This window comes from Gordonia jacobaea, assembly GCF_965344965.1.
Lineage (GTDB): Bacteria > Actinomycetota > Actinomycetes > Mycobacteriales > Mycobacteriaceae > Gordonia > Gordonia jacobaea.
This window is the reverse complement of sequence record NZ_CBDRLS010000006.1, coordinates 57672-115209: the sequence shown is the minus strand read 5'-3', so window position 1 is coordinate 115209 and position 57538 is coordinate 57672. Positions and strand designations below refer to the sequence as shown.

At 64.5% G+C, this 57538-nt stretch carries 54 protein-coding genes and 1 tRNA gene (2 of these 55 only partly in view); 33 read left to right on the top strand and 22 right to left on the bottom strand.

All coding sequences use genetic code 11. The features are described from left to right. The 17 genes from priA to ACRVY7_RS19615 all read left to right on the top strand — a co-directional run. On the top strand, positions 1-429 hold the 3' portion of the coding sequence (gene priA / locus ACRVY7_RS19695; protein WP_049698196.1) for a bifunctional 1-(5-phosphoribosyl)-5-((5-phosphoribosylamino)methylideneamino)imidazole-4-carboxamide isomerase/phosphoribosylanthranilate isomerase PriA. 315 nt of this gene lie to the left of the window's left edge; 429 of the gene's 744 nt are visible here — the last part of the coding sequence; its start codon lies off the left edge, out of view; its stop codon occupies positions 427-429. Further along, on the top strand, positions 426-1292 hold the full coding sequence (locus tag ACRVY7_RS19690; protein ID WP_431818326.1) for an inositol monophosphatase family protein: 867 nt from the start codon (positions 426-428) through the stop codon (positions 1290-1292). The genes priA and ACRVY7_RS19690 overlap by 4 nt, the downstream gene beginning before the upstream one ends. Beyond that, positions 1289-2089, top strand: a complete 801-nt coding sequence (hisF, locus tag ACRVY7_RS19685) for an imidazole glycerol phosphate synthase subunit HisF (RefSeq protein WP_431818325.1) — start codon at positions 1289-1291, stop codon at positions 2087-2089. Before ACRVY7_RS19690 ends, hisF begins: the two co-directional genes overlap by 4 nt. 4 nt (positions 2090-2093) lie before the next feature. After that, positions 2094-2492: a phosphoribosyl-AMP cyclohydrolase gene (gene hisI / locus ACRVY7_RS19680; RefSeq protein WP_049698193.1), complete on the top strand. Its 399-nt coding sequence runs from the start codon at positions 2094-2096 to the stop codon at positions 2490-2492. Between the two features lie 124 nt (positions 2493-2616). Continuing rightward, positions 2617-2796 (top strand): tautomerase family protein, encoded by a 180-nt coding sequence (locus ACRVY7_RS19675; protein WP_005179191.1) that lies wholly within the window; start codon positions 2617-2619, stop codon positions 2794-2796. Then, positions 2793-4418, top strand: coding sequence for an anthranilate synthase component I (locus ACRVY7_RS19670; RefSeq protein WP_431818324.1), 1626 nt, complete (start codon positions 2793-2795; stop codon positions 4416-4418). Before ACRVY7_RS19675 ends, ACRVY7_RS19670 begins: the two co-directional genes overlap by 4 nt. Beyond that, the gene (locus ACRVY7_RS19665) at positions 4415-5308 is read left to right on the top strand and encodes a TIGR02234 family membrane protein (protein ID WP_431818323.1); all 894 of its coding nucleotides are present in this window, start codon (positions 4415-4417) and stop codon (positions 5306-5308) included. The genes ACRVY7_RS19670 and ACRVY7_RS19665 overlap by 4 nt, the downstream gene beginning before the upstream one ends. A gap of 79 nt (positions 5309-5387) precedes the next feature. After that, on the top strand, positions 5388-6206 hold the full coding sequence (gene trpC, locus ACRVY7_RS19660; protein ID WP_049698191.1) for an indole-3-glycerol phosphate synthase TrpC: 819 nt from the start codon (positions 5388-5390) through the stop codon (positions 6204-6206). Between the two features lie 64 nt (positions 6207-6270). Beyond that, positions 6271-7614, top strand: coding sequence for a tryptophan synthase subunit beta (trpB, locus tag ACRVY7_RS19655; RefSeq protein WP_431818322.1), 1344 nt, complete (start codon positions 6271-6273; stop codon positions 7612-7614). After that, positions 7611-8435 (top strand): tryptophan synthase subunit alpha, encoded by an 825-nt coding sequence (gene trpA / locus ACRVY7_RS19650; protein WP_431818321.1) that lies wholly within the window; start codon positions 7611-7613, stop codon positions 8433-8435. The genes trpB and trpA overlap by 4 nt, the downstream gene beginning before the upstream one ends. Positions 8436-8508: 73 nt before the next feature. After that, a complete protein-coding gene (gene lgt, locus ACRVY7_RS19645; RefSeq protein ID WP_431818425.1) occupies positions 8509-10596 on the top strand; it encodes a prolipoprotein diacylglyceryl transferase in 2088 nt (695 codons plus the stop codon). 425 nt (positions 10597-11021) lie between these two features. Further along, entirely contained in the window at positions 11022-15593 is a 4572-nt protein-coding gene (gene gltB / locus ACRVY7_RS19640; protein ID WP_431818320.1) for a glutamate synthase large subunit, read from the top strand. Then, positions 15586-17091 (top strand): glutamate synthase subunit beta, encoded by a 1506-nt coding sequence (locus tag ACRVY7_RS19635; protein ID WP_431818319.1) that lies wholly within the window; start codon positions 15586-15588, stop codon positions 17089-17091. Before gltB ends, ACRVY7_RS19635 begins: the two co-directional genes overlap by 8 nt. An 88-nt stretch (positions 17092-17179) precedes the next feature. Further along, complete coding sequence (pyk, locus tag ACRVY7_RS19630) at positions 17180-18613, top strand: pyruvate kinase (protein ID WP_039856938.1); 1434 nt, start codon at positions 17180-17182, stop codon at positions 18611-18613. 110 nt (positions 18614-18723) lie between these two features. Beyond that, positions 18724-19602, top strand: a complete 879-nt coding sequence (locus ACRVY7_RS19625; RefSeq protein ID WP_049698185.1) for an acyl-CoA thioesterase — start codon at positions 18724-18726, stop codon at positions 19600-19602. Positions 19603-19608: 6 nt separating this feature from the next. After that, the gene (locus tag ACRVY7_RS19620) at positions 19609-20199 is read left to right on the top strand and encodes a hypothetical protein (protein WP_431818318.1); all 591 of its coding nucleotides are present in this window, start codon (positions 19609-19611) and stop codon (positions 20197-20199) included. Positions 20200-20323: 124 nt separating this feature from the next. Beyond that, a complete protein-coding gene (locus ACRVY7_RS19615) occupies positions 20324-20770 on the top strand; it encodes a GNAT family N-acetyltransferase (protein WP_431818317.1) in 447 nt (148 codons plus the stop codon). Here the strand turns inward: ACRVY7_RS19615 and ACRVY7_RS19610 are convergent. From ACRVY7_RS19610 to ACRVY7_RS19600, 3 genes are all read right to left on the bottom strand, one after another. Next, positions 20749-21477 (bottom strand): DUF998 domain-containing protein, encoded by a 729-nt coding sequence (locus ACRVY7_RS19610; RefSeq protein WP_431818316.1) that lies wholly within the window; start codon positions 21475-21477, stop codon positions 20749-20751. The two genes, ACRVY7_RS19615 and ACRVY7_RS19610, sit on opposite strands and share 22 nt — an antisense overlap. A 64-nt stretch (positions 21478-21541) precedes the next feature. Continuing rightward, positions 21542-23365, bottom strand: coding sequence for an APC family permease (locus ACRVY7_RS19605; RefSeq protein WP_431818424.1), 1824 nt, complete (start codon positions 23363-23365; stop codon positions 21542-21544). Between the two features lie 311 nt (positions 23366-23676). Continuing rightward, positions 23677-24018: a hypothetical protein gene (locus ACRVY7_RS19600; protein ID WP_431818315.1), complete on the bottom strand. Its 342-nt coding sequence runs from the start codon at positions 24016-24018 to the stop codon at positions 23677-23679. 93 nt (positions 24019-24111) lie between these two features. Between ACRVY7_RS19600 and ACRVY7_RS19595 the strand changes: the two genes are divergently transcribed. Continuing rightward, entirely contained in the window at positions 24112-24510 is a 399-nt protein-coding gene (locus ACRVY7_RS19595; protein WP_431818314.1) for a YchJ family protein, read from the top strand. Positions 24511-24552: 42 nt separating this feature from the next. On the opposite strand, the gene ACRVY7_RS19590 is transcribed toward ACRVY7_RS19595, so the two are convergent. Further along, positions 24553-25185 carry a DUF2461 domain-containing protein gene (locus tag ACRVY7_RS19590; protein ID WP_431818313.1) on the bottom strand — a complete coding sequence of 211 codons (633 nt, stop codon included), beginning with the start codon at positions 25183-25185 and terminating at the stop codon, positions 24553-24555. A gap of 78 nt (positions 25186-25263) precedes the next feature. Here ACRVY7_RS19590 and ACRVY7_RS19585 point away from each other — a divergent pair, with 78 nt between their 5' ends. After that, on the top strand, positions 25264-25818 hold the full coding sequence (locus ACRVY7_RS19585) for a hypothetical protein (RefSeq protein WP_331436063.1): 555 nt from the start codon (positions 25264-25266) through the stop codon (positions 25816-25818). Between the two features lie 26 nt (positions 25819-25844). On the opposite strand, the gene ACRVY7_RS19580 is transcribed toward ACRVY7_RS19585, so the two are convergent. The 4 genes from ACRVY7_RS19580 to ACRVY7_RS19565 all read right to left on the bottom strand — a co-directional run bounded on the left by ACRVY7_RS19580 (position 25845) and on the right by ACRVY7_RS19565 (position 28530). Then, positions 25845-26048, bottom strand: a complete 204-nt coding sequence (locus tag ACRVY7_RS19580; protein ID WP_005208831.1) for a hypervirulence associated TUDOR domain-containing protein — start codon at positions 26046-26048, stop codon at positions 25845-25847. Between the two features lie 98 nt (positions 26049-26146). After that, complete coding sequence (locus ACRVY7_RS19575; RefSeq protein WP_431818312.1) at positions 26147-27043, bottom strand: ferredoxin family protein; 897 nt, start codon at positions 27041-27043, stop codon at positions 26147-26149. Beyond that, positions 27040-28266 carry a cupin domain-containing protein gene (locus tag ACRVY7_RS19570; RefSeq protein ID WP_431818311.1) on the bottom strand — a complete coding sequence of 409 codons (1227 nt, stop codon included), beginning with the start codon at positions 28264-28266 and terminating at the stop codon, positions 27040-27042. Before ACRVY7_RS19570 ends, ACRVY7_RS19575 begins: the two co-directional genes overlap by 4 nt. A gap of 9 nt (positions 28267-28275) precedes the next feature. Next, positions 28276-28530: a hypothetical protein gene (locus tag ACRVY7_RS19565; RefSeq protein WP_005208825.1), complete on the bottom strand. Its 255-nt coding sequence runs from the start codon at positions 28528-28530 to the stop codon at positions 28276-28278. Positions 28531-28700: 170 nt separating this feature from the next. Here ACRVY7_RS19565 and ACRVY7_RS19560 point away from each other — a divergent pair, with 170 nt between their 5' ends. Both ACRVY7_RS19560 and ACRVY7_RS19555 read left to right on the top strand, forming a co-directional pair. Further along, on the top strand, positions 28701-29162 hold the full coding sequence (locus ACRVY7_RS19560) for a mycothiol transferase (RefSeq protein ID WP_431818310.1): 462 nt from the start codon (positions 28701-28703) through the stop codon (positions 29160-29162). 102 nt (positions 29163-29264) lie between these two features. Further along, positions 29265-31193, top strand: coding sequence for an HNH endonuclease signature motif containing protein (locus tag ACRVY7_RS19555; RefSeq protein ID WP_431818309.1), 1929 nt, complete (start codon positions 29265-29267; stop codon positions 31191-31193). A 151-nt stretch (positions 31194-31344) separates the two neighbouring features. Here the strand turns inward: ACRVY7_RS19555 and ACRVY7_RS19550 are convergent, their stop codons facing one another. Together ACRVY7_RS19550 and ACRVY7_RS19545 are read right to left on the bottom strand one after the other, a co-directional pair. Beyond that, complete coding sequence (locus ACRVY7_RS19550; protein ID WP_431818308.1) at positions 31345-33366, bottom strand: amidase; 2022 nt, start codon at positions 33364-33366, stop codon at positions 31345-31347. Further along, complete coding sequence (locus ACRVY7_RS19545; RefSeq protein WP_431818307.1) at positions 33363-34397, bottom strand: agmatine deiminase family protein; 1035 nt, start codon at positions 34395-34397, stop codon at positions 33363-33365. The genes ACRVY7_RS19550 and ACRVY7_RS19545 overlap by 4 nt, the downstream gene beginning before the upstream one ends. A 121-nt stretch (positions 34398-34518) precedes the next feature. On the opposite strand from ACRVY7_RS19545, the gene ACRVY7_RS19540 reads away from it, so the two are divergent. Continuing rightward, the gene (locus tag ACRVY7_RS19540; RefSeq protein WP_431818306.1) at positions 34519-35166 is read left to right on the top strand and encodes a TetR/AcrR family transcriptional regulator; all 648 of its coding nucleotides are present in this window, start codon (positions 34519-34521) and stop codon (positions 35164-35166) included. Positions 35167-35180: 14 nt separating this feature from the next. Here the strand turns inward: ACRVY7_RS19540 and ACRVY7_RS19535 are convergent, their stop codons facing one another. Then, on the bottom strand, positions 35181-36068 hold the full coding sequence (locus tag ACRVY7_RS19535; RefSeq protein ID WP_431818305.1) for a 2-hydroxy-3-oxopropionate reductase: 888 nt from the start codon (positions 36066-36068) through the stop codon (positions 35181-35183). Positions 36069-36110: 42 nt separating this feature from the next. Beyond that, positions 36111-36923 (bottom strand): hydroxypyruvate isomerase family protein, encoded by an 813-nt coding sequence (locus ACRVY7_RS19530; protein ID WP_431818304.1) that lies wholly within the window; start codon positions 36921-36923, stop codon positions 36111-36113. 265 nt (positions 36924-37188) lie between these two features. On the opposite strand from ACRVY7_RS19530, the gene ACRVY7_RS19525 reads away from it, so the two are divergent. Continuing rightward, positions 37189-38814, top strand: coding sequence for an MFS transporter (locus ACRVY7_RS19525; protein ID WP_431818303.1), 1626 nt, complete (start codon positions 37189-37191; stop codon positions 38812-38814). Between the two features lie 67 nt (positions 38815-38881). Here ACRVY7_RS19525 and ACRVY7_RS19520 read toward each other — a convergent pair whose 3' ends face one another. Continuing rightward, positions 38882-39028 (bottom strand): hypothetical protein, encoded by a 147-nt coding sequence (locus tag ACRVY7_RS19520; RefSeq protein WP_431818302.1) that lies wholly within the window; start codon positions 39026-39028, stop codon positions 38882-38884. Between the two features lie 85 nt (positions 39029-39113). Continuing rightward, positions 39114-39875 carry a M23 family metallopeptidase gene (locus ACRVY7_RS19515; RefSeq protein ID WP_431818301.1) on the bottom strand — a complete coding sequence of 254 codons (762 nt, stop codon included), beginning with the start codon at positions 39873-39875 and terminating at the stop codon, positions 39114-39116. A gap of 198 nt (positions 39876-40073) precedes the next feature. On the opposite strand from ACRVY7_RS19515, the gene ACRVY7_RS19510 reads away from it, so the two are divergent. After that, positions 40074-40871 (top strand): DUF5995 family protein, encoded by a 798-nt coding sequence (locus ACRVY7_RS19510; RefSeq protein WP_431818300.1) that lies wholly within the window; start codon positions 40074-40076, stop codon positions 40869-40871. A gap of 3 nt (positions 40872-40874) precedes the next feature. Here ACRVY7_RS19510 and ACRVY7_RS19505 read toward each other — a convergent pair whose 3' ends face one another. The 3 genes from ACRVY7_RS19505 to ACRVY7_RS19495 form a co-directional block, all read right to left on the bottom strand. Then, complete coding sequence (locus ACRVY7_RS19505; protein ID WP_431818299.1) at positions 40875-42650, bottom strand: GMC family oxidoreductase N-terminal domain-containing protein; 1776 nt, start codon at positions 42648-42650, stop codon at positions 40875-40877. After that, positions 42651-43538, bottom strand: a complete 888-nt coding sequence (locus ACRVY7_RS19500; RefSeq protein ID WP_270485400.1) for a hypothetical protein — start codon at positions 43536-43538, stop codon at positions 42651-42653. A 156-nt stretch (positions 43539-43694) separates the two neighbouring features. Continuing rightward, entirely contained in the window at positions 43695-44708 is a 1014-nt protein-coding gene (locus ACRVY7_RS19495) for a YdcF family protein (protein WP_431818298.1), read from the bottom strand. 248 nt (positions 44709-44956) lie between these two features. Between ACRVY7_RS19495 and ACRVY7_RS19490 the strand changes: the two genes are divergently transcribed. Further along, entirely contained in the window at positions 44957-47182 is a 2226-nt protein-coding gene (locus ACRVY7_RS19490) for an FUSC family protein (RefSeq protein ID WP_431818297.1), read from the top strand. 983 nt (positions 47183-48165) lie between these two features. Here ACRVY7_RS19490 and ACRVY7_RS19485 read toward each other — a convergent pair. Both ACRVY7_RS19485 and ACRVY7_RS19480 read right to left on the bottom strand, forming a co-directional pair. Beyond that, on the bottom strand, positions 48166-49119 hold the full coding sequence (locus ACRVY7_RS19485; RefSeq protein ID WP_431818296.1) for a hypothetical protein: 954 nt from the start codon (positions 49117-49119) through the stop codon (positions 48166-48168). A gap of 77 nt (positions 49120-49196) precedes the next feature. Continuing rightward, complete coding sequence (locus ACRVY7_RS19480; RefSeq protein WP_431818295.1) at positions 49197-49433, bottom strand: helix-turn-helix domain-containing protein; 237 nt, start codon at positions 49431-49433, stop codon at positions 49197-49199. Positions 49434-49459: 26 nt separating this feature from the next. On the opposite strand from ACRVY7_RS19480, the gene ACRVY7_RS19475 reads away from it, so the two are divergent. Continuing rightward, the gene (locus ACRVY7_RS19475) at positions 49460-49660 is read left to right on the top strand and encodes a hypothetical protein (protein ID WP_431818294.1); all 201 of its coding nucleotides are present in this window, start codon (positions 49460-49462) and stop codon (positions 49658-49660) included. A gap of 6 nt (positions 49661-49666) precedes the next feature. Here ACRVY7_RS19475 and ACRVY7_RS19470 read toward each other — a convergent pair whose 3' ends face one another. The 3 genes from ACRVY7_RS19470 to ACRVY7_RS19460 all read right to left on the bottom strand — a co-directional run bounded on the left by ACRVY7_RS19470 (position 49667) and on the right by ACRVY7_RS19460 (position 50910). After that, complete coding sequence (locus ACRVY7_RS19470) at positions 49667-50089, bottom strand: hypothetical protein (RefSeq protein WP_431818293.1); 423 nt, start codon at positions 50087-50089, stop codon at positions 49667-49669. Further along, positions 50086-50583, bottom strand: coding sequence for a hypothetical protein (locus ACRVY7_RS19465; RefSeq protein WP_431818292.1), 498 nt, complete (start codon positions 50581-50583; stop codon positions 50086-50088). Before ACRVY7_RS19465 ends, ACRVY7_RS19470 begins: the two co-directional genes overlap by 4 nt. 250 nt (positions 50584-50833) lie before the next feature. Beyond that, a tRNA-Leu gene (locus ACRVY7_RS19460) sits at positions 50834-50910 on the bottom strand. Between the two features lie 153 nt (positions 50911-51063). On the opposite strand from ACRVY7_RS19460, the gene ACRVY7_RS19455 reads away from it, so the two are divergent. From ACRVY7_RS19455 to ACRVY7_RS19425, 7 genes are all read left to right on the top strand, one after another. Further along, complete coding sequence (locus tag ACRVY7_RS19455; protein ID WP_200903220.1) at positions 51064-51687, top strand: ANTAR domain-containing response regulator; 624 nt, start codon at positions 51064-51066, stop codon at positions 51685-51687. A gap of 167 nt (positions 51688-51854) precedes the next feature. Beyond that, on the top strand, positions 51855-53081 hold the full coding sequence (locus ACRVY7_RS19450) for a branched-chain amino acid ABC transporter substrate-binding protein (protein ID WP_270485392.1): 1227 nt from the start codon (positions 51855-51857) through the stop codon (positions 53079-53081). An 83-nt stretch (positions 53082-53164) separates the two neighbouring features. Continuing rightward, positions 53165-54211 carry a branched-chain amino acid ABC transporter permease gene (locus ACRVY7_RS19445; protein WP_049698160.1) on the top strand — a complete coding sequence of 349 codons (1047 nt, stop codon included), beginning with the start codon at positions 53165-53167 and terminating at the stop codon, positions 54209-54211. Further along, positions 54208-55443: a branched-chain amino acid ABC transporter permease gene (locus tag ACRVY7_RS19440; protein WP_049698159.1), complete on the top strand. Its 1236-nt coding sequence runs from the start codon at positions 54208-54210 to the stop codon at positions 55441-55443. The genes ACRVY7_RS19445 and ACRVY7_RS19440 overlap by 4 nt, the downstream gene beginning before the upstream one ends. Next, entirely contained in the window at positions 55440-56450 is a 1011-nt protein-coding gene (locus tag ACRVY7_RS19435) for an ABC transporter ATP-binding protein (RefSeq protein WP_270485389.1), read from the top strand. Before ACRVY7_RS19440 ends, ACRVY7_RS19435 begins: the two co-directional genes overlap by 4 nt. Further along, complete coding sequence (locus ACRVY7_RS19430; RefSeq protein WP_431818291.1) at positions 56434-57207, top strand: ABC transporter ATP-binding protein; 774 nt, start codon at positions 56434-56436, stop codon at positions 57205-57207. Before ACRVY7_RS19435 ends, ACRVY7_RS19430 begins: the two co-directional genes overlap by 17 nt. A 4-nt stretch (positions 57208-57211) precedes the next feature. Beyond that, a protein-coding gene (locus ACRVY7_RS19425) for a GNAT family N-acetyltransferase (RefSeq protein ID WP_431818290.1) crosses the window boundary here: on the top strand, positions 57212-57538 show its 5' portion. 249 nt of this gene lie beyond the right edge of the window; only the first 327 of its 576 coding nucleotides appear in the window; it begins with the start codon at positions 57212-57214; its stop codon lies off the right edge, out of view.

The window sequence follows — 57538 nt, the reverse complement described above, 5'->3', positions numbered from 1 at the left end:
ACGGCCGCGCTCGAAAACCCCGAGTGGTGCAGGCGTGCGATCGCCAACTACGGCGACCGCATCGCCGTGGGACTCGACGTAGTCGCAGACGGTGACTCGTACCGACTGCGTGGTCGGGGATGGGTCACCGACGGCGGTGACCTGTGGGAGGTACTCGCGCGACTCGACGGTGACGGCTGCGCGCGCTACGTCGTCACCGACGTGAGCAAGGACGGCACGCTCGGTGGGCCGAATCTCGAGCTGCTGTCCGAGGTCACCAAGGCGACCGACGCGCCCGTCGTCGCATCGGGCGGCGTGTCCGCGCTCGGCGACCTCATCGCCATCGCCAGCCTGACCGACCAGGGCGTCGAGGGTGCGATCGTCGGCAAGGCTCTCTACGCGGGGCGATTCACCCTGCCCGACGCTTTGGCGGCGGTCGGTAACCTGTGACAACCGGTTCCGGCCTGGATCTGCCCGCACTCCTCGAGGTTGCGGGCAGCATTCTCGACGGTGTCTCCGGGGAGTTCGTTGCCGGGCTCGGCGCGCCGAGCGCCGTCGTGAAGGGTGCGACCGACTTCGCGACTCAGGTCGATCTCGACCTCGAACAGCGCATTCGACGAGAACTCACCGACCGGACCGGAATCGACGTGCACGGCGAAGAATTCGGTGGACCACCGGTGACCGACGGTGCTGTATGGGTTCTCGATCCGGTCGACGGGACGTACAACTTTTCGACGGGTATGCCGCTCACCGGCATTCTGCTCGGACTGCTCGTCGACGGTGAGGCGGTACTCGGTCTCACGTGGCTGCCGCTGACCGGATCGCGCTACGCCGGTTACGTGGGAGGGCCGCTGTACCGCAACGGCGTTCCGATGGCCGCACACCCTCCGACAACGCTTGCCCAGACAGCAGTCGCGTTCGGGCCGTTCAACGTCAGTCATGGCGGTCGCTACCCGGGGGTGCGACGAGCTCAACTGCTCGAAGCGCTGAGCGTGCGAGCTGCCCGACTGCGCATGACGGGCAGCACGGGCGTCGACATGGCGTACGTAGCTGCCGGAATCTTCGGTGCCGCAATAGCTTTCGGTGCACACGCCTGGGACAACGCCGCCGGCGCCGCCCTGGTGCGTGCCGCCGGTGGGGTGGCGACCGACCTCGCGGGGAACCCGTGGACGGCGTCGTCACCGTCGCTGGTGACCGCGATGCCCGACGTGCACCGCGAGCTGATGGCCGTGATCGACGACGTCGGCGGGTGGTCCGGCAGCGGCATCTCCAGCACCGACAGCCCCGGCACAGACGACAGGACTTCTCGATGACCCTCGCAACCCGCGTGATCCCGTGCCTCGATGTGGACGACGGTCGGGTCGTCAAGGGTGTCAATTTCCAGAACCTCCGCGACGCGGGCGACCCCGTCGAATTGGCCGCCCGGTACGACGCCGAGGGCGCCGACGAACTGACCTTCCTCGACGTCACCGCGTCGAGTTCTGGACGCGCCACGATGATCGACGTGGTGCACCGCACCGCCGACGCGATCTTCATCCCGCTGACCGTCGGAGGTGGCATCCGGACGGTCGACGATGTGGACGCGATGCTGCGCGCAGGCGCCGACAAGGTGAGCGTCAACACCGCGGCGATCTCGCGCCCCGAGGTGCTCGCCGAGATGAGTCGACGGTACGGGTCGCAATGCATCGTGCTCTCCGTCGATGCCCGAACGGTTCCAGAGGACGCAGAGCCGACGCCGTCCGGGTGGGAGGTCACCACACACGGCGGACGCAAGGGCACCGGAATCGACGCCGTCGAATGGGCGCAGCGCGGTCAGGAGCTCGGCGTCGGCGAGATCCTGTTGAACTCGATGGACGCCGACGGCACCAAGCAGGGTTTCGATCTGCGGATGCTCGCCGCGGTCCGCGCGGTGGTCGACGTCCCGGTGATCGCCAGCGGTGGAGCAGGCAAGGCTGCAGACTTCGCGCCCGCGGTGCTGGCGGGAGCCGACGCAGTGCTCGCCGCATCGGTATTCCACTTCGGCGAGCTCACGATCCCAGAGGTCAAGGGTGCGATGGCAGCCGAAGGCATCGTCGTACGTACCGAACGCGACACAGAAGGGCAGGTCTGATCGCATGGCACTCGCGCCGGAACTGACCGCACAGCTCAAGCGCAACGCGGATGGGCTTTTCGCCGCGGTCGCCCAAGAACGCTCGACCGGGCAGGTCCTGATGGTCGCGTGGATGGACGACACGGCACTCGAGCGCACACTCGCCACACGTCGAGCCACCTACTACTCACGCTCACGCCAGGAGTACTGGGTCAAGGGCGACACCAGCGGGCACACCCAATACGTGCACGACGCTCGTCTCGATTGCGACGGCGACACGATCCTATTGATTGTCGACCAGGTCGGTGCCGCCTGCCACACCGGTAACCACAGCTGTTTCGACACCCCGTCGCTGCCCTTCGACGTCGACGACGAGCAGGGCGACGATCAGCACGCCGACGGGGCGGGCGCGGCGTCGAGTTGATGCCTGGGACAATCGTCGGGGAGACACTCTCCCCACAGCTCCGCACTTCACGAGCTCGAATGCCGCACGACGCTGCGGCCGAGGACTCGACGCGGACCAGCCGACGGAAGGCGGTGACGCAGTCATGCCACTGATCCAGATCTCGCAGACCCCAGGTCTCTCCGACCGGGTCAAACGCGAGACCATCGCGGCGGTGACCGAGGCGTACGCGAAGGCCACCGGCAAGAACCCGGATTCGGTATGGGTCACGATCACCGAGGTGCCCCGCTCACAGTGGGGCGTCGGCGGCGAGCCGCTCGGATGAGCGGCGAACACACACTCGCAGCGGCGACCGACGGCTCGCGGAGCAGTTCTACGTCGACCACGAACGCCGATACGACGACGCTCGAGGAGTTCCTCGACCTGGCGTCCGACCATCGCGTCGTGCCGGTCACGCGCAAGGTGCTCGCCGATTCGGAGACGCCGTTGTCGGCGTATCGGAAACTGGCGGGCGAGCGGGAGGGCACCTTCCTTCTCGAATCCGCCGAGAACGGCCGGTCGTGGTCGCGGTGGTCGTTCATCGGCGTCGGCGCACCGTCGGCACTGACCGTTGTCGACGGCAAGGCTGCCTGGTGGGGCACTGTTCCCGCAGGCGCTCCCGTCGACGGCGATCCACTCACCGTGCTCGCCGAGTCGCTGCGGTTGCTCGCCACCGACCCCTTGCCCGGCATGCCCCCGCTGACCGGTGGGTTCGTCGGATTCATGGCCTATGACATGGTGCGCAGGCTCGAGCGTCTGCCCGAGACAACACTCGACGACCTCGGCCTTCCCGATCTGATGATGTTGCTGGCGACAGACCTTGCCGCCGTCGACCATCACGAGGGGAGCATCACCCTCATCGCGAACGCGGTGAATTGGGACGGCAGTGCCGAACGCGCCGAGGAGGCGTACGCCGACGCCGTGGCCCGCCTCGACGCGATGACGCAGGCACTGGCTGCACCCGCGCCGTCGACGGTGTCGCGCTTCGACAGGCCCGCACCCGACTTCCGCGTGCAGCGCACCCGCGAGGAGTACGGCGAGATCGTCACCGGCCTGGTCCGCGAGATCGAGGCGGGTGAGGCATTCCAGGTGGTGCCGTCGATGCGCTTCGAGATCGACACCGACGCCGACCCGCTCGACGTCTATCGCATTCTGCGGGCCTCCAACCCGAGTCCGTACATGTACCTGCTGCGCATGCCGGGCGTGGGTACTGACGACAGCGGTGCACCCCGCACACCGTTCACGATCGTCGGATCGAGTCCCGAGGCGCTGGTGACGGTAAGCGACCGGGTGGCCACGACGCACCCGATCGCCGGGACCCGCTGGCGCGGAGCCACCGAGGAAGAAGACCAACTCCTCGGCAAGGAACTCACCGAGGACGAGAAGGAGAACGCCGAGCACCTGATGCTCGTCGACCTGGGCCGCAACGACCTCGGGCGTGTGTGTGCCCCGGGCACAGTCAAGGTCAGCGACTACCGCCACATCGAGCGGTACAGCCACGTGATGCACCTCGTGTCGACGGTGTCGGGCACGCTGCGCGACGACAAGCACGCGCTCGACGCTGTCACCGCATGCTTTCCTGCGGGAACGCTGACCGGTGCACCCAAGGTGCGCGCGATGGAACTGATCGAAGCCAACGAGAAGACACGACGCGGCCTGTACGGCGGGATCGTCGGCTACCTCGATTTCGCGGGCAACGCCGACACCGCCATCGCGATCCGAACCGCACTGATGCGCACGGGCATCGCCTACGTGCAGTCGGGCGGCGGCGTGGTGGCCGACAGCGAATCCGACTACGAGTACAACGAGGCACGCAACAAGGCCACCGCTGTACTCAACGCGATAGCGGCTGCCACGACGATGCGTCGCGTCGGCGTGGAGAGTGACGGCGGGGAGAGTGACCGATGACCGTTCCCGACCCTGAACGAAATCCCGGCGCTGAAAGCCCTGATGTCGAGGGCGCTGAGGCGGGTAGTGCCGCCGACGGTGAGAAGCAGGTGGCGCGAGCGCAGCGTCGAACAAAGCTTCTCGGATCGATACTGCTCGCCGCTGCGGCGCTCGCATTCTGGATTGCGTCGCGCCTGACGTGGGCAACGGTGCTGGCTGCCGACGGGCTGTCCCCGGCGCGGACCTTCGACGTCAAGGGCAGCGACTGGAGCCCGTGGCTCACGCCACTCGCACTGGTGTTGCTCGCGGCGATCCTGGCGGCGATGTCGCTGCGTGGGTGGGGGTTGCGCATCCTGGCGCTCCTGGTCGCCGCAGCGGGTGTGCTCGCCGCCTTCCCGGCGATCTCCCTCATCATGGGCGGAACCAACGACTTGTACGCCGCCACCGCCGCGGGTCTCAGCGATCGATACGTCGTGCAGTTGGTGACCACCAACAATTGGGTGGCCGCCGTTGTCCTCATCGGGTCGCTGTGCGCCGTCGCCGCCGGGGTGCTGCTCATGCGTGTCGCATCCGGCGCGGGCATGTCGTCGAAGTACAAGACGCCTGCCGCGCGACGCGAAGACATCGAGCGTGAGATCTTCGCTGAACACAAGCGGCGCCAGGCCACCGAATCAGCGAAGACCGACAAGCGTGTCCAGACGGACAAGAATGGCCAGACCGATGGCGACTCCCGGACCGCAGGCGCCGTCTCGTCGGCGGGGTCACCGGCGGGGGAGAAGAGCGCTGCGGCAGACGATTCGGCGGAGTCTGCCGAGTCGACGAGCGAGCGAGATGCTGAGCACGATGCCCCCAACGAGCGCATGCTCTGGGACGCTCTCGACACCGGGATCGATCCGACTGATCAACGATGACGAAAAACACAACCCGCTCCCGGCGCTTCGAAGGCGGCCGTCTACCCTGAGAGCACGAACAGAAAGGGAGCCAGCTGTCGTGAGCACGCCCACCGTCCTCGATTCAATTCTCGAGGGAGTGAAAGCCGATGTCGCCGCGCGCGAGGCGATCGTCGACTACGCGGCCGTCAAAAAGGCGTCCGTTGCCGCGCCGGCTCCTCGCGATGCGATGGCTGCGTTGCGCAAGACCGGAATCGGTGTCATCGCAGAGGTGAAGCGAGCGAGTCCTTCCAAGGGTGAGCTCGCCGACATCCCTGATCCAGCCGACCTCGCCGCCGCGTACGAAGCGGGTGGTGCGCGCATCATCAGCGTCCTCACCGAGGAACGACGGTTCCGTGGGTCGCTCGCCGATCTGGACGCCGTGCGCGCCCGCGTCGACATCCCCGTGCTGCGCAAGGATTTCATCGTCGGCCCGTACCAGATCCACGAGGCTCGCGCCCACGGCGCCGACGTCATCCTGCTGATCGTCGCGGCGCTCGAGCAGAACGTGCTCGCCTCGCTGCTCGACCGCACCGAGAGTCTCGGCATGACCGCGCTCGTCGAGGTGCACACCGAAGACGAAGCCAGCCGCGCTCTGGAAGCGGGTGCGTCGGTCATCGGTGTCAACAACCGCAACCTGAAAACCCTTGAGGTCGACCGCAACACGTTCGCGCGCATCGCTCCGGGTCTGCCAACCGAGACCATCCGGGTCGCCGAATCGGGTGTGCGCGGTACCGCAGATCTACTGGCATTCGCTGGTGCGGGTGCCGACGCGGTACTCGTCGGTGAAGGCCTGGTCACCAGCGGCGACCCGCGTACTGCGGTCTCCGAACTCGTGACCGCCGGTACCCATCCTTCCTGTCCGAAACCCGTTCGCTGACACTCGCTTTCGATTTAGCGTCGACTTGCCGTGTCACGGACGACGAGATGTCTGTGAGAGTTCCGTGACCACCGAATCCCGATCCGACGATCAACTTCGCGCCGAGTTCCCCACTGCGAGTGTCGGAGTCAGCACCCGTACGTCGTCGGAACCCGACGCGGGCGGACACTTCGGCGTGTACGGCGGGCGTCACGTTCCCGAGGCGCTGATGGCGGTCATCGACGACGTGACCGCTGCCTACGAGAAGATGCGCACAGACGACGAATTTCTCGGCGAGCTCGATCGGCTGCAGCGCGACTACGTCGGACGCCCCTCGCCGCTCTACGAGGCCACGCGCCTGAGCGAATTCGCCGGTGGCGCACGGATTTTCCTGAAGCGCGAAGACCTCAACCACACCGGGTCGCACAAGATCAACAACGTGCTCGGGCAGTTGTTGCTCGCCAAGCGCATGGGTAAGACCCGCATCATCGCCGAGACCGGTGCCGGTCAGCACGGTGTGGCCACCGCGACCGGCTGTGCACTGTTCGGTATGGAGTGCATCGTCTACATGGGCCGCGTCGACACCGACCGGCAGGCACTCAACGTCGCACGGATGCGACTGCTCGGCGCGGAGGTCGTCGCGGTCGACAACGGTTCTGCGACCCTGAAGGACGCGATCAACGAGGCGCTGCGCGACTGGGTGACCAACGCGCACAACACGTACTACTGCTTCGGTACCGCGGCCGGTCCGCATCCGTTCCCGATGATGGTGCGCGACCTGCAACGCATCGTCGGACTCGAAGCGCGCGCGCAGATCCTCGACCAGGTGGGGCGCCTCCCCGACGCCGTCACCGCCTGTGTCGGTGGCGGGTCCAACGCCATCGGAATCTTCCATCCCTTCCTCGACGACTCCGAGGTGCGCCTCGTCGGCTTCGAGGCCGCGGGCGACGGCGTCGAGACCGGTCGACATGCCGCGACGTTCACCGGAGGCACACCCGGCGCATTCCAGGGTGCCTACTCGTACCTGCTTCAGGACGAGGACGGCCAGACCATCGAGTCGCACTCGATCTCAGCGGGACTGGACTACCCGGGGGTCGGGCCCGAGCACGCACAGCTCAAAGACACCGGCCGCGCCGAGTACCGTCCCATCACCGACACCGAGGCGATGGAGGCGCTCGCTCTGCTCAGCCGTCGCGAGGGCATCATCCCCGCCATCGAATCGGCTCACGCACTCGCCGGAGCTCTGGAGCTCGGTAAGGAACTGGGGGAGGGCGCGATCGTTCTGGTCAGCCTCTCCGGTCGCGGCGACAAGGACGTCGACACCGCTGCGCGCTGGTTCCACCTCTTCGACCCGCCACCATCGGAGAACGAGGTCGGCGTGACGACCGGTACGGCGGCCGCAACAAGCACCACGGGGGACGTGCAATGACACAGCCGAAGGCACCCGTGCACGCGGGACCGTCGAAGTTGAGCCCGGTCTTCGAGAAGTGCCGCGCCGAGGGACGTGCCGCACTCATCGGGTATCTCCCCGTCGGCTACCCGACCGTCGAGAAGTCCATCGAGTCGTTCGAGACGATGGTCCGTGCGGGCTGCGACATCATCGAAGTCGGTGTGCCGTACTCGGATCCGGTCATGGACGGACCGACGATCCAGGAGGCCGCCGACCTCGCGCTGACCAACGGGGTGCGGGTCCGCGACGTATTCCGTGCTGTCGAAGCGATCACCGCGGCGGGCGGGAACGCTGTCGTCATGAGCTACTGGAATCCCGTGCTGCAGTACGGCGTCGACAGGTTCGCGCGTGATCTGGCGGCTGCGGGCGGTGCGGGCATGATCACGCCCAACCTGATCCCAGAAGAGGGTGCCGCCTGGCACGCGGCGTCCGACGAGTTCGACCTCGACCGCATCTACCTCGTCGCACCGTCGTCGACGACCGAGCGCATCGCGCTGACCGTCGACGCATCGCGCGGGTTCGTCTACGTGGCGTCGACGATGGGTGTCACGGGAGCGCGCGACGCGGTGTCCGACGCCGCGCCAGAGCTGTGTGCTCGCGTCCGCGAGTACTCCGACATCCCGCTCGGCGTCGGACTCGGTGTTCGAAATCGTGAGCAGGCGTCGCAAATCGCGAGCTACGCCGATGGAGTGATCGTTGGCTCGGCACTGGTCACAGCGGCCAAGGCAGGCCAAGACCACCTGGCCGACCTCGTCACGGAACTGGCTGCGGGCGTGCACGAACCGCGAGCAGACCTCTGACCGCCTCGGTGGCTTCGGCCGTGGGGTCCGCAGCGTCCGTTAGGGTGGCAGCGTGACAGCGCCGACGACGACGATGCTCGCCTACATCCCCAGCCCGCCGCAGGGCGTGTGGTACATCGGCTCGTTTCCGCTCCGGGCCTACGCGTTATGCATCATCGTCGGCATCATCGTCGCCGTGTGGTGGGGAAATCGTCGGTGGATTGCCCGTGGTGGGCGTTCGGGTGAGGTTCTCGACGTCGCGATCTGGGCGGTTCCGTTCGGCCTGATCGGTGGTCGCATCTACCACGTGCTCACCGACTGGCAGATCTACTTCGGTGACGGCGGCAAAACCCCGATCGACGCATTCAAGGTCTGGGACGGCGGTCTCGGCATCTGGGGCGCCGTGCTGTTCGGCGGCCTCGGTGCGTGGATAGGCACCAGGCGCATGGGCATCAAACTGCCGCCGTTTGCCGACGCCATCGCGCCTGCGATCCTGCTCGCCCAGGCCATCGGCCGCCTCGGCAACTACTTCAACCAGGAACTCTACGGCCGGCCGACCGACGTCCCGTGGGGCCTCGAGATCTACGAGCGCGTCGACGCGTCGGGACAGGCCGACCCCGGCCTGATCACGGGAGTGTCGAACGGCCAGGTCGTCGCGGTCGTCCACCCGACGTTCCTGTACGAGCTCTTGTGGAATCTCCTGATCGTCGTGATCCTGGTGCTCGTCGACCGCTACTTCCGCATCGGTCATGGTCGCCTCTTCGCGCTCTACGTCGTCGGGTACTGCATCGGGCGGTTTGCCGTCGAACTCATGCGCTCCGATCCCGCCTTCACCCACATCGCAGGCGTCCGCATCAACGTTTTCACCGCGGCCCTCGGCATCGTCTGCGGCGCGATCTACTTCATCGTCGCGCCCCGCGGGCGGGAGCAGGGGCTCGAGGTCTACTGGCCCGAACGCGCCGCCGAACTCGAGGAACTGGGCCACACCGGCGCCTACTTCGACGACGACATCGACGACGAGGACGACGACGGCGAGCACTTCTTCGACGATGAGGAAGCCGACGGCGACGCGGTCGAGGACGAAAAGGTGGAGGAAGACAAGACGGAGCGGGAAAAGGCCGCGGCCGCCGAAGCGGATCGTGACGAGGAGTCCGATGACTCATCGTCGAAGACGATCCCGGTCGCGACCGCTGCTGGTGCGGCGGTTGCCGTCGGCGGTGCCGCTGCCGTCGCCGCAGACGACGAGGCGTCGGACGGCGAGGCGTCGGACACCGACGTCGACGAGGCTGACGTCGCGCCCGACGCCGACGAGACTGAGAATGGGACCGAGGCCGACTCGGGCGAGGCCGCTGACTCGGACGCTGAACCCGACTCGGATACGGATCCTGATGAGGACGCCCCCGCCGGCGACGAAGCCGTGGAAGATGGAGATGAGTCCGCCACCACCGAGCCAGATGTAGCCGAGTCCGATGCAACTGAGGCCGGTGGAGCCGAGGCTGGTGTAACCGATTCCGGTGACACAGAGTCCGATGGTTCCGAATCTGCCGGGTCCGACGCGGCGGATGATCCGACCGACGAAGGGGTTCCGATGAGCAGCGCAGAAGACAGCAGCGTGGCAGCCGACGAGATTGCGGAGGGTCTGTCCGAAGACATCGAGGACAAGGCCGACGACGAGGGCGACACCAGCCCGTCGGGCGTCGACGAAGATGAAGCCGAACTCGCCGACGGACAGGAGATCGACGCGGGTGGACCCGACCCGGTTCTCGATGAGAACGAGGAGATCGTGTCCAAGATCATCCCGGGCACTGCCGAATCGGCTGACGCCAAACCGTGGAACCCCGAACACGATCCGGCTCGACCAGAGGGCGTGACCACCGAGTCGGAGATTCTCGAGGAGTCCGATTCCGAGTCCGACACGACTCCGGGCGACACCGCCGACATCGACGCCGAAGAGGTCGCCGAGGGCATCGCCGAAGATGCCGAGGAGGCTGCCGATGACGACGGCGCCGCGACGGCAGAAGGCGTGGACGAAGCCGAAGAGGTTCTCGCCGACGGCCAGATGACGAACGCGGGCGGTCCCGACGCCGTCGTCGACGAGTACGAAGAGATCGACGCGAAGATCATCCCGGGCACCGGCGAGTCGGCCGACGCCAAGCCGTGGAAGCCAAAGGACTCGCAGTAGCTCGACTCGCTCGGGCGAGTGCCCCGGGCCCGGGTTGTCGGCCTCGTGTGGGCTGCAGGAAGCGGGGGAAGGGTTCTTTCGGCGGCTTTTGTGCGTGTCCTCGTGAAGTGTCCGGGGGAAGGGTCGGGGAGTAGGGGAAGGATTCTTTCCCCTAGTTTCCGCGCCCCAGCCCGATGGCCCGACGCCGCCCGCGGCCCCACGGCCTGACGTCCCGACCCACATCTCGACGCCGCGCACCCTCGACGCCCGCCCCAACCCCAGGCGCGGCGTCGAAAACCACGCGGCGGGCGGTGGTCGGATAGAGTGGGATCTCACCCGGGAACACGCGTCCCCAACGGCGTCGTGTCCTGACTCCTGCTCCACGGGCCAGCGCTGTCCCTGAGGACTTCAGCATTTGATTCACGCGAATCGAGTGGAGGCTCGTGATGTTGTTTTCTGCGCTCCCGGCCAAACAGGGCCTGTACGACCCAGAGACAGAAGTGGATTCGTGTGGCGTCGCGATGGTTGCCGACATCCACGGTCGTCGGTCGCATTCGATTGTCGCCGACGGTCTGCTCGCGCTCGAGAACCTCGAACACCGCGGTGCTGCAGGCGCCGAGCCGAACAGCGGTGACGGAGCGGGCATCCTGATCCAGCTGCCCGACGAATTGTTCCGTGGCACAGTCGATTTCGCACTTCCCGCGCCGTCGGAGAACGGTGCGAACACCTATGCTGCCGGCACCTGCTTCCTGCCGATGGACCAGGCGGCCCGCCGAGATGCGATGGACCGCGTCGCGTCGCTCGCCGAGGCGGAGGGCATCACGATTCTCGGTTGGCGTGACCTCCCCGTCGACGTCGACGGCGCCGACATCGGCGAGACCGCAGTCGGCTGCATGCCCTTCATGGCGCAGTTGTTCGTCACGGTCGAACCGGAACCGGGACAACCACGTCTCGGCGGCCTCGACCTCGACCGCTACATCTATCCGTTCCGCAAGCAGGCCGAGCGCATCACGCCCGAGTTCGAGGCCGCGGGCACCGGGCTGTACGTCGCGTCGCTGTCGAGCCGCACCATGGTCTACAAGGGCATGCTCACGACGATGCAGTTGCCGCTCTACTATCCCGACCTGCGCGACGACCGTTGCCTCAGTGCCATCGCCATCGTCCACTCGCGCTTCTCCACCAACACCTTTCCGTCCTGGCCGCTCGCGCACCCCTTCCGGTTCGTCGCACACAACGGTGAGATCAACACGGTGCGCGGCAACCGCAACCGCATGCGGGCCCGCGAGGCTCTGCTCGAGACCGACCTCATTCCCGGCGACCTCAAGCGCGCGTTCCCGATCTGCACACCCGAGGCCTCCGATTCGGCGTCGCTCGACGAGGTCCTCGAACTCCTCCACCTCGGTGGCCGCAGCGTGCCGCACGCGGTGATGCTGATGGTTCCGGAGGCGTGGGAGAACGTCCCGTCGATGGATCCCAAGCGCCGCGCGTTTCTGCAGTTCAACGCGTCGCTGATGGAGGCGTGGGACGGTCCCGCATGTGTGACGTTCACCGACGGAACCGTCGTCGGCGCCGTCCTCGACCGCAACGGACTGCGCCCGGGACGTTGGTGGCAGACGCGCGACGGACGGGTCATTCTCGCTTCGGAATCCGGCGTCCTCGACGTTCCGGTCGACGACGTGGTCTCCAAGGGTCGCCTCGAACCGGGTCGGATGTTCCTCGTCGACACCGCGCAGGGACGGATCATCCCCGACGAAGAGATCAAGGGCGATCTCATGCGTTCTGAGCCCTACGACGAATGGCTGCACGCGGGACTCCTCGACATCGCCACACTCCCGCCGCGCCCGGTCTACAAGCCCAACCACGACACGGTCGTCCGACGTCAGGTGTCCTTCGGCTACACCGAAGAAGACCTGCGCGTCTTGCTGACCCCGATGGCGGCGTCGGGTTACGAACCGCTCGGTTCGATGGGCACCGATACGCCCGTCGCCGTGATGTCGCAGCGTTCGCGGTTGCTCTACGACTACTTCGTCGAACTGTTCGCGCAGGTCACCAATCCGCCGCTCGATGCGATCCGCGAGGAAATCGTCACCTCGATGGCGCGTGTGATGGGACCCGAGCAGAACCTGCTCGCCCCGACCGCGGCGTCGTGTCGACAGATCATGCTGCACTGGCCGGTCATCGACAACGACGACCTCGCCAAGCTCGTCCACATCAACGACGACGGAGACAACCCGGGACTCTCCGCGAAGGTCCTCCACGGACTCTATGAGGTGGCCCGCGGCGGGGAGGGCCTCGCCGATGCGCTCGAAGATCTTCGACGCCGCGCCAGCCAGGCGATCGCGGAGGGCCACAGCACGCTCGTCGTGTCGGACCGGCACTCCGACCGTGAGCACGCGCCGATTCCTTCGCTGTTGGCGGCGTCGGCGGTGCATCACCATCTCGTCCGCACCAAGGAGCGCACGAAGATCGCGCTCATCGTCGAGTCGGGCGACGCGCGCGAAGTCCACCACATCGCACTGCTCATCGGCTTCGGCGCTGCGGCGGTCAACCCGTACCTTGCACTCGAATCGATCGAGGATCTGATCGCCGAGGGCGAGCTGACGGGCGTCAGGCCGTCGAAGGCGAAGAGAAACTACATCGAGGCGCTCGGCAAGGGCGTCTTGAAGGTGATGAGCAAGATGGGCATCTCGACCATCAGCTCGTACACGGCGTCGCAGGCGTTCGAGGCGGTTGGCCTCTCGTCGGCCGTCGTCAAGGAGTACTTCACCAGGACGGTGTCGCGGATCGAGGGCGTCGGACTCGACGAACTCGCCGAGGAAGTGCGCATCCGACACCACCGGGCGTTCCCGCGTAACCCAACCGAACAGGTGTACCGACGACTCGAAGTGGGCGGCGAATACCAGTACCGCCGTGAGGGTGAGCTGCACATGTTCACCCCGGAGACGGTGTTCTTGCTCCAGCACGCCACCAAGACCGGACGCGACGACGTGTTCCAGGCGTATTCGGACAAGGTCGACGATCAGTCGCGTAAGGGCGGCACACTTCGCGGATTGTTCGAATTGGACTTCTCCGGTCGCGATCCCGTGCCGCTCGACGAGGTCGAGCCGATCGAGTCGATCATGACGCGCTTCAACACAGGCGCGATGAGCTATGGCTCGATCTCCGCCGAGGCGCACGAGACCATCGCGATCGCGATGAACCGCATCGGTGGCCGCTCCAACTCGGGTGAGGGTGGCGAGGACACCGACCGGCTCTACGATCCGGAACGACGCAGCGCGGTCAAGCAGGTCGCGTCGGGTCGGTTCGGCGTGACGAGCGACTACCTCACCAACGCCACCGATATCCAGATCAAGATGGCGCAGGGTGCCAAGCCCGGTGAGGGCGGTCAGCTCCCCGCGTACAAGGTGTATCCGTGGATCGCGAAGACACGACATTCGACGCCGGGCGTCGCGCTCATCTCGCCGCCACCGCACCACGACATCTACTCCATCGAAGACCTCGCGCAACTGATCCACGATCTGAAGAACGCCAACTCAGATGCGCGCATCCACGTGAAGCTGGTGAGTGCTGTCGGTGTCGGCACCGTCGCGACAGGTGTCTCCAAGGCCCACGCCGACGTCGTGCTGATCTCCGGATACGACGGCGGAACGGGAGCGTCACCGCTCACCTCGCTCAAGCATGCGGGCACACCCTGGGAGATCGGCCTCGCCGACGCCCAGCAGACGTTGATGCTGAACGGGTTGCGCGATCGCATCACCGTGCAGTGCGACGGTGCCCTGCGCACGGGTCGCGATGTCATCATGGCCGCGTTGCTCGGTGCCGAGGAGTACGGCTTCTCGACCGCACCGCTCATCGTGTCCGGGTGCATCATGATGCGTGTCTGCCACCTCGACACCTGCCCGGTCGGCGTCGCGACGCAGAACCCGGTGCTGCGTTCGCGGTTCACCGGCCAGGCCGAGCACATCGTCAACTTCTTCCGGTTCATCGCGGAAGACGTGCGAAAGTACCTGGCGCAGTTGGGATACCGGACGCTCGATGACGCGATCGGCCAGTCGCAGCGGCTCCACACCGACACCGCCGTCGCCCATTGGAAGAGCAAGGGACTCGATCTCAGCCCGATCTTCCGTCGGATCGAGGACAAGGGCCCGACCCGCCGTGTGCGCGGTCAGGACCACGGCCTCGACAAAGCGCTCGACCAGACGCTCATCCAACTCGCCGAAGGTGCACTCGAAGACGCGCATCCGGTGACACTCGAACTCCCCGTGCGCAACGTCAACCGCACCGTCGGCACGCTGCTCGGTTCGGAGGTGACCCGACGGTACGGCGCCGAAGGGCTCGCCGAGGACACCATCACCGTCGAGCTCACCGGCTCGGCAGGGCAGTCGCTGGGCGCGTTCCTTCCGCCAGGTGTGACCATCAAGCTCACCGGTGACACCAACGACTACGTCGGCAAGGGATTGTGTGGCGGCAAGATCGTGGTCGCTCCGCACGAGGATGCCTGGTTCATCGCAGAAGACCAGGTCATCGCCGGTAACACCATCCTCTACGGCGCAACCTCGGGCGAGGTCTACCTGCGCGGAAAGGTCGGCGAGCGGTTCTCCGTGCGCAACTCGGGTGCCACAGCGGTGGTCGAAGGCGTCGGCGATCACGCCTGCGAGTACATGACCGGCGGTCGCGTCGTGATCCTCGGACCCACCGGCCGCAACATGGCCGCGGGCATGTCCGGCGGTATCGCATTCGTCTACGACCTCGACGAGACCAAGGTCAACGGCGCGATGGTCGAGCTTCTCCGACCCGATCCCGACGACCTTCGCTGGCTACACGAACACATCACGAAGCACACAGAGCTCACCGGATCGGCGATCGGTGCGTCGATGCTCGCCGACTGGCCGAGGCGATGCCTGGCCTTCACCAAGGTGATGCCCACCGATTACAAGCGCGTCCTCGACGCGGCCAGGATGGCCGAAGCCGAAGGGCGAGATGTTGATTCAGCGATCATGGAGGCGGCACGTGGCTGACCCACGCGGATTCCTGGAAGTCGGGAAGAAAGAATCGAAGTATCGTCCGGTCGCCGAGCGCGTGCAGGACTGGGAAGACGTGTACGCGCACGGATTCGACCCCGTCGCCTCGCTCAACGAGGTATCCGAGCAGGCCCGTCGGTGTATGGATTGCGGAATCCCGTTCTGCCACTCCGGAACTGCGGGATGTCCGTTGGGAAATCTGATCCCTGAGTGGAACGATCTCGTGCGTCGTGGTCGGTGGGATGCGGCAAGCGCGCGCCTGCACGCGACCAACAACTTCCCCGAGTTCACCGGAATGGTCTGTCCCGCACCGTGCGAGGCGGCGTGCGTGTTGTCGATCTCCGAGCCGACGACCGGCGGCAGCGTGACGATCAAACGCATCGAGAAGACGATCGCCTACGAGTCGTGGGCAGAGGGCATCATCGGCCCCGAGGCGCCGGATGCGAAGTCGGGCAAGTCGGTTGCCGTCGTCGGCTCCGGTCCCGGCGGATTGGCGGCAGCTCAACAATTGACCCGCGCCGGCCACGACGTCACGGTCTACGAGAAGGACGACCGCGTCGGCGGACTCCTGCGCTACGGCATTCCCGAGTACAAGCTTCAGAAGTCCGACATCGAGCGGCGAATCGCTCAGATGCGCGCTGAGGGAACACAATTCGTGGTCAACTGCGATGTCGGCATCGACCTCACCGTCGACGAGCTGCGCAGCAGGCACGACGCCGTCGTGCTCGCGATCGGCGCGATGACGGCGCGTGACAATCCGGTCCCGGGACGTGAGCTCAACGGCGTGCACCTCGCGATGGAGCACCTCGTGCCGGCCAACAAGGAGTGCGAGGGTGACGGACCGTCGCCGATCAGCGCCGCGGGGAAACACGTCGTCATCATCGGCGGCGGCGACACCGGAGCCGACTGCCTCGGAACCGCGCATCGCCAGGGCGCGGCGTCGGTGGTCCAGCTCGACTACAACGCCGAACTACCCAGCGACCGTGACGACAACCGTTCGCCGTGGCCGACCTGGCCGCTTGTCATGCGGACGTCGAGTGCGCACGCGGAGGGCGGCGAACGTAAGTACCAGGTTGCGGTGCAACGATTCGTCGGCGACGCCGACGGCAACGTGACGGCGATGGTGCTCGCCGAAGTGAAGGTCGTACGTGAGCCCGACGGTCGACGGGTGATCACCCCGGTCAGCGACGAGTTCGAGATCCCTTGCGAGTTGGCACTTTTCGCCATCGGGTTCGAAGGAGTACGCGACACGGCACTTCTCACCGATCTGGGGATCGAGCCCAACCGCCGCGGCAACATCTCGTGCGGAAGCGACTGGCAGACCGACGCGCCCGGCGTGTTCGTGTGCGGCGATGCCCATCGCGGAGCGTCGTTGGTGGTGTGGGCGATCGCCGAGGGACGTTCGACTGCACGCGCCGTCGACGAATTCCTCATGGGTGCCTCGGATTTGCCGTCACCGGTAAAACCAGCCCAACTCCCGCTGTCCGTACGCTGACCCGCGACGAGCAACGCTGCGTTGACGTCCGGTGACAACTCAGGTGTAACGATGGCTATGCCGAATCGAGCGGACTAAGGTGAGCACAGTGGAACGCCGAACCAAGATCGTCTGCACCCTGGGTCCAGCTACCAATAGCGAAGAGAGGCTGAAGGAACTCGTCGACGCCGGAATGGACGTCGCGCGACTCAATTTCAGCCACGGCACGCACGACGACCACAAAGTGGTCTACGAAAGAGTGCGCAAGGCCGGCGACAACGCCGAGAAGGCTGTCGGCATCCTCGCCGACCTCCAGGGTCCCAAGATCCGACTGGGCAAATTCGAAGACGACGGCGCTCTCAACGGCGAAGTCATGTGGAACACCGGCGACACCGTGCGCATCACCACCGACGACATCGTCGGAACGCACGACCGCGTGTCGACCACCTACAAGCGACTCGCCGACGACGCCGTCCCCGGCGACCGGCTGCTCGTCGACGACGGCAAGGTGGGCCTCGTGGTCACCGACGTCGAAGGCAACGACGTGGTCTGCACCGTCACCGAGGGTGGCCCGGTCTCCAACAACAAGGGCCTCTCACTGCCCGGCATGAACGTCTCGGTGCCCGCGATGAGCGAGAAAGACATCGCCGACCTCGAATTCGCCCTCGGCCTCGGCGTCGACCTCGTGGCTCTGTCCTTCGTCCGCAGCCCCGCCGACATCGAACTCGTGCACGAGGTGATGGACCGTGTCGGACGCCGCGTGCCCGTCATCGCCAAGCTGGAGAAGCCCGAGGCCATCGACAACCTCGAGGCCATCGTGCTCGCGTTCGACGCCATCATGGTCGCCCGCGGCGACCTCGGCGTCGAACTGCCGCTGGAGGAAGTGCCGCTCGTGCAGAAGCGTGCCATCCAGATGGCTCGCGAGAACGCCAAGCCGGTGATCGTGGCAACGCAGATGCTCGACTCCATGATCGAGAACTCGCGCCCAACCCGCGCGGAGGCATCCGACGTCGCCAACGCCGTGCTCGACGGCGCCGATGCCGTGATGCTCTCCGGCGAGACATCGGTCGGCAAATGGCCCATCGAAGCGGTGCGCACCATGAACCGGATCTGCAAGGCCGTCGAGGGAAGCTCGCGCGACGTCCCGCCGCTGTCGCACGTCCCGCGCACCAAGCGCGGCATCATCTCCTACGCTGCGCGCGACATCGGCGAACGCCTCGAAGTCAAAGCTCTTGTCGCGTTCACCCAGTCCGGTGACACGGTTCGACGCCTCGCGCGCCTGCACTCACGACTCCCGCTGCTGGCGTTCACGCCCACCCAGGCCGTGCGCAGCCAGCTCGCCCTGAGCTGGGGCACCGAGACGTTCATCGTCGACCGCGTCGACACCACCGACAACATGATCGACCAGGTCGACCTGCAACTCCTGCGCATCGGCAGGCTTCGCGATGGCGACGTTGTCGTGATCGTCGCCGGCGCGCCCCCCGGCACCGTCGGCTCGACCAACATGATTCACGTGCACCGCATCGGCGAGCAGGACCACTGAGGTTTCTGCGCGGCTCGTGGCTGCGCCCCTCTCCACGAGCAGACGCAGCCACGAGCCGACGCAGCCACCAGCCGCACCTCCTCTGCGGCTGACCGCATAGGGTGATCTGCATGACAACCGACGTGTCCGAGGATCTCGGCAAACTCCTCGACCTGCTCGACGTCGAACGACGCGAGGACGACCTGTTCATCGGGCAGCACCCCGAGCAGAAGACCGCGCGCACCTTCGGCGGCCAGATGCTCGGGCAGGGCGTCGTCGCGGCGGGACGCACCCTGACGCGCGGGAACCCTCCCGTCCACGCGTTGCACGCACACTTCATCCGCGGCGGCGACGTCAAGAAGCCCCTCGAGTACCACATCGACCGCTACCGCGACGGCAAGTCATTCGCCAATCGGCAGGTGACCGCGATCCAAGACGACGAGGTCATCTTCACTATGCTCGTCGCATTCCAGGACAACGCCGCGGGTCTCGAGCACGCGGTCGAGATCCCTCAGGTTCCCTACCCGGAAGAATTGCCCCCGCTCGGCGAGCATTTCAAGGGCTTCGAGGACCGCATCGCCACCTTCGTCAACGCGTTGCACCCCATCGACATCCGCTTCGCCAATGATCCCTCATGGAAGATGCGCGAAGCCGGAGAGACGTTGCGCGACAACAGAGTATGGATGAAAGCAGACGGCGTCATGCCCGACGATCCGCTGCTCCACGTCGCAGCGATGTGCTACGCATCCGACACCACGGTGCTCGACTCGATCATCACGACGCACGGCCTGTCCTGGGGCATCGACCGGCTGTTCGCGGCGACCGTCAATCACTCGATGTGGTTTCACCGTGACTTCCGCTTCGACGAGTGGATGCTCTACGCCACGCGATCGCCGGTCGCCACCGGCTCGCGCGGGATGGGCTCGGGCCGATTCTGGAAGCGAGACGGAACCCTTGCGACCTCCGTCGTGCAGGAAGCCCTGATCAAATACTTCCCTCCGAAGGAGTGACGCGTAGTGCATCCGGGATCGTGGTCGGGCCAGCAACACCCCCAGTCGCAGGAGTACCCCAAAGAGCAGCAGTACTCGCAGAACCAGGGCTACCCGCAGACCTTCCAGCAGCCGCAGTATCCGAGTGACTCGCAGCAAGGGACCACCGAGTTCTGGCTGGACTCGGGTGCCGCGTTGCCGCGACGCGAGTGGCAGCACAAGACTCGCGTGCCGGTCATTGTCGGCACGTCGATCGCGATGGTTGTGTTCGCGGCCCTCGCCGGGCTCGCCGTCGTGCTCGGGATCAACTACACGCCGCATTTCACTGCGATCGGAGGGGTTCCGGTGAGCTGCGGGTCGTGGGAGACCGAAGCCAACGGCGGCACCATTTCCGACAAGTCGGTCGTGACCATCTACAGCGAAACGGGCACGAAACTTGCGACTACGCCGCTCGAACGCCACAGTACGGACGAGGGGCGGCAGTGTGTGCTGAGGTTCTCCGTCGACGACGTCGACGCCAGCCAGAGCGGCTACGTGGTGCACGTGGGAGATACCTTTGCACAACCGGTTTCGGGTTCGGCGCTGAAGCGTGGAGTGGTGTTTCGCCCGACTGCATGACGGCTGACGAGCCACATGAGAATGGTGCGCCGCCAAATGCGAGTGCCCGGGCCGCTGCCTTCCTGATCGCTGACTTGCGACACCGACTTGCGACACCGATGAACACTCACGAGAGAGACGACTGATGACCACCACAATCGCGCCATTGACTGAGGCCGATCGGCAGGACTGGGCGCCGCTATGGGCGGGGTACCTGACGTTCTACGAGCACGAACTGAGCGACGAACAGAATGATCTGACCTTCGCACGGATCCTCGACCCCGACTACCCGATGTTCGGTGCGATCGCGCGCGACGAGACCGGACGAGCGATCGGCATCGTGCACTGGCTGACGCATGCGTCGACGTGGAGCGATGCTCCCTACACCTATCTCGAAGACCTCTTCGTCGCTCCGGATGTTCGCCGGAGTGGCGCAGGGCGGGCGCTGATCGATCACGTACTCGAGTGGACTCGCAACCAAGGACTGCCGAAGGTCTACTGGCAGACCGCACGCGACAACACGACCGCCCGTTCTCTGTACGACACCATCGCGTCGAACGACTTCGTCGTTTACGAGGTCGAACTGACCTGACCAGCTGTGCTGGTCGCAGCGCGAGCCGGAGCGCGTGTGCGCTGCGCGCACACCGCTATGCCCCACAGGATCAACCACACCGACATGCCTCCGACCTGGATACGCTGCGCCAGCCCGAGGTAGTAGTCGCCGTGCAGGTTGTCGGCGATCAGCATCCACGCGGTGGTCACCGCGACGAGGACGAGTACGGCAAGCCCGGCTGTCCGGAGCAGCGGCCATATCGGCGGGCGTTGTCGATAGGCGGCCACCACACCCGCGATCATCGTGATGAAGATGGCGAACACGGCGACCGTGCTGGTCAACGCATGTATGTGATGCAACTGGGGGAGAAGCCCACTCGGTTCGTACGGGCAATCCTTGTCGACGCCGGGGATGCAGTCGATGGGTGCGAGCGCATCGGCCAACGTCGCTGCACCGAACACGCCGAACGAGATCACAGCGATCCGTGCGTACACCCCACTCACGATCGGGCGCGGAAGAAAGAGAATCAGCGCCGAGCACACCGCGAAGATCGAAGTGAGAATGTCGCCGATCTCGTACACCGCCCGGTGGGGTCGGTGGGCAGCGTCGAGTTCGCTGAGGAAGCTGTTCAGCGGATCGAGCGGGCTCGACCAGAAGAACTCGAGGACCCACGACGAGTAGCAGATTCCGGCCAGCGCTATGAGTATCCCCGCGGTGATCCGGCGGGTCGTCGACAACGAAGGCATTCGATCAGGTTAGTCCACCGGAGAACAGGTGCCCCGAGGCTAACCCGGTGCCTTGCCCCCGCTGCTACCTGCGCACATTCGCGATGGACGTCGAGCGGCGGGCGTCGACGCTGGTTCGCGTCCTCGTGACCAAAGCGGGTGTTGTGCGCTTGAGCGCTCGCTCGAGGTCGTCGGCCCGTCCCGAGGACAGGAGCTTTGCGCGTGTGTCCGACGCGGAGTCGGGGATGATCACGAGCACGTCGTCGTTGCTTGCCAGAGTGGCGATATGGTCGACGAGGACATCGACGATGGAGTCCTCGTCGGGTGCGCGCACTTCGACCAGGCGATCGAGCGGGTGGTACCGCCGCCACTCCGACGCGAAATCGTCATGCTCGCGAGCGGTGCCCGCGTCGGTATCGCCTTCTTGTGCCGTGTCGCCTTCTCCTGCCGTGTCGCCTTCTTGTACTGAGTCACCGTCGATGACGACGTGCAGTGCGACGACCTCGCGGCCGAACGCGCGGGCCGCATGCAGGGCGTCGTTGGTGGCACAACACAACGGTGACGAGACGGGTACGACGGCGAGGCCCTGTCCGGCGAAGGAGTGTCGCGGGTGTTCTCCTGGGTGCGACGTGTCGGCAGCCGTCCGAATGTCGAGTTCCCTTGTGCGTCGGTAACTTCGGGCCAGCAACTCCATCGCTGCGACGAGTATCGCCAACACGAGGACAACCCACAGGGACCCCTCGCCGGCCTTCATCACGGTGAGGACCACCGCCGCCACAGCGGTGAGTACCGCGCCGAAGCCGTTGAGCGCGGCGCGTCGTCGCCACCCGTGTGACCGTGTGACCGCCCAGTGACGCACCAGCCCGACCTGCGCGAGGGTGAAGCCGATGAACACGCAGATGGCGAACAATGGGACGAGGGCATTGACGTCTCCGCCCGAGACGACAATAAGCAGAGCGGATGCGCCCGCAAGAATGAGAACTCCGTTGCGGTACACGCCGTTGCGTGTTCGGCGGGTGAGTCGATGCGGCAAATGATCGTCGCTCGCAACAACTTTCATCAGTTGCGGCAACCCGCCGAACGACGTATTGGCAGCAAGGGCGAGCAGCACGATCGTGGCTACCTGCACCACGTAATACATTGCACCACGCCCGAATACGCCTTCCGTGAGTTGCGACAGCACCGTGACGCCTGCCTGCGGTTGGATGTGCAGACGCTCCACGAGTGCGGCGATGCCGAGCATCATCGCGCCGAGGAGCACGCCGAGCGCCACCTCAGCACGCTGCGCGCGTCGGATTCGATTTTCCCTGAACTGTGGCGTCGCATTGGCAATGGCCTCGACGCCCGTCAACGCGGCGCAGCCGCTGGAGAATGCTTTGAGCACCAGCAAGATTCCGATGGTCCCGACCGTTTGTGAGTCGACCTGCGGGACACTGTGGCTTCCGCCGTTGACGAGGCCGACGACGATCACCGACGCGATGCTCACCACGAACACAACGGTTGGAGTGACGAAAGCTCTGGCGCTGCTGACGATTCCGCGCAGGTTGACGGCTGTGATCAAGGCCAGCACCGAGAGCGCGATCCAGACGGTATACCGCCCCGCAGCGGGAAAGGCGGAGGTGAGTGCGGCGGTTCCGGCGGTCACGGATACAGCGACGTTGAGGACGTAGTCGATGACGAGCGAAGCCGCGGCGACAAGTGACGCGCGGCGGCCGAGATGGGCTTTGGCGACGGCGTAAGCACCGCCGCCGTCGGGGAATGCAGCGATCAGCTGCCGGTAGGAGAGCACCAATACCGCGAGGAGCACGACGATCGCGGCACTGACGGGAAGGGTCAGTCCCAACGCGTTGCCGCCCGCCGCGGCGAGCACGAGGACGATCGCCTCCGGCCCATAGGCGACCGACGCCATCGCATCGAGCGAGAGCGCTGCCAGACCCGTCGTCGCGGTCAGGCGACGTTTGTCGCGGGTTCGTGAGGTTCTCGACGGGTCAGCGGAGGTCGAATTCGACGACGATGCCTCGTCGCGTGCCAACACTCGCGTACGTGTTCCGGGTAATGCCACGAGGGACGTTGTATAGCCGGAAAGTCGTTATGCGAGCGCCTCTGACGCGAATTTGACGCCGACTCGTCAGATCTTGACGCAGCTCTACCGCAGACCTCCCTACTGCAGACCTCTCTACCGCAGACCGCCCTCGCCGCAGCCGTCGGCAGCGCGGCGTGTCAGGCGGCGTGAACGTCGGCGGCGTGAACGTCGGAGAGCAACCCGCCGGGATCGACGACCATGATCACGGGTCCGAGGGTGTCACTCGCGCGTTCGATGACCGCGTCGATCTGCGTCGGATCCCCGGGATCGGCGATGACCGCCACCACACGGTCTCGCACGGCAGCGTCGACGTAGGGAACGAGGTCGTGACCACGGGTTCCCGCGATGGCGAGGTTCTTCCCGCGATCAAGGATCTGTCGTGCGACGCAGTGAGCTCGAACGCTACCGTCCATGATCAGCACAACCGTGTCGGCGCGACGGGTACGGGTGACTGCTGGGGTGTGAGTAATCGTTGTCATGCCACCATCACAGTCGCCGACGCTGCCACCGTGATGGGCGGACGCTGGCAGTCGGCTGGGACCATCGGTCGCGGCGGCATATGCTGGGCCGCCATGAGCACGACACTCGACGACGGCGCGCGCTGCCCATGCGGAACCGGCCTGACGTTGGCCGAATGCTGTGGGCCGATTCTGCGTGGTGAGCGACGTGCCCCAACCGCCGAAGCGTTGATGCGGTCGCGTTTCACCGCGTTCGCGGTCGGCGACCGAAATCACCTGCTGCGCAGTTGGCATCCCGATACCCGACCGGCCGACCTCGGTCTCGATGACAGCATGCGGTGGCTGCGTCTCGACGTCGAATCGGTGAGCGGCGGCGGCCCGTTCGACACCACGGGCACGGTCGAGTTCACGGCGTTCTATCGCGCCGAGGGGCGTCGAGGGCAGATGCACGAACTGTCGACGTTCACCAGACTCGACGGCTCGTGGGTCTACGTCGACGGCGCGGTCGACTAGCGCAGCATGTCCCGCAGGCGTTTCTGGACGTCAAGCGAGGCGTCACGCGAGAGCGTGTTGGATGAGCCAGTCCACGAGTGGTCGCGCGGTGCGCCAGTCAGCGCGCACACGCTCGACCAGTTCGGGACCATGGATCACGGCGTCGAATCCGTAATCGCGCGAGACCGTCAACGTCTTGTGCCGCAGTAGCTCGATTCGTGGGTGGCCGGCATCCCATCCGCGAGGAGCCGTCTTCAGACGTTCTCCGCCGATGTCGAATCCTGCGTCCTCGAGTCGACGCACGATCTTTTCGAGTTCGCGACCGCGGCGATCGTCGTCGATTGCGGTCCGCATCGCCGACAATCGCTCAGGGGAGGCGTCGTAGAAGCCTGCACCCGCCATGACGCCGGGTGCCCCGATCTGGACGTAGTATCCGGTCGCCGGTGCCACGGCGACGTAGGCGCCCTGGTGGGTCTTGTAGGGCGACTTGTCTTTCGAGAACCGGACGTCGCGGTACGGGCGGAACAGCTTCGCGTCACCGAACTCGTCGGCAAGGGCGTCGGTGAGCTCACGCATCGGCGCGGCTACAGCGCTCTGATAAGTCTGCTTGTGCTGTTCCCAGAAGGCCTTGCTGTTGTCGACCTCGAGGTCGTCGTAGAAATCGAGGGCGGCCTCGGGGAAGCCCTGAAAAGCCATGCTCCGAGGTTACGGCTCGCCCGGCTGATCGAGGCGAACGAGTTCTATGACGCGCGATGAAATGGCACGATGAAGGGGATGACGCAGCTGACGTATGAAGAGTTCGGCCGCCGGTTCTTCGAGGTCGCCGTGACCGAAGAGCGGGTGGGGTCGGCGTTCTCCTCCATTACCGGCGGATCATTCGACGTCGGCCCCATCCCATCCGGCCCCGGTGGACTGGCCCGCGTGACCGCGCACGTCGAGATCGGTGAGCCACGTATCGCGCGCAACGTCGGGGAACTGATCACGTTCACCGTCGAGATCATGCTGACCATCGGACTCGTCGTGGATCTACGCGTCGACCGCATCAAGTACGACGTCGACGGGCTGATCACACTCCCGCTGACCGTTCGTGCGGCCGAGCCGCTGGAGCTGCGGATCGACGTCACTCCACCGCGGCCGAAGGACGTGATCGTCGGCGTCGCGTCGCACAACCTGCGTGGTGAATTCATTCGCGCCGTCGGCCAGGTCGACACCGAGATCAAGCGCTTCGTCGCACAGCACGTGGCAGACGAAATCGACAAGCCCGAGGTCAAGGCCGCACGCATCATCGACGTCGGCGCCGAACTCGGTAGGGCCTTCGAAAATATGTGACCGGTTGAGAATCCAGGTGGGGCCGCTCACTTCTTGGTGAGCGACGACTCCTTGTGTGCGGCCTGCGATCCGGTCTTCGACGACTCGACAATCCAGTACGGATCGTCGTCGCTTGCGTTGAACTTCTGGCCGTCGAAGGTGAACGGCGATGTGCGCTTCTCCTTCGCGTGCCCGTGCGTCGGTCCCTGGGACGTATTCCATTCGACGGTGTCGTTCTTGTTGATTCCCATGAGCCGAGCATGCGCGCACATGTGCGTCGATGACGACGGCCGGCGTGAGTGACGCGTGCTCGATACGTCGCCGACCACCGATCGAGACAGGGTTACGGTCAGGTCGCGGCGAGCCCGATTGTGATGGAGTCCAGCGTGAACTGTCGTACGCGTCCAGCGACATTCGCTTCACACATCGAGAACAGCGGCTCGGAGAACTCTTCGCCGAGCACCACGTCGACGGGCCCGGCCTGGCCTGTCAGACGGACGTGGATGCGTCCGTCAACGTGTGCGACGTCGATCGGCGCGAACGAGTCGATGCGGTCATCTCCGGTCTCGACACGGGCGAAGTGCTGTGCGGCCTGGACGGCATGGGGGAGTGACGTACGTCCGCGCAGCAGCGAATCCACAAGGCGCCCATGGATGTACAGCTCGACGATCGACGCCGGGTCGGCGGCGGTGTCGAGTCTTCCGTAACAGAGACCGTGCGGAAGGATCAGCCCCGTCGCGGCGAAGCGGTCGCCACCGAGGTGTGAACACTCCCACGTCCACTCCGGATAGGCCGACGCGATCGCCGCTGTCGCGGCCCGACCTCGAACTGCACAGCACTGGTCATGCTTTCCGTGAGCACACACGGCGACGAGAGGTTCTGTCAACGGAGTGCCGTCGGAACCGTCGAGCGCGAGGTCGAGATAGCCTGCGGGACCGTCGACTTCGCCCGCGTGCACGCTTTCGGCCCCAGGTGCGGAGTTCACGATGAACCAACGCCACCGTGGGGTTGACGGCCGACGTCCTGGTCGTCGAATCGCGACAATGCGCATGCGCTGCTTCTCGACCCGACGCACGATGCTCAGACCGAGGTCGGGGTCGATGATGGACGGTGATTGCAGGAACGCCGAGTGCCCCCACGCGCCACCGAGTTCGAGCAGAACCCACAATGTTCCCGCCGAGGCCGTGCCGTAGATCGGATCACCGCGCTCCGCGGATTGCACGCTACACGGAGGACGACGGGTCATCCGGTTGGAACCGATCCGTCGTCTGGAACGACGACACCCTCACGAAGCAATCTGCGAATCAGCACCAGGCCGTCGGCGGTGTCGAGTCCGGGGAGTTCATCCGCGGTGACGGCGACTCCGGACGCAGCGACTTCGAGCGCCTCTGTGCAGAAGTCGGGAAAGCTGATGGTTCGATCCGGAAGGCGAATTTCGGTGCGCTGCAATGCTCGACGGACTTCGACGGTGAGGCCGTGGCGTCGTCTCACCGCCGTGTCTTCGTCGAGCGAGGTGACTGCGTCGAGCGTGGCAAGTGGTCGAACCGCGACGGGTCGGGTCCGCTCGGAGTGGATCTTCGACAATCGCGCAGCGGTGCTTTCGGCCAGATCTGTTGCGTTGGCCTGCAATACGTCGACAACGGCAGCAATCGTCTTGGCCGCCAGCGCGGCTGACTCGTCGGGATCGGTGAAGTCGGTACCCATCGGCAGCGCGGCGCGTAGCGATTCGATCGTCCCGAGTTGGTCGACGACGGCGCGGACCAGATCAAATTCAGTCACAGCGGACACCCCGACCGTGAGATGAATCGATGTGTGGCCGAGCGCTTCTGCCGAGTGGAGCCAGCCACGTGGCAGGTATAGGGCGTCGCCGGGTTCGAGAACCGTATCGATCACCGGCTGCTCGTGACCTCGAGCGGCGATGGCGTCGCGGTGATCGGTCCAGGGTTGGTCGGCAAGGGGATCGCTGTGGACTGGCGCGTGTACCCGCCAATGCTTGCGGCCGGAGATCTGCAAGACGAAGACGTCGTGCACGTCGTAGTGGGGATCGAAACCGCGGTTCGCTGGTGGGGTTATGTAGGCGTTGGCCTGTACCGGGTGGCCGAGGTCGTCGACCATTCCCCGCACGAAGTCGATAATGGGCGGCCACAGTCGGTGCAACCCCTGCAGAACGATCGTCGCACCGGATGCGAACTGCGCCAAGACTTTAGCGGAATCGACCTGGTCGGGCATCTCTGCGCCGAAACCGGCTGGACCGAGATAGTTCTCTTTGCCTACCAGGCCGCCTTCCTTGGCCATCCGGATGAACGGTGCACGCACCCCGCGCTCGGCGATCAACTCGTCGACGCTGCGCGGCGAGAGAAGATCGTCGAAGTCGCGGGGGAGCGCGTCCGAACGGCTGAGCAGAGGTCGCCGGCCCCAGTAGTCACGCGCGAACACGTCGGGGTCGGTGGCGATGCAGCGGCTCAGCATGCTTGTCACTCAGGCGGTGCCGTCTGCGCCGCCGTCGTGGCCATCGGGGTTGGAGCCGCCGTCGGCTGGTCCTTCGCCGGGTGAGGCGGTGCCGTCTGCGCCGCCGTCGTGTCCGCCGGGGTTGGAGCCGCCGTCGGCTGGTCCTTCGCCGGGTGAGGCGGTGCCGTCTGCGCCGCCGTCGTGTCCGCCGGGATTCGAGCCGCCATCGGCAGGACCTTCACCCCCTGGGCTGGAGGTGGTGATGTCGTCGTCGTCGAGTGCCATGGGTAAACCCTTTCCTCGTTGGGAGTCGCTCGGTTTGCGACTCCACACTCCACTATGTCGATATGTGACGCTCTTGACGAGGATTCGTCGACGAGGCTCGAACTTCGTTACTGCGCCGAGATGGCGGTTCCTGCAAGATCACGACGATCCGAACGTGACACGCTATAGCGATGGATCTCTGGTTTGAGGCCGCTCGCGACACCGCTGATCGATGCTGGGACGGCGTTCTGACTGCGCTCGACGGCGTGACCGATGCTGACCTCAACAGAAGCTTGCCGGTCGCAGGTTCCAACGCGCCGTATGCGATCGTCCACCACTGCATCGAGATGACCCGCTGGTGGCTGGGAACCTTCGGGTGCGGAATGGATCTGCCCCGTGATCGGTCGCGGGAGTTCGACGCGACGGGAACGCGCGACGATCTCGTCACACGCATCGCGCAGGTCCGCGCCGATATGGATGTGTGGTCGACGCGCATGGTGCGCGACGGAATTGCGGGCCGCGATGCACGCGGAACTCGTGCGAAGGTCGACCTCGACACCGTCACGCCTCAGTGGGTGGTGCTGCATGTCGTACACGACTTGGCCCAGCACCTGGGCCAGCTTCAGATCACCCGCGATCTGTTGAGCGCCTGAATCTGCGGTCGAAAGCTCTTTCGAGTTTTCCTCGACGCTGTCGGTACTGTCGGGTAATGTAGAACACATATTCGACACGACGCGGGGCGGGGGTGGCGGCACGTGAACAGCAACAGCAATAGCAGCAACAGTGAGAATGGCCGTGCGCCTTCGGCTTTGGGATCATCTGTCTTGGCCTCTGCTGCGGTGGGTTCGGCGGATGCGGTGGTGGCGGAAAAACTGTCACGTCTTGCCGCGGTGTTGGATGAGTTGGCTGCCGTCGATGTGTCGTTGGTATCGGACGCGGCGCTGGTGGAAGCCACCGTGGAGGCCGAACGCCTGGCGTTGCGGACCGCGGGTGCGGTGACGGATCGCTTGATTGTGGAGGCTTCCGACCGGGATCTGCCCCGCGCCCTGGGTTTCCGCGATGTTCGCAACTTTATGGGGCAGGGTCTGCACATTGGCGATCCAGCAGCGCGGCATCGGGTGATCGCGGCGACCGGATCGTTCACCACCATCTGCGGCGACCGGCTACCGCCGTCGTGTCCAACGTTGGCCGGCTATGTGGTCGAGGGTCGGGTCGCCGGCGCACATGTCCGGGCGGTACTCGAGGTGCTGGAGGCAATCCCCGGTGAAGTGTCGGCCGAGACCAAAGCTGCCGCCGAAGCACAGATGGCCGGCTACGCGGTCCAATTCACGCCCGCCGAAATCACCAACCTCGGTTCACGATTGTTGGCGCATCTCGATCCGGACGGGACGCTGACCACCTCGAAAGACCGCAAACGTCGACGTCGCTTGTGGGTGAACCGGCAGAACGCGCAACTGATGTCGCGGTTGACCGCTGATCTCGATCCGATCGCCCGCGCCCGCCTCGACACCGTGCTCGACGCCTGGGCCAAACCCGGCATGAACAACCCCGACGACCCCGACTCGCCGGTCGGACCGATCACCACCGCCAACGCCGAACAAGTCGCGGCCGCCGCCCTGCGTGATGAACGCTCACCCGCGCAACGCAACCACGACGCCTTCTCCGCACTACTCGGCCAGGTGTTGGAATCCGGCATGCTCGGCAACACCCATCGCGGGTTACCGATCCAGGTCATCGTCACCACCAGCCTGCGCGAACTCGAAGAGCAGGCGGGGATCGCACAAACCACGTCCGGCACACTGCTGCCGATCCAAGACGTCATCAACATGGCCGCAGCTAGTGGCGCGAGCCAGTATTTGGCGGTGTTCGGCGACCACACCAGCATCCCGCTCTACCTGGGTCGGTCGAAGCGGATCGCGTCACTGGGGCAACGACTCGCCTCGTTCGCCTCACCCGGCGGGAAGATGTGTTCCGCACCGGGCTGCAACCAACCTGCGAGCAGGGTGCAGATGCATCACGCCGCGAAAGACTGGGCCGACGGCGGCTTGACTGATATCGACCAGTTGGTGCCGGCGTGTGATGTGCACAATCGGCGGGTCGGCCCGAAACCCGGCCAGTTCACGACCCGCATGATCACCGACGGACCTGATGCCGGCCGGGTTGCGTGGCGGCTCAACGCCAAGCCGGGTATGCCGGAGAATCCCGAACGCATCAACCGCATCGCCGATGTCAAAGCCGACTTCCGCGACTACCTCGCCGCCGAACACGCCAGCAACGAAGCTGCCGCGGCTGCACGCGCGGCCGGTACCGGGACCGGGATCGCCTCGGACACAGCCGATACCGGGATCGTCGCGCGAGCCTCCAGTACAGCGGACGCCGAGATCGTCGCGGACGCCGAGATCGTCGCGGACGCAGTCGGCGCCTGGATGGTGTCGCCGACATCGATGCCTGACCCGCCCTGCGGGCGGGTCGAACTCGCGCTGGTGGGCGCAATGCCCTCCGGCGACACCGTGCGCCTCAGCAGGCGGGTCGACATCCGATGGAACCTCGCTGATCCACCCGATCCCGAGCCACCCACAGACCCGGACGCGCCAACAGGTCCGGCTCCACCAGCCGGCCCCAACCGGTTCGGCGGATTCGACCCACCGGGCGGCGTCGACCCACCGCTGGCCGACGCTGCCTAACCACCGCGTCAGCTGACCGACGCACCAGCCCGGGCAACCATGGCAAGAACAACGAATTCGGTTGTGCCGCAAACCGTCTACACTCCGCCACCACATCCGGTGGCGGGGCAAACGTGGTTGCTCGGGGCGGGTCCGAATAGAGGGAGCGTGGTCAGATGCCGTCCACGATCACATATTCGGCGTTGGCAGCGCCGTTCGATGACGTCGCGATTGCTGTCACGAGTGCGCCGTACGGGATGCGCCACGCGGAGTGTTGTCGCTTGAGCTCGGCTGCGGGAATCTCGACCGATGCTGTGAAGCTCGATCCCTCGCGGTCGACCGGAACAGCATCTCCGTCGACGAAAACCTGCAGCAGGTCGGCGTCGGACGACCCCGCGATCTCGATGACCGCAACCTGCGCATCGCGTCGAGCGGATGCTGTCAGTTCTAGCGCAGGGACGTCGCCGCCGGCCACGGCACCGGGGCGCATCAGGGGGCGCATCAGTGAGGGGAGCTCCGGCGTCGCGGTAGGGGCGGTGCGGCGTCGAGAGGCGTGCTCGTAGGCCCAGCCGTAGGCGAGTAGCGCGTTGTCGTCGTAGGCGCGTCCGGCGAATGTCAGGTTCACGGGCATTCCGATGTCACTCATCGTGCCCATCGTGACGTTGACAGTCGGAATGCCGTAGTGACGGATCATGGTGTTGCCGGTCGACACCCACACCCCGTTTGCCATGGCACGTTCGTGCGATTCCGGATTGGTGTCGGCGTCTGCGGGTCCGACGTCGAGCGCAGAGGGAAACACCAGTGCGTCGAGGCCGAGTTGGTCGAGCCACTCCTCGAGGTCGGCGCGGCGCATCTCCTCGAGCCCGCGGATGCCCTCGGCCAGATCGGGAATCTCATCGAGCGTTGGGATTCCGCGTGCGGCGCGCTCGGGGTACTCGCTGATGTCCAGGTTGTACCGCGCGTAATACCCGTGCAGTTCATCGGGAATCGCGCCGTCGGGCAGTGGGAAGATCAACGACCCGTCGACGTCGGCGAGGCGGTTCAGTGCGGGGTCGCCGTTGGCCTGTAAGAAGTCGTTCCACGACCAGACGGTGAGGTCCCACATCTCCGCGTCGAAGAATCCTTCCGGGAGGATTCCGCGGGCATAGCCGTCGCGGGCGTCGGGTCGGTCGAGTTCGTAGTTGGTCAGGGCGGGGAAGTCGACGTCGACTATCTCGGCGCCCGCTGCCTCCAGGTCTGCTCGTGCGCGGTTCCACAGCTCGATGACCGAGGGTCGTGGTGTGATCGGCCAGCCCGCGTCGGGGTCGTCGCCCAGGATGATGCGGGGTATGCCGAAACGCTTGCCCCGCAAAGCATTGTCATCGCGGAGTTCCAGATACGACTCTGGCCGCACCGACGATGCCCTGGGCAATTCCACCCATGGCTGCGTGCGCCAGAAGTCTCCTCGTGTGTCGTTGTCATCCGCGACGAGCACATCGAGCAGGGCGAGCATGTCGTCGACCGTACGAGTTTGTGGCACAACGACATCCATTGTCGGCGTCAACGGCCAGTTGCCACGCACCGAGATCACGCCGCGCGACGGCGTGTACGCGACGAGCGCGTTGTTCGACGCGGGGGAGCGGCCACTCGACCATGTCTCCTCCCCGAGACCGAACGCCGCGAAACTCGCGGCTGTCGACGCACCGGAACCGTTCGACGAGCCGGACAGGTACGCGGCCGCGAGATAGTCGCTGTTGTAAGGACTCTCGGCCCGTCCGTACACGCCCCTCTGCATACCGCCATTGGCCATCGGAGGCATGTTGGTGAGGCCGAGGCAGATTGCGCCGGCAGCCCGCAGACGTTCGACGGCGTACGCGTCTGAGCCCGCGACGAGATGCGCGAACGCAGGCGAACCCGACGCCACGGTGAGGCCCTGCACCCGGTAGCTGTCCTTCGCGGTGTAGGGGATGCCGTCGAACGGACCGTACGCCTCGCCGCGGGCACGGCGTTCGTCCGATGCGCGCGCCTCGTCGAACATCGTCGGGTTGAGAACGGGAATCGCGTTGAGCGTCAACCCATGTCGATCGTATCGACCAATGCGGTTCAGGTACCCACAGACGAGTTCGACGCTGGTGACCGCGCCTGATTCCAGCGCGGCACTCAGTTCGGCTATCGATGCCTCCACCAGTGGTGGGGTTTGTGTCGAGGACGTCATGACGTAACGCCGACGGCTGGTTGTTGCTGTGTGATGCAGTGGATTCCACCGCCGCGTGCCAAGATCTCGCGTGCGTCGATGGTCACCACGCGCCGGCCGGGGTAGACCGACGCCAGGATCTCGGCCGCGCGCGCGTCGGCCTCCGGTTCACCGTAACCACATGCGACGACACCACCATTGACGACGAGGTGGTTGATGTAGCTGTAGTCGACGAAGCCCTCGGAGTCCCGGATCGTGTCAGGAGCGGGCAGATCGACGATGTTCCACGATCGCCCGGCTGCGTCGGTGGTGCCCTCGAAGAACTCGCGCAAGCCCTTGGTGACCGCGTGGTCGGGATGCTCGGGATTCGGCTGGTGGTGCAGCAGCAGTGTTCCCGGGGACGGGATGGTCGCGACCATGTCTACGTGGCCTCGGGTGCCGAACCGCTCGTAATCGCGGGTCAGACCGCGGGGAAGCCAGATCACCTTCCGTGCGCCGATGGTGCGCTCGAGCTCGGCTTCGATCGTCTCGCGCGTGGCGTAGGGGTTTCGATAGGGGTCGAGTTGGACCGTCTCGGTGACGAGAACGGTGCCCTCGCCGTCGACGTGGATGGCGCCGCCCTCCTGGACGAGCATCGAGCTGACAACGGGGACACCTGCCCGGCCTGCGACCACGCGCCCGATCTGACGATCGTTGGTCCACTCGGCCCATTCCTGTGCGCCCCAACCGTTGAATGTCCATGTGACAGCGCCGAGTTGGCCTGCGTCGTCGATGACGAAGGTCGGCCCGATGTCGCGCATCCACGCGTCGTCGAGCGGCGCTTCGACGATCTCGATCTCCTCCGAGAGCATGGCACGCGCACGTGTCGTCTCTGTCGGGTCGACGACCATGACGACTTGCTCGAACTGCGCGACCGTGTTGGCAACCTCGCTCCACGCGGCGTACGCGGTCTCGGCGTCGGCCGCGCTTTCGGCGAGGGTGGTGTTGGTCCGTGGAAACGCCATCCACACACGCTCGTGGGAGGCGGTCTCGGCGGGCATTGTCCAGGACATATTCGGAGCCTCTCGTTATTGATCGGTCAATCAATAACTAGAACGGTAAGGGGTGCGGGTCGGGCCGTCAAGTGGAACGAATGAATTATTGATTCTGTGATCAATAGCGGTTGACTAGGTGATGGCCAGGCACGATGATCGCTGGGTGATGGTCTCGAAGAGCCGGACGCGCGCACCCCGCAAGTCGCCCGAGGAACGGGCGGATGAAATCCGCTCCGCCGCATGTCAGGTCGCTCGTGCCGATGGGCTTCCGGGGCTGACCCTGAGATCTGTCGGCGCACGGGCAGGCGTGGCGCCCGCGCTCGTCGCGCACTACGAGCCGAGTATGGACCAGCTCGTCGCGTCCACGTTCTCGGCGATCACCAGCGCGGAGGTCGACGAGATCACCGAACTCATTGCCACCGAACCGAACTCCACGTCGAAGCTGCGGACCTTGATCGCGACGCTGACCGAGCCGGGCCGCGACGACGTCACGATCGTATGGGCCGACGCCTTCAGTCTCGGCAGGATGAATCACCCACTCGCTGCCGCAGTTCGCGACGTCATGGGCCGTTGGCAGTCACTGGTGTCCGAGCTCATCATCGAGGGTGTCGACGCGGGCGAGTTCGTCACCGACGACGCGGCCGACGTCGCATGGCAGTTCCTCGGGATGATCGACGGCGTCAACTCGCACGCGCTGGTGCACTACGCGGGCGCTCCCGACAGAGGGCGTCTGGTTCGGCGCGCGATGGAGAACGAGCTCGGGCTCACACGCGGAACTCTGCAGTAGGGCGGGCTAGAACATCACATCGAGTCGAGCCTGCCGGACAGCCGCTCGACCGTCCGAAACAGTGCCGCGTGATCGAGGCCGCCGTCGCCGTTGGCCCGCGCCGACGCCATGAGTGTCGCGACGAGGGAGCCGATCGGGAGAGCCAATCCTGCCTCGCGTGCCGAGGCGGTGACGATCCCGAGGTCCTTGTGGTGCAGGTCGATTCGCGCTCCAGGTGCGAAGTCTCGATCGATCATTCGACGTGCCTTGTGGTCGAGCACCGTCGATCCCGCGAGTCCTCCGCCGAGGACTTCGACCGCTGCGGTGGTCTGCACCCCGCTGGCCTCGAGGTAGACGAGTGCCTCGGCAAGTGCGGCGATATTGGCGGCCACGATCAATTGATTGGCCGCTTTGACCAATTGTCCACTGCCGCTTGGTCCCACGTGTACGACGGTCGAACCGACAGCATGCAGGAGGGGCGACGCTGCCTCGAATGCCTGGTCTGAGCCGCCGACCATGATCGACAGGGTCGCATTGACTGCGCCCTCCTCGCCGCCCGATACCGGAGCGTCGAGAAACGAGTGGCCGCGCTCAGCCGCCTGGTCGGCCAACCGGACCGCGACGTCGGGTCTGATGGTTGAGAAGTCGACGATGACGGTGCCGGGCTTGGCGTGCGCGAACACTCCATCTGGTCCATTCATCGTCTGCTCGACATCGGGGGAGTCGGGTAGCACGGTGGCGACGATGTCGGCATCGGCGACCGCCTCGGGGATGGAGTGTGCTGCGGTTCCACCCGCCTCGACGAGTGCCGCGGCTTTGGATGGTGTGCGGTTGTAGCCGACGACGCGGTGTCCTGCGCGAACCGCGTTGACGGACATCGGACTGCCCATCACGCCGAGTCCGATGAACGCGAGGGTTGTCATGGGCGGTGCTCCTCCGTGGTGCGGTGATCCGAGTGCCGTGTCTCAGTGTGCGCCGTCTGCGAACTCCGCGATCCACGAGAACGGGTCGGGCAGCGCCGGGCGATACTCGAGACTGATCCATCCCTGGTATCCGGCTTCGTCGAGCGCACCCAGGTATCGCGCGAAGTCCATTGTGCCCGTGCCTGGTTCGCCACGGCCAGGGGCGTCGGCGATCTGCACATGACCGATCCGCCCGGTGTGGTGCGAGAGCACGTGGTCGAGGTCGTCGCCGTTCGTCGACAGGTGGTAGAGATCAGCGAGGAGCGCGACGTTGTCTATCCGGTGCTCGCGTCGAACGGCGTCGGCCACTGCGAGCGCATCGTCGGCGAGGCGGAGCGGATAGTCCGGGATCGCACTGAGTGGTTCGAGGAGGATCTGCGCGCCGATCGTCGCAGCGGCACGAGCCGCGATGGCAAGGTTGTCGACTGCCAGTGAGTCTTGTTCGGCGATGTCTAGTCCGGATACTCGGTTGCCGTAGAGCGCGTTGAACCCCACAGTGCGCAGTCGATCACCGATTCCGACCGCAACGTCGATGCTGTCGACGAACTCGCGCGCCCGCTGCGGATGCGATAGCAGCCCACGCTCGCCAGCCGCGAGATCACCCGCTGCGAGGTTGAGGTGGGTGAGGCGTACCCCGGCGTCGTCGATGGCCGTCACGAACTCGTCGACCTCTCGGTCGGCAGGGACGGCGTCGTCGAACGGCCACCAGAATTCGACGGCGTTGAAACTCGCATCGCGCGCCGCCTGGGGTCTGCGCAGCAAAGGTAGGTCGGTGAACAGCATCGAGCAGTTCACAGTCAGTCGGCGGGGGTTCATCGTGGCTACCTCGTGTGGGCTCAACTCGGACGTGACGTTGCTCGCGACTGTTTTACCGCCATTGTGGACGTCTCCCAAATGGTTAGCCTTGCTGAGGTTGTACATGCCCAATCTGACGGTGTGCGAGGTGGCCATTCTCAGCGAGGAAGTCGGTATCCGTACTCGGCGCGGTCTGAGATCGTGGCTGTCGACCAATCAGTAGAGATTGCCTCCGCTGCCGGGCAGAAACCGCGTGCGGCCAAGGCGTTCCGCGTATCGTGCTGCCATGCGTCGGTGGCGGGTCCTCCTCATCCTCAGCGCTGCACAGTTCATCATGGTGCTCGACACAACGGTCATGAACGTGTCGGTGTCGCAGGTCGTTGCCGACCTCGGCACGACGTTGACCCAAGTCCAACTCGCGATCACCCTCTACACACTGGTCATGGGATCGTTCATGCTCTTCGGCGGTCGCCTCGGCGATATGTTCGGCAGGCGGAGGGTTTTCGCCATCGGGCTCATCGTGTACGGAATCGGTTCGCTCATCACGGCATTCAGCCAGAACATCGGCATGCTGTTGTTCGGATGGTCCTTCGTTGAGGGCGCCGGAGCCGTCATGGTGATGCCTGCGATCATTTCGTTGACGGCGTCGAACTATTCGGGTCGCGACCGCGCAACCGCCTACAGCGCCCTCGGCGGTATTGCCGCAGCCGGCGCGGCGGCCGGTCCGTTGATCGGCGGATGGGTGACTGAAGCACTCACCTGGCGGGTGGTGTTCGCCGCGGAGACCGTCGTGTGCATCCTCGTCGTGCTTGCGGTGCGTGCCATCGCCGACGACGAGAAGGCTGAGCCCGGGGGGATGGACTGGGTCGGAACCGCGTTGTCGGTAGCGGGACTCGGGCTCATCGTGATCGCGCTGCTGCAGGCAGGCACCTGGGGCTTCATCAGGCCGCGAGGCGCACTGACGATCGGTGACGTGAGAGTCACTCCGTTCGGTTTCTCGGTGGTGCCGTTCATGATTGCGCTCGGCGTCTTTGTGCTCATCGGTCTTGTTTCCTGGGAGCGTCGTGTCATCGACCGTGGCGGCACACCGCTGCTTCACCCCGCGTTGCTTCGAAAACTGCAGCTGCGCAACGGATTGATCATGCTGCTCGCGCAGCAGACCATCATCGGCGGGATGTTCTTCATCATCCCGATCTACCTGCAGTACGCACTGCAGATGAACGCTTTCGAGACAGGAGTGAAGCTCGCGCCCATGTCGGTGGCCATGCTGATCGCGGCGTTCGCCAGCCCGAAACTGGCTGCGACGCAGTCGCCGCGGCGGATGGTCAGAATCGGTCTGGTGCTTGTGATCGTCGGTTGCGTACTTCTGGTGACCACCATCGATCCCGAGCTCAACAGTGTTGTGTTCGCCATCGGCATGGCCATCTTCGGCGCCGGATTCGGTTTCATAGCAGCACAACTCGGCAACGTGATCATGTCGTCGGTGGGCAATCGTGACCGTGGTGAAGCGGGCGGCTTGCAGGGCACGGCCCAGAACATCGGGACATCCGTGGGCGTTGCGCTGCTCGGTGCGCTACTTGTTGCCGCGCTCAGTTCGGGCTTCAATACGGCAGCTCAGGCAGACTCGACGATCTCGGCGCAGACGAAGAGCCAGATCAACGACGCGACGTCGAGCGGCGTCGAAATCCTCGGACGAGACCAGCTCGAGGCGGTTGCTCAGGAGCACGATATCCCCGCCGGTGAGGTGTCGACACTTGTCGACGACTACGTCAACGCCCAGTTGGAGGCGATCAAGATGGCGATCCTGCTGGCCGTATTCTTGGCGTTGCTCGGACTAGTTGTCGCTCAACGACTTCCGACGGTTCCCGGCGCAGAATTGGGCAAGGACGAGCCAGCCGTGGCGGAAATGTGATCGCGGCTCAGGACTCACCAAGGGTGCCTCAAGACTCGTCACAGTGCAGAGCACGGCCCGAGAGCGATCAGTCGTTGCTCGAATCCGAAGGGTTCGATCCCGTGCTGTCGTAACTGATCATCCCGTCGTGATCCTGTGGCTTGTCGTGCTTGAGCTTGTAGATGAGGCCGATGACGCCGGCAACGATGAGCAGTGTGAAGAAGATGAATCCCATGGCGATCTCCAGGGGGCCTGCGACGATGTGCGCCGATCAGCGCACATCGTCGAGAATACTGCCCCGAGAGGTCAGGGGGTGGAGGTCAGGGGTTGACCCCGCGCGATGCCAACCATGCCTGCGGGTTGATCTTCTGCTGGTTCTTGTCCCAGACCTCGTAATGCAGGTGCGGGCCGGTGGACTGTCCACGATTGCCGACGGTGGCGATCGTCTGGCCGACGTGAACCTTCTGGCCCGCCCTGACGAAGCTCTCGTTGACGTGTCCGTAGACACCGGTCGTGCCGTCATCCTGGCGAACACGAACCCACATCCCGAAGCCCGACGCCGGGCCCGATTCGAGGACGGTGCCGTCGGTGACGGCGTGGATCGGAGTGCCGACGCGGTTGGCAATGTCGACGCCGTTGTGATGCGATCCCCAGCGGGCGCCATACCCGGAGGTCACGGTGCCGGTGGTCGGTGCAACGGCACGCTTCTTGCCCGGTACCGACGCATTCGGGGGCAACGCGTTGCGGGTGAGTTCCTCTAGCTGCGGTGGCAGCTTGATGTTCTCGGGCAGCTTGATGTTTTCCGGAAGCTTGATGTTCTCTGGCAGCTTGATGTTCTCCGGCAACGCCGCGGTCGGTGCTGCGGGCTTCGGAGCCGGCTTTGCGGCGGCCTGCGCTGCGCCAACGGAACCGAGGCCGATCACTCCGGTGATCGCGGCGACGGTCGCGGTCTTCAGCTTGAGGGTGTGCGCGTTGCTGGAAGCTGCGCGGTGCTGACCACGGCTGGCGCGAGGTGGCGAGTCAAAGACCGCACGCGTCGCGTTCGGGATCGAGTTACGGTCGGTCAATCGGTGGTGAGGCACTGCTATACGTCCGCTCTGGGGTTGGTAACGCTTTGATATCGGAATGGACACGGCGAGACTATCAGACGCGCGGCTTGGGCGACATGTCGTGTTTGCCGGAGAGGCTCAGATCCGGTATCGTCGCAGGTCAAGGCAGTGGAGGGCGTTATGAATCGTTCGCGCGGCCAGGTTGTGCCGGCTCCTTCGCGGGTCCCGCCCGTGACCACCATCGACGACGTGGTGGCTGCCCTCGACGACATCATTTCGTGGTCGGCGAGTAGACCGAGTCGTCTCGGCTGCTTCGCTGCGCTCTACAAGCGAATCACTCTTGCCGTGGGTGCCGCCATTGAGCGCGGGGATTTCGACGACGGCCCGCGGATGGAGCGTCTCGATGTCGCCTTCGCCGCCCGATACTTTGACGCATTCAACGGCTATCACCATGCCGACACCTTCTCGAAGCCAACTCGGTCCTGGCGCGTCACGTTCGACCATGCGCGCGATCCCGCGCCGATCATGGTGCAGCACATGCTCGCCGGGATCACAGCACACATCGTGTTGGACTTGGGAATCGCGGCGGTCGAGGTCGCCGGCCGACGCGGGCTTCGGGATGTCGAGCGCGATTTCACCACGATCAACGCGGTGCTTGCGAGCCAGGTCAATGGTGTTGTCGACGACATCAACGAACTTTCGCTCGCGCTGGCCGAGATCTATACCGTCCTCAAGCAGAACCAGATCTTTGCGATCAATGAGGCGATCAAGGTCCTCCGTGACAGTGCGTGGCGGTTCGCGTTGCTGTTGGCAGTCGAGCCCGGGTTCGCCCGTGGCCCTACGATTCTCGCGCGCGACCTGGTGGTCGCACGCCAGTGCTCGGCCGTCTTCGATCCGACGGGCGTCGTCGGCGTCCTCGATAGCGCCGTCACCCGGATCGCCGCTCGGGAGAGCCGGGATGTGGCGCACAACGTCGAGGTGCTTGCCGACGTGGCCGCGACGCCCGCCCCGATCGAGACAGAACTGTAGGAGTCAGAGCCCGAGTTCGATCATCCGCTTGGTGATCCGATCGTCGGTGGTCGCGACCGGTTCGCCGGTGGCCACCCAGGGGTCGCCTCCGAAGTAGGTAGCCATGATCTTCTCCGCGGTGCGGGTGGCGAGCGCCTGGGTGGTCAGGGTGGGGTTGGGTCCGCCGAGTGAGTTGGCGAGAACCGAGTTGTCAGCGATGAATATTCGGTCGACGAATCGTGCCTCACCGCTGGGGCGCGTCACGGAATTGCGGGCCGACTCGCCCATGCGCATCGATGAGTGCACGTGGAGGAGCAGGGGAGCCCAGTCCAGCCGATATACCTTTCGCGCGCCGGCTTTCCGGAGGAGTTGCGCCGCCTTCGTCGTGATGTACTCGCGGTTGCGTCGGGTCGGGGCCGACCGCTTGCGAATGTCGATGTCGACTTTCGCGACAGCGCCGTGGGAGTCGGCCGGGAAAAGTGAAGGCACTATTCGACATTCGGGCTCGACGTGGTCGTCGGTGATGCACAAGACGTTCAGCATCCGGTCGATTCCGTGGGCCATGAAGTCGCGGAGTTCGTCCCCGGCCAGTCGTCCGGTGGGGCCGTCCCATGCGCCCCGCATCCCGCGGCCGTTGGTGTACTGGCCGCGAATACCGCTGTTGGACAACGTCATCGTGAACGCCTGGATCGCCGGGGTGACTCCGGAGTTCTCCAAGCATCCATATCCGGGGAACTCGACCCGTGCACAAGAATTGGCACCCCGCGTGTTGCCGGTGTCCTCATCGAAAAGACCTACCACCCAGTCGAACCAGTGGTCGGTGTGTCCGCGACCGACCCAGCCGTTCGGGTTCGGCAATTCACTGTTGAACCACAGCCGCGGGCTCTCGGTAGCACCACCGGCCATCACCACGACCTCGGCGTCTTCGCGGTGTCGCGCCCCGGTGACGTTGTCTCGCCATGGAACTCCGGTGGCGCGGACGCGTCCGCGGCGCTCCTCTGTGTGAATCTGCTCGACAAACGATTCCGCGCGCAGTTCCATGGCCTTGCCGCCGCGACGAACCGCATCAGCGGCAAGGCCGAGCGGAACGTAACTGTTGTCGGTCGATCGGCGGGCGAAGAGGTTCCGTGGTGCGCGCGCTGGTTGGTAGCAACCCTGAAAACAGTGGCCGCAGAAGGTGCAACCCGTCGCCTGGGGGTAGGCGAGAAGGTTGGAATCTGTTGTGCGGCCGGCATTTCCGCCTGGATGCAAAATACAGTTCGGCTGCGGTCGAAAGGCTGCGCGGGTCGTGTCCCGTGATCGTTGCAGCGGCAACCCCAAGCCTTCGCAGCCTCGGAAGAAGACCGCCTCTTTGGTCCCCATCGGGGCAGGCTTGACCGGCAGGCTCGCTTCCACCCACTCGAGATACGGAACGAGTTCGCGGTACGTGAAGGGGAAGCGATGCGCGGTGTCGTACAAGGCGGCGTCGGCACCACGGTAGCCGGCGAACACGCCTGGATACGGTCGCGGACTGTTGCCGAAGAAGTGCTGAGTGGTGCCGCCCACCCCACCCAATTCCCAGACGAAGCTGTTCTGTGCCCATTCGCGGTGCCAGTACGGTGTGGACCGGTCGCCCGGTCCGAAGCGGAGGAAACCGGCTGTTGGGTCGTTGGCGTCGAACTCGAGATGCGACCACTGTTTGGCGGGGTTCGCGTGGCGCGGACCGCCTTCCAGTAGCAACACGTCGAGGCCCTGTCCGGCGAGTTCGGCAGCGACCACCGGGCCACCCCCACCAGCGCCGATCACAATGACGTCACGCACTCAGAACTCCTCGAATCCCTTGTAATAGCCGATGAAATCGTCGTGGCCGTCTACGAGCCCGTTGGGCCGGTATCCGGTGATGTTCCAACTGACAGGACGCCGAGACAGACGCCGTGCGGTGTAGTCGTAGAGCCGATGCTCGCTCCACACGGTGAACGCCGAACCGTCGAGCAGGATGCCCCCGACGAAGCGCAACAGGCCCGCGCCGGACCCGCGCAGCGGTTGCGGCAGCGCATTGTCGAAGACGGCGAGTAGATCGGCAGCAGGTTGTTCGACCAACTCGAACGCACGGGCTTTCGTCTGAAAGTTGGCGTTGGCGAAGGGTGAGGCAAACGGACCCGCAAGCGGTGCACCGACGAGTAGCGCTGCGACATCCATGACCAACCCGGCGATCAGGGACAGCGGAAAGGTGCGGTCGTTGTCGCTGACGCCGAGCGCGCGGTCGACTGCCGAGGCCACCTTGTCGTCGGGAAGCTGCAGCGGCGTGACGGCCAGGTCGGTGAGCGTCACCGACAGTGCCACTGCCAGTGGCCGGAGAAGCTGGTCGCCCTGCGGTAGGAAACGGTCCACCAGGCCGACGAATTCGTCGGCCGCACCGTCAGACATCGCACCGGGGCCGCGCCCGGTGACACCCTGCTGCTTCGAGTACCGGTCGTCACCCGGCATCACCATGACCGATACGCCACGGAGTGCGTCGCGCGACGCTATGCGCAGCCCCCCGAGTATCTGTCTCGCGATGGGCGGCATGTCCAGGTAGCCGTCGGGCGGGGATGGCGCGGCGCGTGCCGCGGGTGTGCGCGACAACGCGAGAACCACTGTGGCAAGACCAGACGCCCCCAACAACTGACGCCGACTGATCCCGCGGGAACCCGCGGAAGAATCGGACATCTACAGAATCGCCGTGTTGTGGGTCACATTGCGAGGCTACGGCACGAGCGCCGGGAAAGTCGCTTTTGCCGCGGGGCGTCGTAGGAACTCAGGTGAACTGATCTGACGTCGACACAGTTCGGAACTCGTTGACGGCGGTGGGCGCTGAGGCGCGAGTCAGCCGACGCCCTGCACCAACTCCTGTGCGGCCGGTGGCACCGGTGCGTCGTCGACGAATTCTTCACGCGCGCTGATGATCAGTGCGACGGCAGCCAGGGCTATCCACAACCCGGAGATGACGGCCCAGGTGAGCACATTCTGTTTGCGGTAGTGCACGACGGTTGCGGCAAACTCCCGGAGGAATCCCGACGGCAGGTAGTACCAGGCGGTGGGGGAGCCGACGACGATCGCCCCTGGGATGCCCAACTCACGGCTCAGCGATGCGCTACGCAGTACGTGGAAATTGTTCGTCACGACGACCATCTGGGCGGAGTTGATTCCCTGATCGGCCAACAGCTGTAGCGAATTCTCCAAGTTTTCGCGGGTGTTGGTCGATGCGTCCTCGAGGAGTACCGCGTCGGCCGGTACGTGAGTTTCCTCAGCGAGGTACCGGGCCATGGCAGATGCCTCGCTGACCACCTCGTCGCTGCCCTTGCCTCCGGAAACCACGATCCATGGCTGACGGCCCGCCGCGACGAGATCGTCGTACACGCGTACCGCTCGATCGAGCCGGCTCGCCAGAAGCGGGGTAACGCGATCGCCGTTGAGCCCTGCACCCAGTACGACGATCACTTCGCTGTCAGTGATACGCCCATGCACCCTCGGATATACGACCGCGTAGGTCGTGTACGCCATCAGTTCGGCGACGATGATCGCCCCGGGAATGATGCCCAGTGGTACGACAACCAGCTGCCAGTCACCGTAGATGGCGGAAAACATCCACCACCACACAAGAGCCAGGGTCGCGATGATGGCCAATCCGAGGGCGGCCGGGACCAACGTGGCCATGCGCAATCCCTCGCGGCGGACCACGATGGGCGTATTGGCTGCCAGCAGTAGTGCGCTCGCAGCCAAGCCCAGAATCACGACGAGCACCGGCAACACCGCGACCAACAGGGAGAATGAACCCTCGGGAGCGATGATCACTGCGATCGCCGTCGCCGAGATCCAGATCATGGTGAGGCTCGCCATCAGCCACAGCCCGTGCGTCGAATGTCGGGCGTCGCGTCGAATCCGAAACCACGTAACTGCTATCAGTATCGCGGTGAGGACAAATATGACTCCGACGACAATTCGCACTACGGCGCCTCTCTCTTGGTCATCTACGCTTGCCGCTCACAACCGGGAACTAGTTCCATTAGACAGACCCTTGGCGGCTCGTGAGACCAGAGTTGGGCGGACCGCGGCCTATTTCGGGCGCGTGCGCGACACTGAGTGGCGTGTCGACGTTCCTTCACCGGCTACCGCAACCGGTACAGATCTGGAGCCCACGGCATCTGCTGCGACTGGCCGACGCGGCTGATCCGGGACGGCAGCGGTTGCACGACGCGACTCTGGTCGCCTCCGCCGTTGCGCTGTCGACCGGCGCGACCTGGATTCTGGTAGCCACGGGACACGCGGACCAGTCGATGCTCGTCGTCCCCATCATCACCGCTTTGGTGTGCACGAACTCCACCAAGGACCCCACCCCCCAGGCGCGACTCGTCACCGCCGGTCTTCAACTCATCCTCGCTTTGCTCTTTGCGACGCTCGCCGCGCTGCTCGAGCCGTACCGCCTCGCGGCGGTCGCGGTGTTCGTCGCGGTGGCAGGCCTGTCAGTGTGGGTTCGACGATTCGGGCCGCGGGGTGGAGCGCTGGGATTCGCAGCTTTCTTTCCGTACTTCCTCACTCTGCTGTTACGCCTGGACCACACCCAGCTGCCCGTCCTGTGGCTGGTGATCGTGCTCACCTTGGGCGCCGGAGTGCTTCTGCGTGCGGCGTTGCTTCGTGAGCGGCCGCAGCGTCAGATCACGTTGCTGCTCAGGGAGTTTCGCATCGCGGCCGACACCGCCCTCCTCGCCGCGCAGCGCGCCACCAGCCTGTCCGGCCGCCCGCATATCGAGCACGACCTCGCCCGGCTCGGTGGAATGTCCCTCGCGATCGACGACTGGCAGTCACGGTTCGACACGCATCGCTACCTACATTGCGAACCACAAACTCTCGCCGACCTTGTAGTGGATGCGCAGATCTCGGTGGAGCAGGTGTGCAGTCAGCTCGTTGCCGACAGGTTCGGCGACGCGTCGCAGACAAACGACGGCGCACTGCCACGAAACACATTGCTCGTCAACGCGATCACCGATCTGCACACCGTTCTGGCCAAGGATGTCGACGTCGAAGCGAGCCGCGCCGCGGCACGTCGGGCCAAACGAACCGAGTCCCTCGTGGACCTCAGCGAGGAGGGCGGACTGGCCACGCTGGAGATCGCGCGCTGTGTACGCACGTGGCATGCGCTCAATGAACTGACCGCGTCGGCGCGCGACTCCGAGGCGATGCCCCCTGCCGACGCCACCGACGGTCATCGCGAGCACCACCGTCCACGTCTCGGGCCGGCAACCCTAGGCATCTCGGCACCGCCCTGGAAACTGCAGCACTGGCGCAACTGGGAGCCCACGTCGCGGCTGGCTGTTCAGGTGATGTTCGCGACTGCCCTGGCTTCCGTCGTAGGCGAGGCCATTTCCGCTTCCCGCTGGTACTGGGCCGTTCTGACCGCGTTCATCGTCTTCATCAAGGCCAGCACGCGCGCGGCCGTGCTGACCCGCGCGATGGACCGGATCGTCGGCACCCTGCTGGGAGTCGTGATCGGGGCGCTCGTGGTGGTGGTCGCGAACCATCACGTGATCCCCGAACTGATCCTCGGCGTGCTCTGCGTCTTTCTCGCAAGCTATTTCGGCCCGATTCAGTACACCTACCTGGTGGCGTTCATCACCGTGATGATCGCTGCGTTGTTCGATCTGCTTGGCGTCTTCGACATGCGGCTGCTCGTCGTGCGCGTCGAGGAGACCGTGGCGGGATCGCTGATCGGGGTGGTCTGCGCCTACTTGATTCTCTCGACCAATTCGCGACCCATGCTCATCGATTCCGTCGCCAAGTACTTCGACGCCCTGGACGACGCCCTCGCCTGCGTTGCCACCGGACTCACCACTGCGGGCGAGCGTCATCAGATCACCGAGGCCGCTCGACGCCTCGAGCAAGCCAAGGTCGACGTCGAATCCGCCTGTTCATCAACACGAGCTGTCGCACTTCTGGAGCCACGGTCATCCACCGCGGCAGTCCGACAACCGATCGTGGCGATTCATCATTGCGCACACTCGCTGTTGATCGCGGCCATCGTTGTCTCCGGGTCCGAGCCACCACAGGTCTTCACAGGTACCGACGCCACCGATATCCGCGAGGCACTGGACCGAATCCGGGAGCGGGCCAAGATGACTCGAGCAGCGCTCAGTGGCGAAGCGGAGTCGGCAGTCGATCCCGCCCGTATCCCCGTCATCTCACTACTCGCCAAGCTGAACGTGGAGCCGGATACTCCGCGCGGCGAGGTGATCGTGGCAGCGTCGCGCCTCAATCAGGTACTGGAGGATCTGGACCAGACAGCGGCCAAGGTGCCGGATGCTGCTGAACAGCAATGAGACCAGATATAAACGAATAAACCCCTGCTGAACAGGGGTTTCGTGTTAGCGACAACTGGGATTCAGGCCGGCGGAGGGAAGCGCGGCGCCAGGATCTACGACTGACTTAAGCTACCGTCAACCTCCAGCACCAACCAGTCTGAGGGTGCGATTTGCTCGACGCGGTCTCACTCTTGAGACACGGAATGGGGCCGTTGGCGGGGGTGAACCCCACGACGAGTGCTTCAAGTGAGGTCGCAAAGGGGCAGCTCGCCGAACTCCGAGACTCTCTCGAGGTGATCTCCGCCGGTGGTCTGCGGAACAACATCACCAAAGGCGATCGTCGGTTAGCTGATCAGAACGGCTTGGCGGGGCGTGAACAGTGGCGTCAACCCCATAGTGGTTCGCGAGCAGGCCAACAGCGCATACGGGGGATTGCGCATGTTTCCAGGCCACGATCAGCATCATCCTCTGCAGGACAGCTTCTTGCAGCGCTCGTTCGTACCCGTGTCCGATACCGAGGCGCTTGCATAGGCCAGGTCAGGCGTCGGATGTGTCTTGTGGTGCCTGGAGTGGTACCTCAGGATCTCGAAGACGCGCCACCGTCGGAGGGTGGGCCGTACCGAAGGAGGGCTCTCACTGTCGACGTAAAGACCGCCGTTAGCCTGCCATCCTTCGGCAGCGAAGTGGCGCAGCGCCGAGCGTTGCGAAACCAGCTCGGGCGCGCTGTAGGCGCGCCACTACATTCGCGACATTCGAGGTCGGTTCGCTGCAATTCCCGGTAACTACCAAGCAGGCGGGTCGAACACCCAACACCCGGCGACTACCGGAAGTCTCGGCTCTCCCGGTAGAAGGAGACGTACACTTGTCTGGCCGCCAGCACCGCGGTTGGCTTGTCCCGCAAGTGCCGAGAACGTCCTCGAACCGAGGCCGCCGGGGGCGTCCTCAATCGAGACCCCGCCTAATCGACCCGTCCTGGTCCGGTGCGGCGCGGTTGTCGCTCGCTACATGCGATCAGGGAATGGCCACCACGGATCCTCTCTCATTTCGATGACGCCGTCCCGCGTCACGGTGTGCGTGACATACCCACGAGTGCCCTTCGCGAATCGCATAGCTCTGCGTTCCGCTCGATCCCGTCCTGCTCGCCATCCGGGCGGAGCGGTGTCGAGACCATTACGAATCCATTCAGGAGTGAAGTCGCATTCTTCGTACCAAAGATAAAGTTCTTCGCTCTTTTGCTGCATTTCATCCCTGATGGCGCGATTTCGTTGGTTGACTTCGTTCCAGAACCATTCATAGAACTTCCGAGTCGCGGCCATATATCGTTCGATAGTCGGGGCGAGGTCGAACTTGTCAGGCTGGAGTCCTAGATAGCGCTTTGCGGGTTCTCCCCATCCGTCCCAGCGAAGGAGTCTATCCCGATCAAGTTGGAGCGTATTCACCTGAATTACAGGGCCACCCTGGGAGTGACTGATCGTCGTACCGAGGCGAGGGAGAGGAATCGCGTAGTGAGTGCAATAGTTCCGCAGTTTGGTTACAAACGCAGCTTCATCAGTCTCGAACGTGCTCTTACGTTGTGTGTCATACTCTTGTTGGAAATTAAGCCTTTCCGGGTCCTGCTTGTTCGGCCAGCAATGCCGCACGACGACTCGTTGAGCGTCGATCAGCGATGAGACGGACGTCAGGTAGTTGTGAAGACGACGCACCAGTTCGTTCACGTACTGATCGTCGACATTCTGGACGTTCATTTGCGAGTTGACGAATTTCCAGACGTGCGCAGCAAGCTCCTGACCGTTGGTGCCGAACACATACGAAGCACGATTCAGTGCTTCTAGGTCTTCCTTGAATTGTGCGCCCGGCAAGGCTTCGATGTGCGCCTTGCGTCGCTCCATCTCGATACCGAACGGAGATTCATACACTTCTTCGACAGTAACGTCGTCGTCCGGATCGCTGGTCATCCTCTGACGATAGCGTCGGCCTCGGACACTCCGAGACGACGCAACACGATTCGTATATTTGGATGGCAGGCCGTCCTTCAAGCGCAATGGGGTCGTTCGAGTTTGGCCGCGATCTTAAACACGTGCTCAATGCGGGAGCTGCGTTGCCCGCGCTCTACCTGGCCGAGATAGGTCCGGTTAATGCCTACCGCGGCTGATCTGGGTTGGTCGCGAGCCCCGAGTTGGCGAGGTGATTCGAGACGATCCCAGCTCCTGCGCTGGGCGAGAGCGTTTTGCCGGTGAGTGGCCCCGCCCGCGACGGACAGACTGCCCAACTAACAGCCACCACACGTTCGCCACCATGCAGTTGTTTGCGGACATCTACTTCATGCAGGTGCCGCAGTGGCTCGGCCACGCGCACCGCAGCCTGACTCTGGACACCTGCGGCGACTGGATACCGAGCGAAGACGTAGGCGCGCTCAACAATCTCCTCGAACCCGCCCCGGCTCCAGCGTCGGCGGTATCCGAGTCGTCCAACGTGATTCAACTATTCGCACCGTAGCGGCGATCAGTCTTTCTCTAGCACTTCGCGAACTACATCCCCAATGTTGACGGTGACCTGCGCCGCTCTCTGTTGAGGTGGCTTCATCGTCGAGCTCGCTCCCGAAATACGGTCGCGATGGCTCGTGTTCAAGGGCGCGAGTCCTGTGAGTCCTGGTGTTGCTACGTCGAACCATGAGTAGCTACGGAAGGTCTCTGCTACACAGAACTTTTCGTAGACCTCCCGGACACGAACATCGAGAGTTTTCTTTGGACGGTATCCAATAACTTTCCCGGTGTCGGGGTCCAGCACGGGGGTTCCGTCTTCCGAGGACTGCACCGTGAATACAGTTCCGAGTTTTACTCCGTCACGTTCTCCTTTGTTTATGAGGACCGTGAACTCATCTTCGACCCCCGCCACTTTGCCGACGATCGGTTCTCTTCGGCTCATCCCTCTAACCCTTCGCCCTTACTACGTCCACTCGTATGTGTGTCATCACTGTTGTTGTTATTGACTGTTCTAGGGCTGTCGCCGAGCCGCACCCTTGGCCGAGTGGCGTTCAGTGCGTCGCTGTTCGAGTCAAAACGAGCTTTGACAGCGCTGACCACTGAGTCGTCGACTGCGAGGGTGGTGAGCTCGTGAAGGGTTTGATATGAAGCTCCGTAGGCTAAGTGGACAGCCATCTCGGCGGCACGAAGATGGCCAACTTGATCCATTGACTCCAACTCGTACGCTCCATCCACGGCGGCGCGCAGCGGTTCGTTGGCACGTTCAAGGGCGTACTGAATGTTCAGCGTCGTGTAAGCCGCGAGCCGAACCTTCTCCTGGACCTTCTTCTCGCCTTCTTTGCGGTAGTAGGCATCGGCCGCGAAGCCGCCGAAAATGAGCGCGAACAACGGTATACCTGCGCTCTCCGCTGCCTGTCCCCACGGTCCGTCGATCACTGTGCCAAGAACCAGGCACGTAACGAACGCGAGCGCTGAAGCCGCTGCGCACACTGCGCTGACAGACCAGCCAAGATGGCCGCCGTCTTTCGAGGCGTCACCTTGAGACCTTCTACCCGCCACATACATGATCTTCTCACGGCACTAGAGGCGATCCCCTGATTTACGTTCCTTGGGTGGTACGGGGTGGCATTGACACCGTTTGGACGACGCTCCGACAGCGGAACGCCCCTGCTGAACAGGGGTTTCGTGGTGCCCTCGGTGAGACTCGAACTCACACTGGACGGGTTTTGAATCCGTTGCCTCTGCCAATTGGGCTACGAGGGCATCTGCCGCCGCGAGCGGCTGCAACAGACAACTGTAGATGATCGGCCGGAAGCGGCGTGAGCCGGTACGCTTCGGAGCATTGATGCTGGTCGTAAGCGAGTGGATTCGGCCGGTTACGACCGCTCTGGTCAACTCGATGTGGAGGAGGGATTGGTGACTGTGGTGGAGAATGTTCCGGCCCAGGCCGAGGACAAGCAGACTGCACACAAGGTGCTCGTCGCCGAGGACGACTCGCTGATCCGGATGGATCTCATCGAGATGCTCCGAGAGGAGGGCTACGACGTGGTGGGCGAGGCGCCCAACGGGCAGGCGGCCGTCGATCTCACCGAGAAGCTTTCGCCCGATCTCGTCATCATGGACATCAAGATGCCGGTCCGCGACGGGATCGACGCCGCCACCGAGATCGCACAAAAGCGGTTGGCGCCCGTGGTGATGTTGACGGCCTTCAGCCAGCGCGACTTCATCGAAAGGGCCCGAGATGCCGGCGCGATGGCGTACTTGGTGAAGCCATTCTCCAAAGCCGATCTCGTTCCCGCCATCGAGGTTGCGGTCAGTCGCTATCACGAACTGAAGATGCTTGAAAAAGAAGTTGCGACAATGCAGGACCGACTCGAAACTCGCAAGCTGGTCGAGCGCGCCAAGGGATTGCTCATGGAGAAGCAGTCGTTGTCAGAACCGGAGGCGTTCAAGTGGATTCAGCGCGCAGCGATGGATCGTCGTACCACGATGAAGGCCGTCGCGCAGGTCGTCGTCGAAACGTTGGGACCCACAGACTGACCCCTGAGTCGGCCGCGTTAAATCTGTGAAAACGCGTCGACGGTGACTAGCGGATTTCTCTTTCATTGCCCCACGCAAACTCGTATCTCGGTCTATGTTTTCTCAAGGTCTCCTCAGTAGACCTCCCGGCCACAGGGGGTCGGGTGGCTGGACGAGAGGTAGTAAAGATGCATCGTCGCGTGACGACCGCAGCGCTAGGGGCGACGCTGGCCGCTGTGCTCGCCGTTTCGGCATGTAGCAGTAAGTCGACCGACTCGGATTCGTCATCGAGTGGGTCGGCATCAGCGGGGTCGGGGCTCACCATTTCGGCTCTCGCCCAGATCGATACGGAGGGCAAGGAACAGCCGAAGGCATCGGATGCGGAAGCTCTCGATCCGTCCTCGCCGAGCGGACAGAAGTGCGACCCGGCGACCATCGCGATGGCGGGAGCATTGACCGGCGCCGACGCGGCTCTTGGTATCAACATCGTCGACGGCGCGCAGCTCGCCGTCGACCAGCACAACAAGGCCAACCCCGACTGCAAGATCACCCTCAAGCGTTTCGACACCGAAGGTGACCCACAGAAGGCAACACAGGTTGCGCCGACCATCACCAACGACGACTCGATCATCGGATTGATCGGTCCGGCGTTCTCCGGTGAGACCAAGGCAACCGGCGGCATCTTCAACCAGGCCGGACTCGTCTCGGTGACCGCTTCGGCCACCAACCCGACGCTCACCGACAACGGCTGGAAGACCTTCTACCGCGGCCTTGCCAACGACGACATTCAGGGCCCTGCCGTCGCGAAGTACCTGACCGGGACCAAGGGCAAGAAGAAGGTCTGCGTGATCAAGGACGACACCGATTACGGTGCCGGTCTGGAAAAGGCCGTCACCAGCGCGCTCGGCTCTGCTGCTGACGCCGGCTGCTCGGGCGACGTCAAGAAGGGTGAGCGCGACTTCTCCGCGATCATCTCGAAAGTCACTGCGGCACAGCCGGATGCGGTCTTCTACGCGGGCTACTACGCTGAGGCGGCGCCGCTCGCGCAGCAGCTCAAGTCCGCTGATCCGAATATCCTCTTCGTCTCGGGTGACGGCGCGAACGATCCGCAGTTCACCGCGCAGGCCGGCGATGCTGCCAAGGGCGCACTGCTCTCATGCCCGTGTGGCCCGGCTCCCGACAAGTTCGCTTCGGACTACAAGGCAGCGTTCAACCAGCCGCCCGGCGTGTACTCCGTTGAGGCATACGACATCGCGACGATCATGATGAAGGGCATCGAGGAGGGCAACAACACCCGTCCCAAGCTGCTCGAGTACATCAGCAAGTACAACGGCACCGGACTGGCCCGTAAGTACTCGTGGACACCGAAGGGTGAACTCACCACATCACTGATCTGGGTATACGAGGTCAAGTAAGTACGACACCATCGCGCCCGGCCGTCGATCACGGCGGCCGGGCGTGGTTCGTGTCTGCGACTTTCGACGATTGAGGGGATCGTATGACCGCCACACTTCTGGTGGCACAGACGTCGACCGCGGTGGCATCCACGATCGGGTTCGACTACCACTCGCTGTTCGACGGGTTCTGGGGTCTGACCATCGAGGGGCTGACCTACGGATCGGTGTACGCGCTTGTCGCAGTTGGATACACACTCGTCTACGGCGTGCTCCGACTGATCAACTTTGCGCATTCCGAGGTCTTCATGCTCGGCATGTTCGGTACCTACATCGGACTGCTGTTGTTGGGCTTCACGCCGTCGGGTAACACGTACTCCGAGGGGACGGTCATGACGATCGTCTACCTCGTCCTCGCGGGGATGTGCGGCATGATCGTGGCGGGCGGCGCGGCAGTCGGACTGGAGTTCGTTGCTTATCGGCCCCTGCGTCGACGCGGCGCGAAGCCGCTGGCGTTCCTCATCACCGCGATCGGAATGTCGTTCGTACTCCAGGAATTCGTGCACTACGTGCTCCCGAAGTTCCCGGTCGACCCGCCGCTGGGCGGCTCAACGGCACAGCCGACGATCCGACTGGTTCAGCCGGTCGAGCAGTTCACCATCTTCGGCGCACCGGTGTTCAACATGACGATGGTGATCATCGGCTCGGCCCTGGTGCTGGCACTCGGCGTCGATTTCCTGATCAACAAGACCCGGCTGGGACGTGGAATCCGTTCGGTGGCACAGGATCCCGATGCCGCGCTGCTGATGGGCGTCTCCCGTGACCGCATCATCTTGGTGACATTCCTCATCGGTGGCCTGTTGGCGGGCGCTGCGGCGCTGCTCTACACGCTGCGAGTTCCGACCAACATCGTCTACAACGGCGGCTTCATCCTCGGCATCAAGGCGTTCTGCGCCGCGGTGCTCGGTGGAATCGGCAACGTGCGTGGCGCGCTCTTGGGAGGCCTGTTGCTCGGTGTGATGGAGAACTACGGTTCGGTGCTCTTCGGAAATCAATGGAAGGACGTGGTGGCTTTCGTTCTCCTGATCCTGGTGTTGATGTTCCGTCCAACCGGAATACTCGGTGAAAAGCTGGGGAAGGCGCGAGTATGACGACATCAGACAATGTGGCGTCAGAGAATGCGGCGTCGACACAATTGACCACGCCTCCGCCGCGCGGCCTCGGCGACCGGATACGTACTTGGTGGGACAGCCTGCCTCGCGTGCAGCAGTGGCTGCTCGGCGTACCGCTCATCATCCTTCTCGCGCTTCTTCCGGTCATCAAACCGCCACTGATCACGACGACGGCGACCAACTTCGGTGTGGTCATGGCGACGTTCGCCATGACGGCATTGATCGCTATCGGACTCAACGTCGTGGTCGGCCAGACGGGTCTCCTCGACCTCGGATACGTCGGCTTCTACGCGGTGGGCGCCTACGTCGTCGCGTTGCTGACGAGTCCGGCAAGTCCGTTGTGGGACAGCGAGGATCACGGATTCTTCTCGGGGCCATGGGCGTGGCTCGCGTGCGTCCCGCTCGCGATCATCATCACCGGTCTCACAGGACTGGTCCTCGGTACCCCGACCTTGCGCGTGCGAGGTGACTACCTGGCGATTGTCACCTTGGGATTCGGTGAGATCGTCCGCTTGCTTGCAGACAACCTGTCAGACATCACCAACGGTGCGTCGGGTCTGCAGGGTGTTCTGTTCCCCGAGCTCGGGCGGTCCGACGAGCATCCCGACGGCGTGTTCTCCGTCGGCAACAACAGCCCCACCACGAACTACGGTGTCTGGTGGTACTGGCTGGGAATCGTCGCGGTCATTCTCGTCCTGATCATCGTCGGCAATCTGGAACGCAGCCGCGTCGGACGCTCGTGGGTCGCGATTCGCGAAGACGAGGACGCCGCCGAGATCATGGGCGTGCCCACGTTCAAGTACAAGCTGTGGGCGTTCGTGATCGGCGCGGGTATCGGCGGGCTGTCTGGCGCCGTCTACGCGGGACAGGTGCAGTACGTCGATCCCAAAGCCTTCACCGTCATCAACTCGATGCTCTTCCTGTGTGCCGTCGTCCTCGGCGGACAGGGCAACAAGCTCGGCGTGATCGCCGGTGCGTTCATCATCGTCTACCTGCCCGCTCGGGTGCAGGGCATCGAGGTGGGCGGTCAGTCGCTCAGCGAGTTCAAATACCTGTTCTTCGGCATCGCCCTCGTGGTGCTGATGATCTTCCGGCCACAAGGTCTCTTCCCGGCGCGAGCTCGATTGTTGACCTTCGGTCGCAAGGTTTATGCCGCAGTCCGTCGTAACCCCAACCCGCTACCGTCGGGAAGTGAGGAGGCGCACGCATGACGCACAGGACACCTGACGAACCCGAAGGCGATCGCACCGACGACACGACGCCGCGTGTCGACGTCAGCAAAGCGAATTCCGGTCCTGACAACGCCGAACAGATCGAGGAGGTGCTCGCCGACCCCGAGTCGACGGCCGTCGTCGATCCCGCCGCGGTCGACCCGCAACTCGCCGATCCCGAAGCTGTCGCCGAAGCCGTTGCGCCGCAACGAGACATCGCAACAGCGGAGGGTGAGCCGCTGTTGAAGGTCAACGGATTGACCGTCGAGTTCGGTGGACTGGCGGCACTTGACGACGTCACGTTCGACATCAAGCGCGGCGAGATCCTCGGCCTGATCGGACCCAACGGCGCAGGCAAGACGACGTGCTTCAACGCGATCACCGGGGTCTATCGCCCGACTCGTGGCACGGTGACATTCGACGGCGCGCCGCTGGGGAAGATGTCGCAGCACAAGATCACTCGGAAGGGGATCGCGCGTACCTTCCAGAACGTGCGGCTCTGGGGTGAGATGACCGCTCTGGAGAACGTCGCCGTCGGCACCGACGCCCGACACAAATCGTCTGTCTTCAGCGCGATCATGCGCACACCCCGGCTGTACCGCGAGGAACACGACGCCGTCGACCGCGGGATGGCGCTTCTCGAGTTCGTCGGAATCGGTGCGCGCGCGGCCGAGAAGGCGTCGAATCTCCCGTACGGAGACCAACGGCGGCTCGAGATCGCTCGCGCACTGGCGACCGAACCCAAGCTGCTGTGCCTCGACGAGCCTGCGGCGGGCTTCAATCCGAGCGAGAAGTCGGCGCTGATGGAGTTGATTCAGAAGATCCGTGAGGACGGCTATACCGTGCTGCTCATCGAGCACGACATGCGCTTGGTCATGGGAGTGACCGATCGCATCGTCGTCCTCGAATTCGGCCGCAAGATCGCGGACGGATCACCGCGTGAGGTTCGCGAGAATCCCGCCGTCGTCGCTGCATACCTGGGAGTTCCAGATGACCAAATCGCCTGACCTCAGCAAGGATTCGGCTTCGACGACGACCTCCAAGGCGCCGGTGCTGGAGATGACCGACGTCGTCATCCACTACGGCCGAATCCAAGCGCTGCACGGCATCTCGCTTCGTGTCGACGAGGGCGAACTGGTCACTCTCCTCGGAGCCAACGGCGCAGGAAAATCCACCACGATGCGCGGGATATCCGGTCTGCTCAAACTGAGTCAGGGAGACATCAAGTTTCACGGTGAGTCGATCACCAAACTGGCCCCGCACGAGCGAGTGGCACGGGGAATCATCCAGGTTCCCGAGGGCAGGCACATCTTCCCTGGAATGACCGTGCTCGAGAATCTCGACATGGGTTGCTATGGAAGGAAATTCGACTCCAAGGCTGCCTACAGTCAGGCCCTCGACCAGGTCTTCGACCTGTTCCCGAGGCTGGCGGAACGGCGCAAGCAATACGGCGGCACCATGTCCGGTGGCGAGCAGCAGATGCTCGCGATCGGTCGTGGACTGATGGCGCGCCCCAATCTGCTGCTACTCGACGAACCGTCAATGGGCCTGGCGCCCATGGTGATCCAGCAGATCTTCTCGATCATCGCGCAGATCAACGCTGAGGGAACCACGATCTTGCTCGTCGAGCAGAACGCTCAGCAGGCATTGAGCCGATCCGATCGGGGCTACATCCTGGAGACCGGCACGATTCTGAAAGAAGGGCCGGGCAAAGAGCTACTCGTCGACGATGCGGTGCGTGAGGCGTATCTCGGCGTAGCCTGACGCGGTGACCGCCTACGCCATCGAGGGCTCATCGGACAACAAGCTCGTCAGCGAGATACTCGGAGAGGCGTTCGCCGACGATCCTGTGATGCGGTGGTTGCAACCCGACACCACCAGGTACGCGGCCCTGTATCGCGCGTTGTTGACCGCGGGTCACGGCTCGCGCGGACGTCGCGACGTGTGCTTCGACGGCGACCGCGCAGTCGGCGCCGCGGTGTGGGACCCGCCGGGGTTTCGGCCCTCGAGCGGCCGCCAACTGTTGGCGGTTCCGCGCTTCCTCTCGGCTCTGGGCGGGCGCTACCGTCGGGGCCAGCTGCTCGAGGAGATGTTC

What these genes read in the sequence shown, in the direction of transcription:
- hisF (WP_431818325.1), top strand. Translation starts at nt 1,289, where the DNA reads ATGACCCTCGCAACCCGCGTGATCCCGTGCCTCGATGTGGACGACGGT.
- hisI (WP_049698193.1), top strand. Translation starts at nt 2,094, where the DNA reads ATGGCACTCGCGCCGGAACTGACCGCACAGCTCAAGCGCAACGCGGAT.
- ACRVY7_RS19675 (WP_005179191.1), top strand. Translation starts at nt 2,617, where the DNA reads ATGCCACTGATCCAGATCTCGCAGACCCCAGGTCTCTCCGACCGGGTC.
- ACRVY7_RS19670 (WP_431818324.1), top strand. Translation starts at nt 2,793, where the DNA reads ATGAGCGGCGAACACACACTCGCAGCGGCGACCGACGGCTCGCGGAGC.
- ACRVY7_RS19665 (WP_431818323.1), top strand. Translation starts at nt 4,415, where the DNA reads ATGACCGTTCCCGACCCTGAACGAAATCCCGGCGCTGAAAGCCCTGAT.
- trpA (WP_431818321.1), top strand. Translation starts at nt 7,611, where the DNA reads ATGACACAGCCGAAGGCACCCGTGCACGCGGGACCGTCGAAGTTGAGC.
- lgt (WP_431818425.1), top strand. Translation starts at nt 8,509, where the DNA reads ATGCTCGCCTACATCCCCAGCCCGCCGCAGGGCGTGTGGTACATCGGC.
- gltB (WP_431818320.1), top strand. Translation starts at nt 11,022, where the DNA reads ATGTTGTTTTCTGCGCTCCCGGCCAAACAGGGCCTGTACGACCCAGAG.
- ACRVY7_RS19625 (WP_049698185.1), top strand. Translation starts at nt 18,724, where the DNA reads ATGACAACCGACGTGTCCGAGGATCTCGGCAAACTCCTCGACCTGCTC.
- ACRVY7_RS19615 (WP_431818317.1), top strand. Translation starts at nt 20,324, where the DNA reads ATGACCACCACAATCGCGCCATTGACTGAGGCCGATCGGCAGGACTGG.
- ACRVY7_RS19610 (WP_431818316.1), bottom strand. Translation starts at nt 21,477, where the DNA reads ATGCCTTCGTTGTCGACGACCCGCCGGATCACCGCGGGGATACTCATA.
- ACRVY7_RS19605 (WP_431818424.1), bottom strand. Translation starts at nt 23,365, where the DNA reads ATGGCGTCGGTCGCCTATGGGCCGGAGGCGATCGTCCTCGTGCTCGCC.
- ACRVY7_RS19600 (WP_431818315.1), bottom strand. Translation starts at nt 24,018, where the DNA reads ATGACAACGATTACTCACACCCCAGCAGTCACCCGTACCCGTCGCGCC.
- ACRVY7_RS19595 (WP_431818314.1), top strand. Translation starts at nt 24,112, where the DNA reads ATGAGCACGACACTCGACGACGGCGCGCGCTGCCCATGCGGAACCGGC.
- ACRVY7_RS19590 (WP_431818313.1), bottom strand. Translation starts at nt 25,185, where the DNA reads ATGGCTTTTCAGGGCTTCCCCGAGGCCGCCCTCGATTTCTACGACGAC.
- ACRVY7_RS19585 (WP_331436063.1), top strand. Translation starts at nt 25,264, where the DNA reads ATGACGCAGCTGACGTATGAAGAGTTCGGCCGCCGGTTCTTCGAGGTC.
- ACRVY7_RS19580 (WP_005208831.1), bottom strand. Translation starts at nt 26,048, where the DNA reads ATGGGAATCAACAAGAACGACACCGTCGAATGGAATACGTCCCAGGGA.
- ACRVY7_RS19575 (WP_431818312.1), bottom strand. Translation starts at nt 27,043, where the DNA reads ATGACCCGTCGTCCTCCGTGTAGCGTGCAATCCGCGGAGCGCGGTGAT.
- ACRVY7_RS19570 (WP_431818311.1), bottom strand. Translation starts at nt 28,266, where the DNA reads ATGCTGAGCCGCTGCATCGCCACCGACCCCGACGTGTTCGCGCGTGAC.
- ACRVY7_RS19565 (WP_005208825.1), bottom strand. Translation starts at nt 28,530, where the DNA reads ATGGCACTCGACGACGACGACATCACCACCTCCAGCCCAGGGGGTGAA.
- ACRVY7_RS19560 (WP_431818310.1), top strand. Translation starts at nt 28,701, where the DNA reads ATGGATCTCTGGTTTGAGGCCGCTCGCGACACCGCTGATCGATGCTGG.
- ACRVY7_RS19550 (WP_431818308.1), bottom strand. Translation starts at nt 33,366, where the DNA reads ATGACGTCCTCGACACAAACCCCACCACTGGTGGAGGCATCGATAGCC.
- ACRVY7_RS19545 (WP_431818307.1), bottom strand. Translation starts at nt 34,397, where the DNA reads ATGTCCTGGACAATGCCCGCCGAGACCGCCTCCCACGAGCGTGTGTGG.
- ACRVY7_RS19540 (WP_431818306.1), top strand. Translation starts at nt 34,519, where the DNA reads ATGGCCAGGCACGATGATCGCTGGGTGATGGTCTCGAAGAGCCGGACG.
- ACRVY7_RS19535 (WP_431818305.1), bottom strand. Translation starts at nt 36,068, where the DNA reads ATGACAACCCTCGCGTTCATCGGACTCGGCGTGATGGGCAGTCCGATG.
- ACRVY7_RS19530 (WP_431818304.1), bottom strand. Translation starts at nt 36,923, where the DNA reads ATGAACCCCCGCCGACTGACTGTGAACTGCTCGATGCTGTTCACCGAC.
- ACRVY7_RS19525 (WP_431818303.1), top strand. Translation starts at nt 37,189, where the DNA reads ATGCGTCGGTGGCGGGTCCTCCTCATCCTCAGCGCTGCACAGTTCATC.
- ACRVY7_RS19520 (WP_431818302.1), bottom strand. Translation starts at nt 39,028, where the DNA reads ATGGGATTCATCTTCTTCACACTGCTCATCGTTGCCGGCGTCATCGGC.
- ACRVY7_RS19500 (WP_270485400.1), bottom strand. Translation starts at nt 43,538, where the DNA reads ATGTCCGATTCTTCCGCGGGTTCCCGCGGGATCAGTCGGCGTCAGTTG.
- ACRVY7_RS19495 (WP_431818298.1), bottom strand. Translation starts at nt 44,708, where the DNA reads ATGGCGAGCCTCACCATGATCTGGATCTCGGCGACGGCGATCGCAGTG.
- ACRVY7_RS19485 (WP_431818296.1), bottom strand. Translation starts at nt 49,119, where the DNA reads ATGACCAGCGATCCGGACGACGACGTTACTGTCGAAGAAGTGTATGAA.
- ACRVY7_RS19475 (WP_431818294.1), top strand. Translation starts at nt 49,460, where the DNA reads ATGCAGTTGTTTGCGGACATCTACTTCATGCAGGTGCCGCAGTGGCTC.
- ACRVY7_RS19470 (WP_431818293.1), bottom strand. Translation starts at nt 50,089, where the DNA reads ATGAGCCGAAGAGAACCGATCGTCGGCAAAGTGGCGGGGGTCGAAGAT.
- ACRVY7_RS19450 (WP_270485392.1), top strand. Translation starts at nt 51,855, where the DNA reads ATGCATCGTCGCGTGACGACCGCAGCGCTAGGGGCGACGCTGGCCGCT.
- ACRVY7_RS19445 (WP_049698160.1), top strand. Translation starts at nt 53,165, where the DNA reads ATGACCGCCACACTTCTGGTGGCACAGACGTCGACCGCGGTGGCATCC.
- ACRVY7_RS19440 (WP_049698159.1), top strand. Translation starts at nt 54,208, where the DNA reads ATGACGACATCAGACAATGTGGCGTCAGAGAATGCGGCGTCGACACAA.
- ACRVY7_RS19435 (WP_270485389.1), top strand. Translation starts at nt 55,440, where the DNA reads ATGACGCACAGGACACCTGACGAACCCGAAGGCGATCGCACCGACGAC.
- ACRVY7_RS19430 (WP_431818291.1), top strand. Translation starts at nt 56,434, where the DNA reads ATGACCAAATCGCCTGACCTCAGCAAGGATTCGGCTTCGACGACGACC.